At 58.0% G+C, this 52689-nt stretch carries 69 protein-coding genes (2 of these 69 cut by a window edge); 10 read left to right on the forward strand and 59 right to left on the reverse strand.

Features of this window, described 5'->3' with window-relative positions:
* Both ACNFIA_RS18105 and ACNFIA_RS18110 read left to right on the forward strand, forming a co-directional pair.
* Window positions 1–4845, forward strand: the 3' portion of a protein-coding gene (locus ACNFIA_RS18105) for a response regulator (RefSeq protein WP_416787313.1). The gene continues 915 nt to the left of window position 1, outside the view; 4845 of the gene's 5760 nt are visible here — the last part of the coding sequence; its start codon lies beyond the left edge, outside the window; its stop codon occupies window positions 4843–4845.
* Window positions 4842–5771, forward strand: coding sequence for a chemotaxis protein CheB (locus tag ACNFIA_RS18110; protein ID WP_037011136.1), 930 nt, complete (start codon window positions 4842–4844; stop codon window positions 5769–5771). The genes ACNFIA_RS18105 and ACNFIA_RS18110 overlap by 4 nt, the downstream gene beginning before the upstream one ends.
* A 35-nt stretch (window positions 5772–5806) precedes the next feature.
* On the opposite strand, the gene recA is transcribed toward ACNFIA_RS18110, so the two are convergent.
* From recA to ACNFIA_RS18130, 4 genes are all read right to left on the reverse strand, one after another.
* Window positions 5807–6844 carry a recombinase RecA gene (gene recA, locus ACNFIA_RS18115; protein ID WP_416787317.1) on the reverse strand — a complete coding sequence of 346 codons (1038 nt, stop codon included), beginning with the start codon at window positions 6842–6844 and terminating at the stop codon, window positions 5807–5809.
* A gap of 47 nt (window positions 6845–6891) precedes the next feature.
* A complete protein-coding gene (locus ACNFIA_RS18120; protein ID WP_316866186.1) occupies window positions 6892–7188 on the reverse strand; it encodes a hypothetical protein in 297 nt (98 codons plus the stop codon).
* A 64-nt stretch (window positions 7189–7252) separates the two neighbouring features.
* Window positions 7253–8248, reverse strand: coding sequence for a twin-arginine translocation signal domain-containing protein (locus tag ACNFIA_RS18125; RefSeq protein ID WP_316866185.1), 996 nt, complete (start codon window positions 8246–8248; stop codon window positions 7253–7255).
* Window positions 8249–8301: 53 nt separating this feature from the next.
* The gene (locus ACNFIA_RS18130; protein WP_316866184.1) at window positions 8302–8847 is read right to left on the reverse strand and encodes a hypothetical protein; all 546 of its coding nucleotides are present in this window, start codon (window positions 8845–8847) and stop codon (window positions 8302–8304) included.
* Window positions 8848–8966: 119 nt separating this feature from the next.
* Here ACNFIA_RS18130 and ACNFIA_RS18135 point away from each other — a divergent pair, with 119 nt between their 5' ends.
* Window positions 8967–9440 carry a hypothetical protein gene (locus tag ACNFIA_RS18135; RefSeq protein ID WP_316866183.1) on the forward strand — a complete coding sequence of 158 codons (474 nt, stop codon included), beginning with the start codon at window positions 8967–8969 and terminating at the stop codon, window positions 9438–9440.
* On the opposite strand, the gene ACNFIA_RS18140 is transcribed toward ACNFIA_RS18135, so the two are convergent.
* From ACNFIA_RS18140 to ACNFIA_RS18215, 16 genes are all read right to left on the reverse strand, one after another.
* Window positions 9407–9760 carry a hypothetical protein gene (locus ACNFIA_RS18140; RefSeq protein WP_316866182.1) on the reverse strand — a complete coding sequence of 118 codons (354 nt, stop codon included), beginning with the start codon at window positions 9758–9760 and terminating at the stop codon, window positions 9407–9409. The two genes, ACNFIA_RS18135 and ACNFIA_RS18140, sit on opposite strands and share 34 nt — an antisense overlap.
* Window positions 9757–11322, reverse strand: coding sequence for a sigma-70 family RNA polymerase sigma factor (locus tag ACNFIA_RS18145; protein ID WP_416787322.1), 1566 nt, complete (start codon window positions 11320–11322; stop codon window positions 9757–9759). Before ACNFIA_RS18145 ends, ACNFIA_RS18140 begins: the two co-directional genes overlap by 4 nt.
* A gap of 24 nt (window positions 11323–11346) precedes the next feature.
* Window positions 11347–12453 carry a DNA polymerase III subunit beta gene (gene dnaN / locus ACNFIA_RS18150; RefSeq protein ID WP_416787324.1) on the reverse strand — a complete coding sequence of 369 codons (1107 nt, stop codon included), beginning with the start codon at window positions 12451–12453 and terminating at the stop codon, window positions 11347–11349.
* 172 nt (window positions 12454–12625) lie between these two features.
* Window positions 12626–13615, reverse strand: a complete 990-nt coding sequence (locus ACNFIA_RS18155) for a hypothetical protein (RefSeq protein WP_416787327.1) — start codon at window positions 13613–13615, stop codon at window positions 12626–12628.
* A complete protein-coding gene (locus ACNFIA_RS18160) occupies window positions 13612–14364 on the reverse strand; it encodes a hypothetical protein (protein WP_416787330.1) in 753 nt (250 codons plus the stop codon). The genes ACNFIA_RS18155 and ACNFIA_RS18160 overlap by 4 nt, the downstream gene beginning before the upstream one ends.
* Window positions 14354–15763 carry a hypothetical protein gene (locus tag ACNFIA_RS18165; protein ID WP_416787332.1) on the reverse strand — a complete coding sequence of 470 codons (1410 nt, stop codon included), beginning with the start codon at window positions 15761–15763 and terminating at the stop codon, window positions 14354–14356. Before ACNFIA_RS18165 ends, ACNFIA_RS18160 begins: the two co-directional genes overlap by 11 nt.
* 476 nt (window positions 15764–16239) lie before the next feature.
* Window positions 16240–17031 (reverse strand): PRTRC system ThiF family protein, encoded by a 792-nt coding sequence (locus tag ACNFIA_RS18170; RefSeq protein ID WP_416787334.1) that lies wholly within the window; start codon window positions 17029–17031, stop codon window positions 16240–16242.
* 3 nt (window positions 17032–17034) lie between these two features.
* Window positions 17035–17730, reverse strand: a complete 696-nt coding sequence (locus ACNFIA_RS18175) for a PRTRC system protein B (RefSeq protein ID WP_416787336.1) — start codon at window positions 17728–17730, stop codon at window positions 17035–17037.
* Window positions 17720–19120: a hypothetical protein gene (locus tag ACNFIA_RS18180; protein WP_416787338.1), complete on the reverse strand. Its 1401-nt coding sequence runs from the start codon at window positions 19118–19120 to the stop codon at window positions 17720–17722. The genes ACNFIA_RS18175 and ACNFIA_RS18180 overlap by 11 nt, the downstream gene beginning before the upstream one ends.
* A 102-nt stretch (window positions 19121–19222) precedes the next feature.
* Window positions 19223–19435: a PRTRC system protein C gene (locus ACNFIA_RS18185; protein WP_017519830.1), complete on the reverse strand. Its 213-nt coding sequence runs from the start codon at window positions 19433–19435 to the stop codon at window positions 19223–19225.
* A gap of 9 nt (window positions 19436–19444) precedes the next feature.
* Window positions 19445–19951 carry a PRTRC system protein E gene (locus ACNFIA_RS18190; RefSeq protein WP_416787341.1) on the reverse strand — a complete coding sequence of 169 codons (507 nt, stop codon included), beginning with the start codon at window positions 19949–19951 and terminating at the stop codon, window positions 19445–19447.
* A 32-nt stretch (window positions 19952–19983) separates the two neighbouring features.
* Window positions 19984–21822 (reverse strand): PRTRC system ParB family protein, encoded by a 1839-nt coding sequence (locus ACNFIA_RS18195; RefSeq protein ID WP_416787344.1) that lies wholly within the window; start codon window positions 21820–21822, stop codon window positions 19984–19986.
* Between the two features lie 149 nt (window positions 21823–21971).
* Entirely contained in the window at window positions 21972–22739 is a 768-nt protein-coding gene (locus ACNFIA_RS18200; RefSeq protein WP_416787347.1) for a hypothetical protein, read from the reverse strand.
* 24 nt (window positions 22740–22763) lie between these two features.
* Window positions 22764–23228 (reverse strand): hypothetical protein, encoded by a 465-nt coding sequence (locus ACNFIA_RS18205; protein ID WP_416787349.1) that lies wholly within the window; start codon window positions 23226–23228, stop codon window positions 22764–22766.
* Between the two features lie 8 nt (window positions 23229–23236).
* The gene (locus ACNFIA_RS18210) at window positions 23237–23590 is read right to left on the reverse strand and encodes a hypothetical protein (protein ID WP_416787352.1); all 354 of its coding nucleotides are present in this window, start codon (window positions 23588–23590) and stop codon (window positions 23237–23239) included.
* Window positions 23587–24222 carry a hypothetical protein gene (locus ACNFIA_RS18215; RefSeq protein WP_416787355.1) on the reverse strand — a complete coding sequence of 212 codons (636 nt, stop codon included), beginning with the start codon at window positions 24220–24222 and terminating at the stop codon, window positions 23587–23589. The genes ACNFIA_RS18210 and ACNFIA_RS18215 overlap by 4 nt, the downstream gene beginning before the upstream one ends.
* Window positions 24223–24416: 194 nt before the next feature.
* Here ACNFIA_RS18215 and ACNFIA_RS18220 point away from each other — a divergent pair, with 194 nt between their 5' ends.
* Window positions 24417–24695 carry a hypothetical protein gene (locus ACNFIA_RS18220; protein WP_416787358.1) on the forward strand — a complete coding sequence of 93 codons (279 nt, stop codon included), beginning with the start codon at window positions 24417–24419 and terminating at the stop codon, window positions 24693–24695.
* A gap of 322 nt (window positions 24696–25017) precedes the next feature.
* On the opposite strand, the gene ACNFIA_RS18225 is transcribed toward ACNFIA_RS18220, so the two are convergent.
* The 3 genes from ACNFIA_RS18225 to ACNFIA_RS18235 all read right to left on the reverse strand — a co-directional run bounded on the left by ACNFIA_RS18225 (window position 25018) and on the right by ACNFIA_RS18235 (window position 28420).
* Window positions 25018–25413: a hypothetical protein gene (locus ACNFIA_RS18225; protein WP_416787360.1), complete on the reverse strand. Its 396-nt coding sequence runs from the start codon at window positions 25411–25413 to the stop codon at window positions 25018–25020.
* Window positions 25414–26304: 891 nt separating this feature from the next.
* A complete protein-coding gene (locus ACNFIA_RS18230; protein WP_416787363.1) occupies window positions 26305–26988 on the reverse strand; it encodes a hypothetical protein in 684 nt (227 codons plus the stop codon).
* Window positions 26989–27241: 253 nt separating this feature from the next.
* Complete coding sequence (locus ACNFIA_RS18235; protein ID WP_416787365.1) at window positions 27242–28420, reverse strand: replication protein; 1179 nt, start codon at window positions 28418–28420, stop codon at window positions 27242–27244.
* Window positions 28421–28464: 44 nt separating this feature from the next.
* On the opposite strand from ACNFIA_RS18235, the gene ACNFIA_RS18240 reads away from it, so the two are divergent.
* Complete coding sequence (locus ACNFIA_RS18240) at window positions 28465–28821, forward strand: histone-like nucleoid-structuring protein, MvaT/MvaU family (RefSeq protein WP_017519843.1); 357 nt, start codon at window positions 28465–28467, stop codon at window positions 28819–28821.
* Window positions 28822–28868: 47 nt separating this feature from the next.
* Here the strand turns inward: ACNFIA_RS18240 and ACNFIA_RS18245 are convergent, their stop codons facing one another.
* Window positions 28869–29312 (reverse strand): hypothetical protein, encoded by a 444-nt coding sequence (locus ACNFIA_RS18245; protein ID WP_017519844.1) that lies wholly within the window; start codon window positions 29310–29312, stop codon window positions 28869–28871.
* A gap of 158 nt (window positions 29313–29470) precedes the next feature.
* Between ACNFIA_RS18245 and csrA the strand changes: the two genes are divergently transcribed.
* Both csrA and ACNFIA_RS18255 read left to right on the forward strand, forming a co-directional pair.
* Window positions 29471–29647: a carbon storage regulator CsrA gene (gene csrA / locus ACNFIA_RS18250; RefSeq protein ID WP_017519845.1), complete on the forward strand. Its 177-nt coding sequence runs from the start codon at window positions 29471–29473 to the stop codon at window positions 29645–29647.
* A 172-nt stretch (window positions 29648–29819) separates the two neighbouring features.
* Entirely contained in the window at window positions 29820–29969 is a 150-nt protein-coding gene (locus ACNFIA_RS18255) for a hypothetical protein (protein ID WP_370601799.1), read from the forward strand.
* Window positions 29970–29992: 23 nt separating this feature from the next.
* Here ACNFIA_RS18255 and ACNFIA_RS18260 read toward each other — a convergent pair whose 3' ends face one another.
* From ACNFIA_RS18260 to ACNFIA_RS18335, 16 genes are all read right to left on the reverse strand, one after another.
* On the reverse strand, window positions 29993–30496 hold the full coding sequence (locus ACNFIA_RS18260; protein ID WP_128082515.1) for a hypothetical protein: 504 nt from the start codon (window positions 30494–30496) through the stop codon (window positions 29993–29995).
* An 85-nt stretch (window positions 30497–30581) separates the two neighbouring features.
* Window positions 30582–31025 carry a hypothetical protein gene (locus tag ACNFIA_RS18265; RefSeq protein ID WP_017519848.1) on the reverse strand — a complete coding sequence of 148 codons (444 nt, stop codon included), beginning with the start codon at window positions 31023–31025 and terminating at the stop codon, window positions 30582–30584.
* The gene (locus tag ACNFIA_RS18270; RefSeq protein ID WP_416787369.1) at window positions 31022–31693 is read right to left on the reverse strand and encodes a hypothetical protein; all 672 of its coding nucleotides are present in this window, start codon (window positions 31691–31693) and stop codon (window positions 31022–31024) included. Before ACNFIA_RS18270 ends, ACNFIA_RS18265 begins: the two co-directional genes overlap by 4 nt.
* Window positions 31694–31738: 45 nt before the next feature.
* Window positions 31739–31984, reverse strand: a complete 246-nt coding sequence (locus ACNFIA_RS18275; protein WP_017519850.1) for a hypothetical protein — start codon at window positions 31982–31984, stop codon at window positions 31739–31741.
* A gap of 42 nt (window positions 31985–32026) precedes the next feature.
* Complete coding sequence (gene rdgC, locus ACNFIA_RS18280) at window positions 32027–32947, reverse strand: recombination-associated protein RdgC (protein WP_416787373.1); 921 nt, start codon at window positions 32945–32947, stop codon at window positions 32027–32029.
* A 103-nt stretch (window positions 32948–33050) separates the two neighbouring features.
* Window positions 33051–33260 carry a hypothetical protein gene (locus ACNFIA_RS18285; protein WP_017519852.1) on the reverse strand — a complete coding sequence of 70 codons (210 nt, stop codon included), beginning with the start codon at window positions 33258–33260 and terminating at the stop codon, window positions 33051–33053.
* Window positions 33261–33289: 29 nt separating this feature from the next.
* Entirely contained in the window at window positions 33290–33493 is a 204-nt protein-coding gene (locus ACNFIA_RS18290; protein WP_416787376.1) for a hypothetical protein, read from the reverse strand.
* A 55-nt stretch (window positions 33494–33548) separates the two neighbouring features.
* Window positions 33549–33956, reverse strand: coding sequence for a helix-turn-helix domain-containing protein (locus ACNFIA_RS18295; protein ID WP_416787378.1), 408 nt, complete (start codon window positions 33954–33956; stop codon window positions 33549–33551).
* Complete coding sequence (locus ACNFIA_RS18300) at window positions 33953–34411, reverse strand: hypothetical protein (protein ID WP_017519855.1); 459 nt, start codon at window positions 34409–34411, stop codon at window positions 33953–33955. Before ACNFIA_RS18300 ends, ACNFIA_RS18295 begins: the two co-directional genes overlap by 4 nt.
* Window positions 34408–35115 (reverse strand): hypothetical protein, encoded by a 708-nt coding sequence (locus ACNFIA_RS18305; protein WP_017519856.1) that lies wholly within the window; start codon window positions 35113–35115, stop codon window positions 34408–34410. The genes ACNFIA_RS18300 and ACNFIA_RS18305 overlap by 4 nt, the downstream gene beginning before the upstream one ends.
* A gap of 145 nt (window positions 35116–35260) precedes the next feature.
* Complete coding sequence (locus tag ACNFIA_RS18310) at window positions 35261–35662, reverse strand: hypothetical protein (protein WP_024763836.1); 402 nt, start codon at window positions 35660–35662, stop codon at window positions 35261–35263.
* 92 nt (window positions 35663–35754) lie between these two features.
* Complete coding sequence (locus ACNFIA_RS18315) at window positions 35755–36135, reverse strand: WGR domain-containing protein (protein ID WP_081596695.1); 381 nt, start codon at window positions 36133–36135, stop codon at window positions 35755–35757.
* Between the two features lie 137 nt (window positions 36136–36272).
* Window positions 36273–36515 (reverse strand): hypothetical protein, encoded by a 243-nt coding sequence (locus ACNFIA_RS18320; RefSeq protein ID WP_017519858.1) that lies wholly within the window; start codon window positions 36513–36515, stop codon window positions 36273–36275.
* 144 nt (window positions 36516–36659) lie between these two features.
* Entirely contained in the window at window positions 36660–37115 is a 456-nt protein-coding gene (locus ACNFIA_RS18325; RefSeq protein WP_416787381.1) for a hypothetical protein, read from the reverse strand.
* A 71-nt stretch (window positions 37116–37186) separates the two neighbouring features.
* Window positions 37187–37579 (reverse strand): response regulator, encoded by a 393-nt coding sequence (locus ACNFIA_RS18330; RefSeq protein WP_017519860.1) that lies wholly within the window; start codon window positions 37577–37579, stop codon window positions 37187–37189.
* Window positions 37580–37885: 306 nt separating this feature from the next.
* Window positions 37886–38206, reverse strand: coding sequence for a hypothetical protein (locus ACNFIA_RS18335; protein ID WP_416787384.1), 321 nt, complete (start codon window positions 38204–38206; stop codon window positions 37886–37888).
* A gap of 105 nt (window positions 38207–38311) precedes the next feature.
* Here ACNFIA_RS18335 and ACNFIA_RS18340 point away from each other — a divergent pair, with 105 nt between their 5' ends.
* The gene (locus ACNFIA_RS18340; RefSeq protein ID WP_416787386.1) at window positions 38312–38692 is read left to right on the forward strand and encodes a hypothetical protein; all 381 of its coding nucleotides are present in this window, start codon (window positions 38312–38314) and stop codon (window positions 38690–38692) included.
* Between the two features lie 39 nt (window positions 38693–38731).
* Here ACNFIA_RS18340 and ACNFIA_RS18345 read toward each other — a convergent pair whose 3' ends face one another.
* The 15 genes from ACNFIA_RS18345 to ACNFIA_RS18415 all read right to left on the reverse strand — a co-directional run bounded on the left by ACNFIA_RS18345 (window position 38732) and on the right by ACNFIA_RS18415 (window position 48897).
* On the reverse strand, window positions 38732–39853 hold the full coding sequence (locus tag ACNFIA_RS18345) for a tetratricopeptide repeat protein (RefSeq protein ID WP_416787389.1): 1122 nt from the start codon (window positions 39851–39853) through the stop codon (window positions 38732–38734).
* A 97-nt stretch (window positions 39854–39950) separates the two neighbouring features.
* Entirely contained in the window at window positions 39951–40478 is a 528-nt protein-coding gene (locus ACNFIA_RS18350; protein WP_416787392.1) for a DUF262 domain-containing protein, read from the reverse strand.
* Between the two features lie 108 nt (window positions 40479–40586).
* A complete protein-coding gene (locus tag ACNFIA_RS18355; protein ID WP_416787394.1) occupies window positions 40587–40823 on the reverse strand; it encodes a YheU family protein in 237 nt (78 codons plus the stop codon).
* A gap of 9 nt (window positions 40824–40832) precedes the next feature.
* Window positions 40833–41036, reverse strand: a complete 204-nt coding sequence (locus tag ACNFIA_RS18360; protein ID WP_416787395.1) for a hypothetical protein — start codon at window positions 41034–41036, stop codon at window positions 40833–40835.
* Between the two features lie 77 nt (window positions 41037–41113).
* On the reverse strand, window positions 41114–42178 hold the full coding sequence (locus tag ACNFIA_RS18365; RefSeq protein ID WP_416787398.1) for a hypothetical protein: 1065 nt from the start codon (window positions 42176–42178) through the stop codon (window positions 41114–41116).
* Complete coding sequence (locus ACNFIA_RS18370; protein ID WP_017519888.1) at window positions 42178–42510, reverse strand: hypothetical protein; 333 nt, start codon at window positions 42508–42510, stop codon at window positions 42178–42180. Before ACNFIA_RS18370 ends, ACNFIA_RS18365 begins: the two co-directional genes overlap by 1 nt.
* Before the next feature lie 81 nt (window positions 42511–42591).
* Window positions 42592–43230: a hypothetical protein gene (locus ACNFIA_RS18375; protein WP_416787401.1), complete on the reverse strand. Its 639-nt coding sequence runs from the start codon at window positions 43228–43230 to the stop codon at window positions 42592–42594.
* A gap of 352 nt (window positions 43231–43582) precedes the next feature.
* Complete coding sequence (locus ACNFIA_RS18380) at window positions 43583–43900, reverse strand: helix-turn-helix domain-containing protein (RefSeq protein ID WP_017519890.1); 318 nt, start codon at window positions 43898–43900, stop codon at window positions 43583–43585.
* Between the two features lie 211 nt (window positions 43901–44111).
* On the reverse strand, window positions 44112–44330 hold the full coding sequence (locus ACNFIA_RS18385; RefSeq protein WP_235154336.1) for a hypothetical protein: 219 nt from the start codon (window positions 44328–44330) through the stop codon (window positions 44112–44114).
* Between the two features lie 85 nt (window positions 44331–44415).
* The gene (locus ACNFIA_RS18390; protein WP_416787404.1) at window positions 44416–45330 is read right to left on the reverse strand and encodes a hypothetical protein; all 915 of its coding nucleotides are present in this window, start codon (window positions 45328–45330) and stop codon (window positions 44416–44418) included.
* Window positions 45318–46379 carry a type IV toxin-antitoxin system AbiEi family antitoxin gene (locus ACNFIA_RS18395; RefSeq protein ID WP_416787407.1) on the reverse strand — a complete coding sequence of 354 codons (1062 nt, stop codon included), beginning with the start codon at window positions 46377–46379 and terminating at the stop codon, window positions 45318–45320. The genes ACNFIA_RS18390 and ACNFIA_RS18395 overlap by 13 nt, the downstream gene beginning before the upstream one ends.
* Before the next feature lie 256 nt (window positions 46380–46635).
* A complete protein-coding gene (locus ACNFIA_RS18400) occupies window positions 46636–47064 on the reverse strand; it encodes a hypothetical protein (RefSeq protein WP_416787409.1) in 429 nt (142 codons plus the stop codon).
* A 40-nt stretch (window positions 47065–47104) separates the two neighbouring features.
* Window positions 47105–47578, reverse strand: a complete 474-nt coding sequence (locus tag ACNFIA_RS18405; protein ID WP_416787411.1) for a hypothetical protein — start codon at window positions 47576–47578, stop codon at window positions 47105–47107.
* Between the two features lie 80 nt (window positions 47579–47658).
* Window positions 47659–48000, reverse strand: a complete 342-nt coding sequence (locus ACNFIA_RS18410; protein ID WP_416787413.1) for a hypothetical protein — start codon at window positions 47998–48000, stop codon at window positions 47659–47661.
* A gap of 456 nt (window positions 48001–48456) precedes the next feature.
* Complete coding sequence (locus tag ACNFIA_RS18415; protein ID WP_416787416.1) at window positions 48457–48897, reverse strand: hypothetical protein; 441 nt, start codon at window positions 48895–48897, stop codon at window positions 48457–48459.
* Window positions 48898–48948: 51 nt separating this feature from the next.
* Between ACNFIA_RS18415 and ACNFIA_RS18420 the strand changes: the two genes are divergently transcribed.
* Window positions 48949–49335: a hypothetical protein gene (locus ACNFIA_RS18420; protein ID WP_416787418.1), complete on the forward strand. Its 387-nt coding sequence runs from the start codon at window positions 48949–48951 to the stop codon at window positions 49333–49335.
* Window positions 49336–49446: 111 nt separating this feature from the next.
* On the opposite strand, the gene ACNFIA_RS18425 is transcribed toward ACNFIA_RS18420, so the two are convergent.
* The 3 genes from ACNFIA_RS18425 to ACNFIA_RS18435 form a co-directional block, all read right to left on the reverse strand.
* Window positions 49447–49971 carry a hypothetical protein gene (locus ACNFIA_RS18425; protein WP_416787421.1) on the reverse strand — a complete coding sequence of 175 codons (525 nt, stop codon included), beginning with the start codon at window positions 49969–49971 and terminating at the stop codon, window positions 49447–49449.
* A 480-nt stretch (window positions 49972–50451) separates the two neighbouring features.
* Complete coding sequence (locus ACNFIA_RS18430; RefSeq protein ID WP_416787423.1) at window positions 50452–50889, reverse strand: hypothetical protein; 438 nt, start codon at window positions 50887–50889, stop codon at window positions 50452–50454.
* Window positions 50890–50960: 71 nt separating this feature from the next.
* On the reverse strand, window positions 50961–51521 hold the full coding sequence (locus tag ACNFIA_RS18435) for a hypothetical protein (protein WP_416787425.1): 561 nt from the start codon (window positions 51519–51521) through the stop codon (window positions 50961–50963).
* 148 nt (window positions 51522–51669) lie between these two features.
* Here ACNFIA_RS18435 and ACNFIA_RS18440 point away from each other — a divergent pair, with 148 nt between their 5' ends.
* Complete coding sequence (locus tag ACNFIA_RS18440) at window positions 51670–52386, forward strand: YcbK family protein (protein WP_416787427.1); 717 nt, start codon at window positions 51670–51672, stop codon at window positions 52384–52386.
* A gap of 43 nt (window positions 52387–52429) precedes the next feature.
* On the opposite strand, the gene ACNFIA_RS18445 is transcribed toward ACNFIA_RS18440, so the two are convergent.
* A protein-coding gene (locus tag ACNFIA_RS18445) for an OmpA family protein (protein WP_416787430.1) crosses the window boundary here: on the reverse strand, window positions 52430–52689 show its end. 400 nt of this gene lie beyond the right edge of the window; 260 of the gene's 660 nt are visible here — the last part of the coding sequence; the start codon falls outside the window, past its right edge; the stop codon is at window positions 52430–52432.

Consider the following 52689-nt stretch of genomic DNA (forward strand, 5'->3'; position numbering starts at 1 on the left):
GTGATGCGCGTATTCAACATCGGAAAGTCGGTCGACTCCGATGCGCTTGCGAAGCTGCAAAGTCGGCTCGAAGCCGCCGAGGCCACAACCATCGCTGATGTGGTGACAGAGCTAAAGCCCTTGCTTGATACCGCAATGGTTTCGTTGGGGCGGGCACTCTCGGCCAAGTCGGATGACGCCTTCAAGATTCAGTTGGAGGCGTACAGCGGTGCCATGCGCTCTACTGCCAACGTGTTCTATATGGTCGGCGAGGACGAGCTGGCAGGAGTTGCGAACAAGGCAGTATCGGTTACGGCAGGTGCCGCGACTGTTGCTTCTATCAGCTCAGCAATGGTCGAGGATCTGAAGTCCTACATTCTGTTCTTGGATGAGCGTATCAACCTCATCAACGAGAATGACGCCACCAAGGCATTGAACATCGAAGGCGTCAGCGCAGACGTCTTGGATACCCTCGTTGCTGAGTCCCTGGTTGAGGTGGTCAAAACCCGTCGCTCGGTGTCGCTCCATGTTGAAAGCGGCATGGGACAGGATGAACTCAAGGACGGGTTGGAGTCGCTGGTGAATACTGCCGCGGCTCTCAAGTTCTCGGGCGCAGAACATGTAGGTGGGCTGCTTACTGCAGTGTGCTCCGGCTTGGTCGGTCTGTTGGAAGATGGTGAACTGACCTACAGCCCGGAGCTGGATTTACTCGCAAAGGCCTTGGTGGCGATCGAGCTTTATCTGGAAGCCATCCATGCGAAGTTGGAACCTGATCCCGACTACCTGAGGAAAGCCGGCGATGCACTCCGCGAAAGGGGGATCGATTTCACCGAGGTAGTTGCTGTGACCTCCAACGAGTTGCTTCTGAAATTCGAAGCGGCTCAGGGTGTACCGGCCGAGGAGGAAGACCCATTCCTTACTGAGCTGTTCGAACTGCGTAAAGTTTTCGAGGACAGCTACACCAGCCTTGATCTTCGTAGTCGGCAACGAATGGACGAGCTGTACCAGTCTGCCGATCGCCTGGCTATGGCTGCGCGTATGCACGGTCACGAATCGTTTGGACGCATCGCAACCGCCGTCGCTGCCTACACGAAGGACGTGACCAACCGCTCGGTGAAGGAGGAGTTCGATTACACCCCGGAGCATTCGCTCCTGCGTTCAGGGGTGGAGATGTGCATCCGTTGCATGGATGAATACTCCCTCCGGAACAAGGTATCCCTCTTTGTCAAGGATACGGCTGATGCGCTCTTGGCGAAGGTCGATCCTGAAATGATGCGGAGCACGAGTTCTCTGGACGAGCAGGGCAGTGAGATGGCCGCTGCCGAGGCACCGGCAGAGTCCAAGCCCGGGTCGGAAGTTCATCCTGAGCCCGCCCCAGACCTCATGACATCTGAGCCTGATGCAGTGATTCTCGCCCATGAAGACCAGCTGCGTGAGATGCCCGAAGGTGTAGACCCTGTTCTGATTGACCTCTTCAAGCAAGAGTTCAGGGAGCAGCAGTCTGCGATGCTCGGTTACCTGCAAAGTGGACGGAAGGACATCAACGAGGCGTTCTGTCGAATAGCCCACTCACTGAACGGGATATCGGCTAGCGCTGAGTGCCGGCCGCTGGTGAGTTTTTTCGCCGCCCTGGAATCGAAGTTGTACCAATTCCGTAGCCAGGAAGTAAACCTACTCGACAGCGATGTCACTGCTCTGAGCGACGCCCTTATCGAGGTTGATCAGTTCCAGCAGGCCTTCCCCTGGAAAACAGAAACTCCGGCGCTTCATGCCTGGCTTTCGGTTGTGGACGGATTGGGCAGCGAGACCATTGAGGCGGAGTTTGTTGACCTGCTGGCCGAGCCTATTCCCGTACACGAATCTGTAGCTGCAAGTGCCCCATCTGAAGCACCAGTTGTACCTGCCGAGGAGGCGACACCGGTTTCGCATGCTAAACCGGGCCCGGTTTCGCAACCGTCAACTCCACGAAACATGACCGCGCTGAACGCAACTCTGGCCACGATTGAATACAGCATGGAGATGGCTGAGTTCTACACGGAGGAGGCTGAAGAGGTTCTACCGCAGTTGCAGGCGAACGTTGAACGGTGGATGGGCCAAATGGACGACCCAGAGTTGGTCTCCACCATTAAGCGGCAGATGCACACCCTGAAGGGCGCCGCTGGCATGGCCGAAGCAGCCTCGATCAGGTCCATCACCCACAACATGGAGAGCCTGTTCGAAAGTCTCGCGCTCAACATCATCCCTGCGTCTGCAGACTGCTCCAAGCTCGTTGAGTACGTGCTGGTTGCCCTTGATCAGATGACGAGCAGTATGCGTCGGTCTGTTGGCTATGAAGTTCCGACCGCATTGATTCGTTGCGTTGAAGCAGCGGTACAGCAGAACCGAGTCGACCTGAGCTTGCTCAATGAGGATGGCCTGGACGGCGAGGCAGAAGCAGGTCCTATCGGGAACATGCCAGATGGATCGGTACATACCTCCCCTGAAGCTTCGTTCCACCCGCACACAGCTGGTGAGGTTTCCTCCGATTTTCCGAGCGAAGAACAGTCGCTGGAGGCTGCGTCGACAACAGTGCGGGCCGATGGAGATGGTGGTGGACAGCATAAAAAGACTCGCCGCAGGTCACGCGGGAAGGGCGGCGAGAAGCGCCATGCAGCGCGCATCGCGGCACAACAGGTGGCGGACAGTGGCGAGGCTCAGATCGATGGTGGTGAACTCAGGCCTGAGCCCAACACCATCGCTCCCATGCTCGATGATCCTGAACCGGCGATCGCCGAGGAAGTTGTGATTGAAGTCGAGGCGCCGTTGTTCGTGCAGGCGCGGTCCGCCGAGGTTGACTGCGACCAGGACGAGGATCAAGTCGAAGTCCCGCAAGAGCCTCTACAAAACAGCCTGCGGGAATCCGTAGTGGGAATCACCATGGAGTCGGAACCGCTCAAGCCAGTTAAGAGCTCCGTCATCCGCGAGATCATTTTCAAGGCCTACGACTCGATCCACGGCGCTGACGACAAGCGTCGGAATAGAGCATCGGAAAAAATCAAAGTGGACCAGCGCTTGCTAGACACCGCGGTTGAGCAATCGAATGAACTGACGGCGGCTCGATACCGCCAACAGTCGTTGCACTCCGACATGATGATGCTTACCCGTGTCATCCGGGAGAAGCTCGAGGCCCAGCAACTCAACCATACGAAGTTCACTAGTGCTCTTCGGGTCTATATCAACCAACCCGTGCCGGCGGAGATGGCTCATCAGACTGCTACGGAATTCAACCTTGAGCGGTTCAATGACTTGTCTGCGTTGAATGTGACGATGGGGGCGCAGCTCGCCCAAACCATCCAAGACGTTGAGGAGATGTTCGCCCAGGGCAAGCAGATCAAGGACTCGTATCGACAGCAGGGGGCGCTGATTAAGGGCCTTCAGCGCGACCTTCTCGACAGCCGCCTGGTCCCTTTCCAGAACCTACGCCCCGCACTTACCTCCCTAATAGAACGCGAGTCGAGCAAGCTCGGGAAAAAGGTACGGACCGAGTTCAGCGGTGTGGAAGTAATCGTCGACAAGGTGATGCTCGACGCTATCCGTGATCCCCTCGTCCACCTGCTCAACAACGCACTGGATCACGGCATTGAGACTGAAGAGCAACGTGTTGCCCAGGGTAAGCCTGGCCAGGGTCGCCTTGAGATCAATGTGTTCCGCCGCGCTAAGAACATCGTCATCAACGTCAAAGACGACGGGAAAGGAATCGACACCTCGGTCATCAAGGCCAAGGCAATCGAAAAGGGCATCATCAGCAAAGACGACAAGCTGACCGAGTCAGACATTCTCCGTCTGATCACGCACAACGGTTTCTCTACAGCAGCCAAGGTTTCCCAGCTGTCGGGGCGCGGCGTTGGTATGGATATCGTTGCCACCACTGTCGAGGGATTGGGCGGTCGACTCATCATCGAAAGCACCCTGGGTCAGGGCACAACATTCACCCTGGAGATGCCTTTCACCATCGGCTCGAACCGGGCAATCCTTTGCAGAACTGGTGCCCAGTGGTTCGCAATCCCCAGTTACTCGATGTCCCAGATCATCAACTGCAAGCGACATGACCTGGAGCAGCAGCGCGCCCAGAAGGGCCAGGCGCTGATTGAGCATGAAGGCAAGGTATTCGAGGTGGTGCATCTGGCGGACCTCCTCGCTATGCCAGAGATGCGCGCGAGCCACGAAACTGAGCAGGACGTGCTCGTGATCCTTTGCCAGCAAGGGGAGACGCGTATCGCGGTAGAGGTCGACGGAACCGACTCTATGCCTGAGATCCACATCAGGAAGTTGGACGGCATCCTCGCCAAGGTCCGAGGCATCATCGGTGAGACTGAAATGCACGATGGCTCCCCGGTGTTTGTCATCGACGTGGCGGAGATGGTGCGACTCAACCTCAAACGGACCGATACAGGTTACAAGCTGCGCCAGAATCGCGTGAAGACAGTCAAACGCGATCTCAAGCCGGTCTGCCTCGTGGTCGACGATGCAACGAGCTATCGGAAGCTCCTCACCAAGCATTTCGAGGGACGGGGATACACCGTAGTCACTGCGCGCGATGGCCAAGATGCGCTCGACATGCTGCCGCTGGAGCGCCTGCCGGAGATTGTGATGGTGGACATGGAGATGCCTCGCATGAACGGCCTGGAGCTCACCAAGGCGCTTCGGTCTCGTTCTGAGTTCAAAGAGGTGCCGATCATCATGCTCACTACCCGAACCAACCTTGAGGAGGAAGCCTTGCGCGCCGGCGTGAATGTCTATCTGAACAAGCCATGTGACAGCGTTGCTCTGGACGATGCCGTCAATGAAGTCCGCCCGGATCACGCCCAGCGAGGAGCAGTAGCATGAGGGTCGGGCTCGTAAGCACGAGTAACGTTCAGGTAGCGCTCATCAAAGAAGTGCTCAGTCCCATCGTTGGAGAAATCACGGTCTACGATCTGAGCCATGCCGAGAGTGGAGACTTGGCTGCAACTTCAGTCCATGCGCTGATCGTGGATTTCAGCGACTCCGGCATCCTTGCGTCTGAGGATGTGCTGGAAATGGTGAGTCGCGAGGAGCCGGTGTGCGTGCTCAATGAACGTGAGCTGTACACCATGAGCCCGCCAGAGCGTCAGGCTTGGTGCAATAAGCTCGTGGAGGAGTTGAAGAAGAGCCTCCCGGACCTTGCAGATGATCTGGAGGCCAACAAGGCCGAGATCGACTCTCGTAGCGCGAATGATACGTGGGTGATCGGTTGCAGCTCGGGTGGTCCTAAGGCCATCCGCGACTTCCTCTCGGATCTCCCGGCTTTGCCGGTGAGCATCTTCCTAGTCCAACATCTGACCGAATCTGCGTTCAACACCTACGTTCACCGGGTAAGCGAATGCACTACTAGTTGGGAGGTTGTGCCAGCCGAAAATGGTGCCAAGGTATGTGCCGGTACGATCTTCGTGGTACCTCGTGACCAGACGGTTGAGATTAGGGGAGGTACGATCCAGTTGAGGCCGGTGAAGCCGAATACCTACAGTCCCTCAATCAACACCGTCGTCCGCTCTGTCTACAGCTCAATCCCCGGCAAGCTGGGGGTTATCATCCTCACTGGCATGGGGGATGACGGCGCATCGGCAATCCGGGACTTGAAAGGGAAGGTCAAAGTGGTGATGGCGCAGGACGCAGAGTCCAGCCAGGCACGGTCAATGCCCGATGCTGCCCGGGAGACTGGAGGGGTTTCGTTCTCCGGCAAACCATCTGATCTGGCGCGGCAGATGAGCGGCATGTACGGCATCAGCGTGTAAAGCGAAAGGCCGCCCGAGGGCGGCCTTTTCTTGGGTCAGGCGACGTCCTGGTCCCCCTCCGGCTCATCCTGCCCCTGTGGCACGACAGTCTGGATCTTCTGATCGAGGATCTTGGCTTCGATTTCTTCACAGATCGCCGGGTTGTCCATCAGGTACTGACAGGCATTTGCCTTACCTTGGCCGATCTTGTTGCCTTGGTAGCTGTACCAGGCACCAGCCTTCTCGATCACCGCCGCGGCCACGCCGAGGTCCACAATTTCACCGTGTTTGTGGATTCCTTTGCCGTAGAGGATCTGGAACTCAGCCTGACGGAACGGCGGGGAGACCTTGTTCTTCACCACTTTCACCCGCGTTTCGCTACCAATCACATCGTCACCTTCCTTCACCGCGCCGGTACGGCGGATGTCCAGGCGGACAGAGGAGTAGAACTTCAACGCGTTTCCGCCGGTGGTGGTTTCAGGGCTTCCGAACATCACACCGATCTTCATCCGGATCTGGTTGATGAAGATGACCAGGCAGTTGGCGTTCTTAATGTTGCCGGTGATTTTGCGCAACGCTTGGCTCATGAGGCGCGCCTGCAAGCCGACGTGTTGGTCGCCCATGTCACCTTCGATTTCGGCCTTCGGTACAAGCGCGGCCACGGAGTCGACGATGATCACATCCACGGCATTGGAGCGAACCAGCATGTCGGTGATTTCCAGAGCCTGTTCTCCGGTATCCGGCTGCGAGACCAGCAGGTCGTCGACTTTCACGCCCAGCTTGCCGGCGTAGTCCGGGTCCAGCGCGTGCTCGGCGTCGACGAAGGCGCAGGTTGCGCCAGCCTTTTGGGCCTGGGCGATGACCGACAGGGTCAGGGTGGTCTTGCCCGAGGATTCCGGTCCATAGATCTCGACGATACGCCCCCGTGGCAGGCCGCCGATGCCCAGCGCAATGTCCAGGCCCATGGAGCCGGTGGAGATTGCCGGGATGGATTGACGCTCCTGATCACCCATACGCATGACGGCGCCTTTGCCGAACTGGCGTTCGATCTGACTCAGTGCTGCTTGAAGTGCTTTTCCGCGGTTGTCGTTCATGGTTTCAACTCCGTACGTTGATAGACGCGATGTGCGTGAGTCCACTTTCACTTGCGCTGGGGCGTGACAGAACCAAGCACTTCTCGAACTGCCTTGGCTTGGTCTCCGAGGCATTTGTCGAATGACTGGTCCAGCAGTTGGGAAGCGCCAGGATTAGCTCGGCTGATGAGGTCGCGCAGGAAGTCTTCCTGCAGGTCCCGATCCGAGGGGAACGCTTTCTGATCGAAGTCGGCGCGAATGATGGTGGCGACCCCGAGTTTCGTGGTCACTTGGATGGTTTGCGGGTCAAGTCGAGTTGCGAATTGACGAAGGAGCGGAGAAGTTGTGATCTGGAAACTGTCCATAGAATGGCCCTCGGTGAACACAGGGCCAAGCTAAGGGTGGATGAGGTGTGACAGAACCAGTGGATTACACGCTGCAGATTTGGGGGGTACACCAACCCATGATGTCCTCGTAGTCCTTGCAGCAAACAACAGGCGTCCACCATACGAATGCATACATCTCCTCCAGGGACACTGGATAGAGCCGCATCGCGGTATCGAGGAGTGTACTTCCAGCCTTGAAACCGACAGTGGGCCAGGGCTTCGTTTGCTGCAGTTTTCCAACCGACAGAGCTGCGCTGAACGGGAATGTACCGATCGTGAAGCCGCTCAGGTGGATCGCGCGATAAGCCGCGATCCCGGCAGCGATCGAGGCATTATCGTTGTGAGATGCCATCTGGCGTGGATAGAGGCCACCCCACTGGCCGATGCAGACCTCCATACCTGGTACTGAGAACGACCCAGTCAGAGGGTTACAGACGACGCCGGCGATCGACTCCGCTGCCACTATGTCACGACAACCGGTGTTCCAGGTGGGATCGAATTCCGTGCTGTAGAGCAGCTTAGGGAAACAGTTCGGGAGAGCACCATTGAAGGCGCTGACCGCTTTCGACACGACTGGGTTTGCGGCTGCACCGCACATGTCGAACTTGGACGAGAGCGAGATATTGTGCCTTCGGGCCGCTTTCACACCGCAAAGCTTGCACGACTGCCCGCCCATCGCGACATCGATTGCCCAGTCTGGCAATTGCCAAATCCTTACGGCCATTGTCGTATAGGAGTTTCGGTCGGTACCCACGCTGAAGGGACCGCCGACAGGCTGGCCAATCACGCTATCGCCCCCGCCTTTTATGACCTCAACCAAAGCCACTGGTTGGTAGTGCGAGACGATGAGATGGTCCGGGCAGAAATGGCAGCAAGGGCCGAAGATCTTGTACTCCAGCGTCACCGGGTCGACGATGATGAGCGAAGCGATACTGGCGCTCATGGCCGCGGCTTCGGCTGATCTCACTCCAAAGCCCAGGGCAGCTGCAGCACTCGCTGTTGCTGACATCTTCACGAAGCGCCTACGAGAGACTTCCAATTCAATCCACCTGAAGAGTGAGGGTTTGCCCTAATAGTCGAGAGCGAGTGCCCTCAGTTGACGCTCCAGCACATGTCAGGGAACGGAACGCTCACCATCGGCAACTGCCCCTCTGCTTGAAACTGATCATCTCCGGACGGGGACATGACGTTTACTGTGGCTTCGCCTTCCTGGACGTTGACCATCACCATCACGTGCTCGCTGTCGTTCCCGGGCTTCCGTCCGGTGATGTAGACACCTTCACGCGACACATAGGCTGTCAGCCTGGCTCGTAGGCGGTCCGCGCCAAATTGGCCGGCGGCGGGAGCTACGGCCACCATTGCCCCCGAAACCTGAAGGGCCAGGTCATGGCGTACTTCAAAGGTGAGTTCGCCGACCCTGGCCTGGCCTTTTGTACTCCAAGCTTCCCCGGTGAACTCATAGGAGCAGTACCCGGATTCCCCGAAGTGAGTGGTTTGGCTCAGCCGAGATTTGAATTGCTCGAGCGCCAGCTTTTCTGCGTCTTCGGGATGGGTGCTTCGTGGGACTCGCACCCTCATCATCCCATTGAGGTTCACCGGGACTTCGATCGTCTGAAAGGCATCATCGTGGTCAAGCATTGGAATTGCTCCTGTGTCAGATGATGCGATTGTCAGCTTTCGCAATGGTGCCACCAGCACAACCACGAAATAGGGCACAGCCGCGCGACTATTTGGGTAAGGAACTCGAGGAACGGATTTTGGAAACGCAGATCATCAGCATCATCGGCTCTGTCCTTCTGCTTGGTGCGATCGCAGCTCTTTGGATTGGCAGGCTCAACAGCGCCGCGGGAAAGACATCTGGCTCGGATGATGGGCATGGTGCGCAGGCTGGAGCGGAGGAGGGGTTACATCCTGAGCCGGTAAGGACAATGAAAATCGAGATGATCCCCCATTCTCCTCCAGCCGAAACTTCGCGCCAGCCGGCGAAGACCGAGGAGGTACTCGTTGAGCCGGAGCCGGAAGTCAGGGCGGTCGTTGAGGTGACTCAGGTCCTGCCTCAGGAAGACTGCGCTGATGCGGCCCTCAACCTGCAGCTGGCTGATCAGTTGAAGGTCGTTGGCGATTTCGAGGGCGTGGCGGAGTACGCCAAACTCGTTCTCGAGATGAAGACTTCGTCTGCTCGTCAACGGGCCCGTGCTCAAAGCCTGTTGAGACGCGAGATGGCCCGCTGAAATTTATGAACAGCTGCTGCCGTACGTGCATGTTGAGACGTTGGGTAAGCGACGTACCCTTGTTCGTCCGTCACATCAAATCCAGGTGTGTTGCGCCACAGACAGTGCTGCTTCGAAACCTGCACGAGCCGGTCAGTGATCTCCAAGGTTGAATGTCCGCCGGCCGCAGCCTTTTCCCTTATCAGCCGAGCATTTTGGGGAGTGCTCTTGAGTGTGAGGAAAACTTCCCCGGTATCCATCACATCAGCACCAATGAACGTGCCAAGTACCCCGAAGGCCTCGATCTCGGCCCCGTAAATCGGAAGGGTCATGTGGGTCATGCCAGCAACTCCAGCAGAGTGCCCGCAAATCGGCTGTCCTTCAGCTTCTTCAGCGCTTCATTCTCGATCTGACGAACTCGCTCCTTGGAAACGCCCATCTTTTCAGAGAGGGTAGCCAGGGTCTGGGGTTCTCCTCCGCCAATACCGAAGCGCGCGATAACCACCTGCAGCTCACGCTCAGTGAGCACCTCTCCCAGGACATCTGACACGTAGGCTGCGGTGTTCTCTTCAATGACTTCGTCAGCGAAGCAGTTGTTCTGGTCGGCCAGGTGCTCGTGCATCCCTTCGGCTTCTGAACTCCCGCTTTCCTGGAAGGTTGAGTCCAGCGAAACCGGCTTACCGGAGCCAACGAAGAACAGCAGATTCTCGACGTCGTCCAGGGACAGACCGGTCATTTTGCTGAGGTGCGGTTTCGAGGCGTTCGGATGCTCCTTCAGGGCCGCGTTCAGTTTGCTCAACGCCCCATGCGATCCTTCCGGCAGACGGATCAGCTCCTGCTGAGTGAGGTCGCGCAGGATGGTTTGGCGTATCCAGGTCATGCCCAGGGTAGAGAATTTGAAGCCCTTCTCTGGGGCATAGCGATAGATGCTCCGGACCAGTCCCAGTTGGGCAGCCGAGCGGACCTGCTCCAGATCATTTGCAAACCGATACCCGGAAACGACCTGATCCACCAAGCGGATGTTGGCACTCGCGAAGAATCCAACTGAATCGTGGACTACACGTTCGGCTGCGTTGAACTCTTCGAGGGCGGCCAGGAGATCTTCGGCCGGAATGTCAGCTGTCGAAGCTGCCGAGTAGATCAAGCGCTGCTGGTCGACAATGGCCTGGCGCAGTCGGCGGAGTTCTTTCTGAGGATAGAGGCGGAGCTCGTAACCACCCGAAAGCATCAGCGAGGGCATGAGCTTTGGCGAGGTCCACTTGCCGTTGATGATCCGACCCACCGAGCGGCGAGGGATTCGCACCTCATCGGAGATGTACTTGACCAGGTCTTTGCACAGACCGGAGATGTCTTTGCACTTCGCCCGGAACTCGCCGGCCGCACGATTGAGCACCAGGTCGTAGGGGAGGATCTCAAGCACCTTCTTCTGCAGGTCCGCACGCACGGCCGCCACGAACAGGTTGTCCTCGAAGCCTGGCTCTGCGAAGGCTTTCAGCTCGGAGATCAGGGTCTGGATGGTGTTGAGCTTCTTGCGGAGTAGGGAGGCGAAGTCTGCATCAGGAATAGCGCCGGCGCGGACCCATGCGCCGTCCTGAAAGATCATCGCGGCGGCCTTGTCCACACTCTCGTTCTCACCAATCGCGTTCCAAATTTCGGAGACCAACCCTTGCAGGATGCTCGTGTCATTCGAGATCGCCTTAAGGACCCCGAATTGGCCGAGGATGATGCGATACCCCAACGCCTGCTCCTGGGGCAGGGACAAGAGCGATTTGGCGCCCTCCAGTACCGGCATAGCCGGTAAGGTGGAGGGGAGCAGGAAGCCCTTGCTGGGCTCCTGCAGGTCGTTCGACAGAGAGGTGTCGGTTGCAACCTCGGGTGCTGCGGTACGCTCGATGGTCATCATGTCTGGCCCCTTCAAGAGTCCGCCTTAAAGGCGGACTGGCATGAGAATGAATTTCTGATGGGGACAGTCTTTGGCCATCACGAGTGTGCCACTACCGGACCCCGTATAAAAAAATTGGAGTTCGTTCGTTTCGACCGCCCGGAATGTCTCCTGGGCGTATTTGCTGTTCAGACCCACCTCAAACGGATCACTGGAGAAGTCGCAGGGGAGCAGGTCCTCGGCCTCCTCGACCTCCGAGACACCGTTGGAGACGGACAGAACCTCAACCGACTGCTGACCAAATTTCAGCTTCACGGCTTGGGACTTCCCATCCGAAAGCAGGCTGACGCGAGCCACGGCGCTGGTAATTGCATCCCGGCTCATTTTGATGGGCGTTCCTTGCTCTGCTCGGGTGATCAGGTCGGCGTAGTTGGGGAACTTCCCGTCGATGAGGCGAGATGTGAGGACTCCGTGCGGCCCGATGAAAGCTACGAGATTGCCCGAGTGCTGAATCTCGATTTCCCCCTCGGAGGCGAATGTGGCCACGTCTTCGAGGCACGCAACCGGGAGAGTGAACTTGAGGGTGTTTTCGGTAGGGACCTGAATCTCGGCTGTTCCCATCCGATGCCCATCGGTCCCGACCAGAGTCAGCTTCCCTTCGCCGACATCGAACAGCATCCCATTGAGGTAGGTCCGCACGTCACGTCGGGCGACACAGAAGGCAATGCGCCGGATACCGTCCCGTAACGCCTGAGCGTCGATGGTCAGCGCCCGTTGGGTCTGATCCTCCGGTAGGAGTGCTTGTGGAAAGTTGGAAGCCGGGAGGGTAGCGATGCTGAAACGAGAACGACCGCAGGTGACTGTTGCCTTGTCCTCACCTACGGTCACGGTCACATCCCGGTCAGGAGGAAGGGAGCAGACGATCTGCTCGAACTTTTTGGCAGAGATACAGATGTCCCCTGCAGCGAGCACATTGACCTCAAGGTAGTGGAGAGTCATGTGCTGTTGCCCATTATGGGCGGTTACATCGAGCTGGCCTGCCTGTGCCGAGAGAAGCAGATTACCGGCGATGTCGCTGGCCTTATCAGATGCGATACGACCACTCTGCTTGAGGATATTGGCGAGACTTTCAACGCGGGCAGTGAACTTCATGGGCGGCTCCAGGCTTGTGAATATGCCTCTATTGGAGCCTCTTCTCAGTGGTGCCAGAAGCCGTGGAATGCTCGACCTCTGCTCACTTTTTGTTCAGGTGGTGTGCGTTGCGCTGGGACCATGCGTTGGCACACTTATCCTCTGAGTTACACACAGATTCGGTTGATAACCCTCACTTCGCGTATCGCAGGAAATCCGCAAAGCTGCTGGCCACTTCAGTCCTGTTTCCCTTGAAGCTCGCCTTCTGGGAGAAGCGCGAAGCCTCAACGAGCATCGACGTGACCATGCTCTTGTTCCCGATATTGCGGTAGTGCCTGGCGAGCACCAGGTAGGCATTCAACCGCGCTTTGTCGGTGCTGAACTGATAGAAGTCGTCAGGTGTTGGGTAGTACCCCTCGATGACTTGGCCCACCAGATTGAACAGCTTCAAGTTGTCCGCCGAAGTGACGCCCGGTATCTCGCTACCAGCTTTTGCAAGGAAGTCCTTTGCATCCAGCTTCAATCCATTCGAGAGGTAGGAGATCACCATCTCGCTTGCCGGCTCAGTCCCGGTCGAGGGGTCTTTGGCGAAGTAGTCCAATAGGTGATTCTGGAGTGCGGTCGAACGCTCCAGGTCACCTTGGTTGAGCAGCACCTGAAGTCGGATCAGCAGGGCGTCCATGTATGCACGCTCATTGTCCTTGCTCAAGGCGTCCAAGGTCTGGGCCAATGCACGGTCGTTCTTTGCCTCGGACGAAACCTGAACAAGCTGGGATAACGAGAAATCCCGCGCATCTCGGTCTTCGATCTGGCTGATTGAGGCGAGGGCCAGGTCAAATCGGCCCGCCTTGGCCTCTTGGACAGCCTCAGAGGCCTGTTCCCAATAAAACCCTTGGGCTGTACAGGCGAAACGCTCCGCGTCGTTCTGGAGGGCTCTGAGAGCCTCTGGCTCATTTGTCCCGGCAATACGAACTACGGCAGTGGTCTTCCAAACAGCTTCATCGCGGGTTGGACCACCAGGTGTCTTGGTGAGGTGGGCTGAGATGAGATCAGCGAGGCAAGCATCGTCTGCTGTTTGGTAGCAGTAGGCATGGGGCCTATCCGTTACCCAGGTCGGCTGTTCAACCGCGCATCCGCCAAGTACAGCGAAGGCAATGGCGAGGCCGACTGGTTTACCGTTCACGCGGAAAGCTCTACCTGGTGTGCGATGAGTCCGGTTTCGCATGCTAAATCGTATGTCGCCTGAGCAAGGGTTGAAGGCTTCCCCTGAGTTACCAGCGAGAAGACATGGGTCGCTACCCCGCACGCCTTCTTGGCGAACTCGGCAGCATTCGAGGCAAGAGGGATGATCCGCAAAGGGATGTATCTATGAGCTGCGTAGAGTGCCGCCTGCGAAGCTAGGCCCGGTTCGGCCGACACAATAATCTCGTCGGGGAGTCTCACGTCGAATATGTGGTCCAGAACGTCTTCCAGCTCAGCAGTGCTGCACGCATCTGAACTACTTGCACCGACCAGTAGAACTTTCCGCAGCGGGTCATCTGACTGGAGGCGGCGAGCGATGTCCTTGATGGCCATCTCCACAAGTCCAACTGGACTTGAGCAACCTGGGTGGAGGATCAGGGGCACCAGTGCATCCTTGTTCTGGACCAGTTGCATCCAGAGTCCGGCCCGGACCATCGAAACCTTGATGTCCTCCCAATCTGAACGACGAACTCCTTGGGTGACTCCGGCCGTTTCAAGCAGGAAATCGTCGCGGTCATCAATGCTCAGGATGTAGCGCCGGTAACCCTCGTCAATTCCCCTGAATTTCTCCGCCTCGATGAAGTGCATCAGCGACAGGTAGGTCTCTACGTGCTCGCCGGCTTCGTTCAGGTATCCGTTGAACGACCTGAACTCATACGGATCGAGGCTCGGTGGAGTGTCAGGTGTCATTGATCATGCCCTTCAAGCGGAGAAGACGATCCCGAAGCCCGATGACTCCAGGGGCTGTCGGGTACTGCAGTTCCATATCCTCCGCGTGTTTAAGGAGCGGTTCCAGCCGAAACGGGGGGCTGGAATCCCCGGAGACCCGTTGCACCAAGTGTTGTTGCCAAAGGCCTTTCTCCCCCGCAGTGAGGGCATCAACCTGGTAGCGCCCAAGCATTCTCCCGCCTAGGTCGCGTAAGCGGCGGTCGGTGCCCTTGATCAGCAAGGATGGCCACGCGCTGAAGTCAGCCGCGTGGAGTTGACGCATCAGATCCAGGTCTTCAATTGGAAACTCGCCGGCCCATTGCCGGAAGTCTGCATCGACGGGTTGCGGTGGTAGTTGCAGGACAGGCTCCTCCCTCAACCTTCCTACGAGGTGGTTGGAGTTGGAGAGCAGCTTGATGTTCTGCTTCACGACCGAGATGTCGATCCCGAGGCGTTTCGCGTCAACTGGTCGAATGGCGCTGATCGGCGCGACAAATGGGATTCGATTCAGGCTGACGTGAAACAGCGGGGCTGACCGATCCCCTTTATTGTTCCTCACCAGGTGCTGCAGGTTGACCGTTGACTCCGAACATAGCTCGGAAAGATCACACTCCAGGTCCACCATGCAAATCAGGTCCGGGTAGCTCACATCCGCCGCCACGGGCACAGCGAGGATTGCTCCACGTTTATCCGGTAGCGACGGATGCACCATAACCACCGGCTTCACACTCTTGAGGTCCCAGACCTCTCCCGCATCCATCCCCATCACTGACTTGATCTGCGCTGGAGAGCTGACCGTCAAGGCGTGGTTTGCGAGTTTCGGGCTTGTCTCTAAGATCGACCCTAGCAGCTCCTTGACACGGAAAGCCCTGTTCTCTGGCCCAAGGCCGGCTTCCCACATCAGGAAATTGTACAGGCCATTAATGCCGCCTTTCAGGCCGGCAGTTGGCCAGGGCAACTCGTCCGGACGGATTAGCTGGATTGCCCGCAACAGAACATCCAGGTCGAGGAAATGGGAGTTGGCCGGCAGACCCAGGCACGGATGGGGCAGCAGGTTCCGGTAGAAGGTCGAGCGGATGTATGGGTCATGCCGGGTTGATGAACCAAACCCTACATGCAGGGTGGAAGGGCGGCTGAATATCTGAAAAGCGCTCCTGGCCCATTCCAGTTCGCTACAGCCTTCATCAAGCGGCAACAGCGCCAGCTCTGAGTCCAGCAGAGAGACGGGATCGAGAAAGAGATCATCTCGCAGCCGAATGTTCGTGGTGGAACAGAGGGCCTCACCGTCCAGAGGGAGGAGCGCTGAGTCAAAGCGCAGGACCTGTCCTTCGGACGGGGAGCGGCCGGCAGTGAGAGTGTCGTAGAAATGGATGGCTGGCATTGATTCTTCACCTGGTTCATCCCAATAGTGGGGACCAAGTGCCCCTCCAGCCAGTGGAGAGGTTTACTTCATGTTTTGGGGGATTCCTGGGATGCACGATGGCTGGAACGACGGTGGCGGCTCGATATACTGCGTTTCACGTAGCTCTTCGAGGTAGAAGCCGTTGGACGGGACCGGCTCCATTGCATTGGTGTGCCTGCAAGGCCGGGTTCATCTCGTCCAGGTGCAGAGCGGCGAAGGCCGAGGTTGCAGTTCAACCTCGATCTGCGGCGCTGAACTGTCGGGCTTTCCTCCTTTCGCCCAAGTCGCACCGGAGGATGTACCTCACCTCCATACTTTCACCATCTGCTCGGCCTGCGCGTCGGCGTACTTGAAAGCCGGGCATCGGGAACGGCTTCTGTCCACGTTACCGGCGCAGCCACCTGAGCTTGGTACTCAGGTGGCAGTTGAAAGCCGCGCGTTGGATAGGAACCAACTCACACTGTTTTGAGAGTTCCACGTTTCGGGGTCGGTTGCGGGAACGGATAAGTCATCTGCTCACCGGAAGCGAGGTTCAGGACAAGCCAGTGCTTCTCGGTCTGTCCATAGCGGAGCAGTTCCCACACGATCCCCATCCCAGCCGTGGTAACTGAACGGTTGACCAAACAGTCCTGCGTACGGATAGCGTCTGCTGCTGAACAGGACTTGGTGTAATCGTCCTCCAGAGTGGGGATTTCCGGGTAAGCGTCCAGTACGTTGGGGTAGGTTTTGCGCATGGCTGCGCTGATACCGCCGAAGACAACCTGCCCATGCCGGTGGGCGTTACCAAGATCAAGCCACATACAGTTGTGCTTCACGCTCTGGCACGCACCAATGGCCACACGAGCGGAAGGCAGGTCCACAGCGGAAATGATCAGGTCCGCTTTGCTGATGGCGTGAGCGGTCTGAGGGGAGGGGAACCGGAACGGAAGCCCTTCCCATCCCATGCCAAGCATCAGGTTGTAGCGGTTGGCGAGGCACACAGCTTTGAACTGATCGAGGTCGCAAGGCCAGAAACGCTGGCGAACGAGGTTTGCCTCACGCACCACGGAGTCATCAATGATGGTGACGTGCAGTCCGTGCTGATGGCCGAGGGAAACCATTGCGTGATGGAACTGCGCAAGGCAATCCACAACCTCGCTGCCGTTGCCACCGGCACCGATGACAACTATACGCGGAGCTGAACTGCGCCAAGCCTCGGGGGTCTTGAAGTTGATCGGCTGTACAGCAACCTTCTCAGCAGCAGCCATGATTTAAGCCTCCCCGCCGATGGCAGCTTTCAGGGTCAAATGGTCGTGGTTGGCCAGTGCCGCCTTGAGTCGCTGATCGGGGAACTTCCTCGCGTTCTTCGAGGCGAGGGTGCGGTAGAACTGGACCAGTTCGCTGAAGTCTTTGATCTTGGTCAGCGGGATCACGCCACCGGCGTGGGTGTTGGTGCTTTCCAGCACAAAGCGCTGCCATACCGGGATGTTCTCGATGAGAATCTCCCGAGGAAGTTTGACGTTACCGGAGCAGAAGCTGCCGTTGGCGTAGGTGTTCCCGAAAGGCGCGTAGAAAAGCTCCGTTTCAGCCGTCGGCCGTGCTTTACCCTTGTACGAGAAGCAGCGGAACGATCCGTTTCCGGCGATGTACACAAGGCCCGGAATGGGGGCTTTGATCAACTCGTTGTTGAACGGGACTTCGATTACCTGGGGAGCGGTGTACCAGACAAGACGGTTACGCCCCTTCACCAGTAGATTCGGCGGGATGAACTCGCAGTTGGGTTCTTCCTCGCGCAGCAGGTCAATCAGTACCTCTTTGTCGAGGCTGGAGAACGCGCGGCCAGCACCGAGGGTGAAGTTCTTTCCGCCATCCAGAGGGATCACGGCGTGGGAAGTAATATCGAGGCGCTTGGTTTCCTTGTGATGGTGGATGAGCATCGCACGGCATTCGACTTTTTCACTGAGCATGTTCAAGGTCCTCAAGAGACTTGGTGATTCGCTGGAGCAGCGCAAAGCACTGCTGCGTTTTCACCAGTATCGGTCGCGTCTGCCGTGACAGAAGCTCCTGATCGAGCGGGAACGAAATGTAGATGTCACACAGACCTTGGACGCGCTCGTCGAAACTGTTGAGAGCTTGAGACTCAAGGCTTTGGTACTCGTCTTTGACGAAGACCACCAGTGTTTCAAACAGGCCGCATCCTTCCTCGGCGGAACCAGTCAGCTCATGTTCGCTGGTGGCGCGGTCCTTGTTGTCAGCGTGATGGAGACAAACTTCGAATGCGTCCTTGATGACGGACAGGACGGAACTGAACTTGCTACCAGCGGAGATTGAATCCCCAATTTGGGCAATCAGTTCTCTCATTTCCTCGCTCGGGTTGGCTCCTTGATCGTGGTTCAGGGTGAAGTGAGTGTCTTGGGTTAGCTGATCCATCTCTTTGAGCAGATACGCAGCTTCCGCCACGATTTCTTCGTCGCGGTCATCGTCATCTTCAAATCCCAAAGCCCAGGTCTCAAAGGGCAACTGAGCGACGGGAGTCTCCATCAGATAGCTCGTCAGTTCGTCAGGCGTGGAGTTCCGGACGCGATCTTTCAATTCACCGTAAGCGTCGGCGTAACCATTAAGGTCATAGCTGTGGACACCCATGAAAGTTGACGGGGTGTGGAAGTGAATGAGGAAGGAAGACATCGCGTCCAGCGCTTTGAACAGGAAGACTCGGACCTCCTGAAAATCCAAGCAATCTGTCGGGGGAAGGGGCAACTCAAAACGATGCAGCATCTTCGCACTGACGTTGAAGCTTTCCCCATAGACCTCCATAGCCAGCCATTTCTGCATCTCAGGGCAGTCAGCGCTGGTCACATCGATGAGGGTTTGCTCGACCTTTTGAATGAGGTGGTAGGCGCAGTCCGGCCCCATCTTCACTAAGTCGGCAACAGCATCAGCCGTGAACAGCCCTGCTTCAATGCAGGCCATTGCTTTCTGCGCAGCGGGTTGAAGCTCGTAAGCAGGGGTGCCCAGCAGTTTCGACCGGCGCTTTACGCCACGGATCAAGCCAGTCTTCGAGAAGGACAGCCGAGACTCAACGGCTTCGACGACCTCTTGCGTAACCAGGTGCAGCCCATAGTCGTTGGGGTACGCGGTCAGCCAATCGAGTGCGTCGTCACCGATGATGCCGCCCTCGTACGCATCGAGGCAGAAAGCGGCGTGGTTCTTGCGATCAACCAGATGACCGTACTCGCCAAAGGCGAGGCCATGTGCCTCCCGCACGGCCATAGAGACCTGCGGGAGAGCAAGGGGGGTCATCGCGGAACGGGGAAATTGATAGTTCCGGGGGAGGTAGGAGAGTTCAGGAGCGCCCATAGCCGCCTCAGCTGATCGTTGTTCAGGTCGTGATCGGGGTTTGTCGGCGCGGAGCGGGCGGTTTTGTCACCGTCCGCCCATGCCTTGAGGGTGGCGAGGGCGTCAGCCCTTGGCTCCGAAGCTGGCTTCACGGAACTCGTAGACATGGCGGTCGCCCTCGATAATGGGTTCAACGATCTTCGCGCCCATCAGACGCGGGTATTGGCGAGCGAAGTGTTTGAGCACTTCGGTTGGTTCCATGCTGGGATCAGGATCGTCCAGATCGAGGCCGGCATAGCGGAAAACACGGTCGAGGGTCAGGATGGCGATGGTCATGGGCTGTCCTCAGAATTTGCCAGCGAGAGAGGCGAATGCACCGTTATCAGCGGGCGCTACGGGTGCCGACTCGGCTGCGGGGGCAGAGTCCGCACCTTCGTTCAGTTCGTCGTCTTCCACGTCATCATCATCACCTTGCGATGCAGCGCTCGCGGGGGGCTGCACAGGCTTCGCTGCGGACTTGCTAGGCTTGGCAGCCTCCACGGCGGCAGCACTCAACTTGCGGATTTCATCCAGCGCGCTCAGGCCGGTATTGACCACTTCGGCATGGGCCGACACGCGGGCATATAGGGCCGTTTCCACTTCCTCGGGAGTACCCGACAGGACCATCGGTTTGGCGATGGCAGCGCGCAGCTTCTTCTCTGCGGGGGAGGCACTTTCGGGCGTGACGCCAATGTTTGCACTGAGGGTGACTTTGATCCGGCCTCCTTCGAGGCCAGCGATGTCGATGTTCAGGTGCTTGCTGCTGTCGGTCAGGGCTTGGCTGACTGCGGTAAAGAAGGTGGCGGTAGTCATTGGGTTTCTCCTTGTTTGCGATGGGGAAAGTTTCAGCCTTTGGTGCGCGTGCCAGAACCGTCCTGTGCAGAAATTTCAAACGCTTCGGGGAGATACCCGGCCCAAGAAAAATCCTTGAATGCCAGTACCGCTTTGATGAGGTCGTCAGTCTTCTCCGCAGCCAGCTTGGTGAAGGCTTTGTCACCCTTGACCTCGTTGTAGTGGGCCTCGAAGCCAGAGCGCTTGCAGTCTTCGATGATCCCGGCCTTCACCAGCGATTTCAGATAGCTCTCGTTCATCTGGAAGTGTTCAACGGGCTTCATGCCTTCGTGTTTGATGTAGGCGATGGATTGGCTACCCGAGAGGGAACGCTCGAAGGCGTCTGCGTTGTCGTTGCGGAACGGGGTGACGGAAGCGAGGTTGGTCAGCAACTCCAGTAGTTCGGATTCGTCCTGATCTGCGAGCTTCACCTCGACCTTGCAGCGGTCGCTATCGGAGACGAAATCACCGATGCCGAGACGTTTCTTGATGCGGGTCGTCAGTTCGCTGGGCAGGGAGCTGCGCATCTCCAGGTACATGCTGACAATGGCGATGGACAAGGCCAGTTTGCGATTGCCTTGAACTGCCTTGCAGGCCATTTGGCCGTAGAGGTTGAATGCCTCACGGCGGATCGATTTTTTCAATGCCTGCGGTTGAGAAGGTTTGGTGGCGCCTTTGCCCGAAGCCGGTTTCTGAGCGGGAGACGGCGGGGTGCGTCCAGACTCAGGATTGGTCCCGGTTTCTCCAGCCTTGTGGACGGTTGGCTCAGTCGCTGCCTGCTGTCCGGTCGCCTCAGCCAGTGCGGCTTGATAGGCGGTCTGCATCTGCTTGTTGCAGTTGCGGTCGAAGCAATACCCACCAGCTACTGCACCTTCCTGTCCTACGCTGGTGCTTACGACAGCACCGTACTTCTCGCAGGAGAGGCATGCGCCGAGTTGATTCTCACCGACACCGCTCGGGCCCTTTGCCTCCAGACGAACGTAACCGTCCTTGGGCAGAGTCAGATCGGTGTGGACGACGCCATAATCTGCCTTCGCCTCGATGATCTTCACTTGAATCAGGTCGCTGGTCTTCTGATTCCAGCATGTTGCGTTCTGGCACTTGGCCCCGCTTACTGCGGTTTCGAACAGGTCGATGTAGGCCGCAGAGTTGTGCGGGCAGGCTGCGCAGTCCTTGGTATCGAAGCGAGCGGTCGAGATGTCGCGGGAGATGGCGAACAAGCGATCTTGAGTTTCTTTCACCGTCAGATTCTGTTCGATGATCCGCGCCAAGATCGGAGCCTGATCGCTGTCTTCCAGACGGCAGAGAAGCTCGGCGTGGCCGATCTTGATCTGACCCTGCAACAGTGCTTCTTCAACCTCCGCACAAGCGCGGGAGAGCAGGATGCGACCATCGAGACGGGTCCGCGACCATCCGAGTAGCTTCATCACCTCGGCGTGGTCATTGCCGCAGTCAGCCAGCACCACCATCGCGTGTTTACCTTCCTCGATGGGGGTCAGGTCGGCACGCTGCATGTTTTCGATGGCGGCGATAATTCGCGCCTCGGCATCGGTCAGGTTGCGGATGATCGCCGGGATGGTTGGGATTTCCAGGTCTACGGTGCATTGCCAGCGGGTGTTGCCCGCAACAACCTCGAAGTCGAAGTCGGGGTCGTCAATCGGGCGAACGATGATCGGCTGCTGTACGCCGTGCTGACGGATGCTTTCTTTGATCTGGAGGTACAGAGAAGTGTGGCGGCCCTTGCGGGGGTCAACACTCGGATTGCGGCGGACGCGGGCAACTACAACGTGCTGCATGGCCGCTTGTTCGGTGGCGGCGTCTTGGGTGGGCAGTTGCTGGATCACGGCGTTCATGTTGGATGCCTCTGTGTGTTTGCGATGGACAAACTTTCAGGGGCATCGAGGTGTGCCAGAACCGGCAGATAAAGAATTTTTCTGACCCGCCTAGCTGCTGAGGTGGGGGCGTTTCAAAACCGATGCTGCGGGGCGAATGGAGGCCCGGGTTAAGGCTTGCGGCGCATGAAATCAGGAAGGACCACCCGAGCAAACACGTCTTCATCCAGGTGCGGGAAGTCGTCGTTCTTTTTGCGAATATGCTCCCCCCATTTATTGATTGCTCTTACCTGGCCTGAACTGAGGGACCAGTAACGGCGCAGGGTGGACAGCATGCTCTCCAGAAACTCTCGACGGTCAACGCTTGTGTGCTGAACCGCCTCTTTGAGCCAGTGCTCGAATCCAATGCAGAGCTTCACGTTTGCCGGACTGAGTACCGTCTTGTCGGCTGTCGCATTTCGCATAGCGCCAGCAACCATTTTCTCCACGTCCTCGCTTATCGCTCCGGTGGCTTTGTACTCATCATGAGCCTGTTTAAGAGTCTTCGAGACTGCAAACTTGAAATCGGTCATGACCTCACAACGGAAGCGAACGTACTGCACAACAGCATCAAGAGGAGGGAGGGGAGGGCGTGAGGTTGCGGTTGGCGTTTTGGATTCAGCCGCGTAATTCGGGTCTGATTTCTGAGAGGGAGTAGAGACAGGATCAGCTGCGGCTGCCGGCTCATCGGCAACTACGAGCAGGGCGAGACTGGTGACATCAAGCAAGCGATCCTCTGGCTGACCGAGGTGCTTCTTTGCACAGCTTGGCCCGGTGAAGGCCTCTGTACCGTCACCATCGGCAATGACGATGCCTTGCTCGCTGTGCAACGGCCTGTGGCAGAAGACACAGGTCGCATCAGAAGGGAGGAAATCACGTCGCAGGTAGCTCCAGGTCATTTCACTCCCTCCTTCCCATGTGGGTTACGGCTGCAACTTGATCAAAACTGTCCACTTGCCGTCAATGACCATTGGCTTGGTCTTGTTGGGGGCCAGTCGAAGCATCTCGGACAGCGATCTGTTGGCCAGATTCACGTCCTGGTTGGTACCGCATTTCAGAGCTGCACCATTCTTGATGGAGGTCAGGGTAGTGACCATCCCCACAACCTCCAGAGGCTGTTCGTTTCCTTCATTCGGGAGCGAACGCAATTTGAGGACCAGGCCAGTCTTGTATTCGCCATCGCGGCAGATCTCGCGCTTGGTGGCCGGGTCAACGAATGCAGCGTTGTAGCGGTGAGCGTCGCGAAGATCCATCTCATGGATCTCCCCGTCCAGTGGAACAAGAAACGACTCTGGCTCGTTCGTGCCGACAATGACAGAGACTTGGGCCTGGCTCGCTGCGGCCGCGCCGGAGAATGCGAGCAGCAGGGGAAGAAGACACTTGATCACTTGGAGCCTCACAGGGTCTGCGAAAAGGTAAGGGTGATGAGTCGCCAGGCTGCTTGTTCCATGAAGGATTCATGGTCGAGTTGCTGCTTAGGGGTTGGCTGCAGGTCCTCGGTGGCCAAGATCAGTTGCTCGACTTGATCCCAGCTAGAGGTGGGCTCTAGGCCATAGCCATCCTTGAGGATGCGGTAGAGAAACTCCTCTTTCCCCTCTTGATAGACCACCGCCATGAACGGGGGATGCAGGCTCTCGTAGTAGCCCAGGATGTACTCCATAAGCTCCTTGGCAGTCAGCGTGCTGAAGGGGCAAGCAAGGCCACGGTCGCCACTGAAAATCAGGGCCGATTGCGTCGCCGGAGTGGTCATAGAGCCTCCGCGGAAACGGTCACGCGGATCGGTTCGATGGAGCCAAAGTCATACTCGATGGTTTCACCACTCACGCCGGCAAACCGTACGTTGAGCCGATCCAGGCGGATCAGTGGGTTGGTGCTGCTGTTGAGGTCGACCTGAGGTACGTACATCCGATCAACGCCCAGGCAGAAGCTGATGGTGTTCTCTTTGATCTGAGGGCTTGCTGCTCGGATGAAGAAACCCTCGGGGTAATGGAAGATCTCGCCTGTCTTCACCAGTCCATTGGTTTCAGCCCCCAACAACCAGGTGCGTTCTTTCTGGAAGTCCTTCATCACGACCTCATGGCCGTTGTTGGAGGGCAGAACCACGTCCAGAACCTGGCCATGGCTGGAATCGGAGCCACTGTGGAGATTTACCTTCAGCCGGAAGCCGGTCATCTGCTTGATGCCGGTCGGGTTGTAAGGTTCGCCATCCCGCCAGAAGTTGGGGCATTCCACGGACGGGCCGTCCGTACGTTCAACGACCTGGACTGTGCCCGAGTGGACCTTGGATTCGTAGCTGTAGGAGGTCTCCTGCAGCTCCTTGTTCGCGCAGCCGGAGACGGCTACAGCGAGGGCCGCAACAGGGATGAGCATGATGATTCGCATTGGGGGTCCTTTACGGGTGCCAGGTTCCTGGAAGGTCTGGGGCACGGTTGGTGTTGACCAGTAGTCTGCCCAATTCTAACGACGCCCCTTCGGTATTCACGCCAAAGTGAGGGGCTGAAATTCCGCCCCGAGTGTTGGCTTGAACCAGCTGCCAACGCTGGCAGAGTCATGCCTTTCAGGTTGGAGCGATCGGTATGACTGTGATGCGAGAGATGGCCTGGCTGACGACGATGTCCGTGCCGGCGTTGAGCGGGGAGGAGAAGTTCGTCCGGCTCACAGGTTTGCCTGAGAGCCGGAGAAAGGAGGCCTGGAAAGCGATCACCGCTGAAAGACCTGCGCTTGCCAAGCTGCTTCGCTCTCCCGATCTGCAAGCGATGGTCGCCTTCTTTGACGCTGAGATTTTCGTCGACTCTGACGTTGTACCGAGCCTGCCTTCGGAGCCATTGAAAGGCCGTGCACGTGCAGAGGCTTAGAAGGGCCGTTCTAGCTCCTCTCTGAGGGTTTCAAAGCGCTGGCGTCGCTCCTCAATCGAGATGGGGGCCAGGGCCTCATCACTGACAGGGAATAACGACCCATAGTCCAGTTGGGCCGCTGTTGGGGGCTCCGGAAGAGCTACCTCCGGGGTATCGCCGAACTGGCTCATCAGCAGCTGGATCGCCGCTTGAAGCTCAGCTTGTCCCTTCTTTGATCGGCACCCGACCAACTGATGGCAAAGGTTGTCGATCGACTGTCTGATCTCGTCAGGGCCTGGTTTCTCGTCTGTGAGCCACTGCCGAGCCTGCTCTAGAGCATTCATCACGCAGAAGCCTGCTTTGGCCGGCCCAGGATCGCCCGGATCTCCTGGAGCGCCTTGGCCTTTTGCTCCTTGGTGAGAGGTGGGCCTGGCGGAACGTCAGGGCTGAGCGGTGAAAGATCGATCTTGGGCGAAGAGCAATGGCTCTCCTGGTGGGCCTGTGTAGGCGGTACCAGAGGCGCCTGTTCCTGATAGAGATCGAACATGTCGCCGCCGGCGTCGACATAGCCCTGAATGAGCTCACCAAGGGCAGCTTTCCCGTCTTCAGGGTCTACTGAGGAATCCCTATCTATTTTTCCCAGCAGCTTACTGTGGGCGTCCTGGATCTCGGCGAGGCCTCTGGGCGTTTCGAGCCAGGCCTTGGCCCGGGAAGCGAGGGATGCTTGGGTGGCGGTCATGGATTCAACTCCTCCTGATTTGGTGGGTGAATTCCCGCACGCTCCAAGTTGTGCCACTACCCTCTGCACAAAGGAAAATAATAGGAAAAAGGAAAAGAAAAGGAGGCTGGTATAAAGTCTATATATATCAATAGGATATGTTCATAATCGTGGAGCAAACCCAACTAGATTCGTGGGCCAAACCTGACTGTGCGCGGGAAAGGTCCATCAGATCGTGGAGTAATCCTCCACTGTATGGATTGAAACCGTGAAGCAAACCTGACTACTGCCCTTCACAACGTGGAGCATTCCTCAGTATCCCGATGCACAAGTCCTGACTGCTCCTGATCAGAGAACGCACAGAAAACCCTCCGGTGGAGCAAACCTGACTACAACCGTGAGCCATACCTCACTACTGGATATCGCTGTGAGTGGGTCATGGGTGGGCCCGGAGAAATGCTCCAGAGTCAGATTTGTGAACGGAAATTCGGGGGAGTACAGGCGAGGGAATGAGATGTGCGGAGAGGCCTATCAGGAAGATCGTTCCTGGATCAACCTGAGGATCGCCACCCAACAATCGTGAGGCAAACCTGAGTAGGAATGGTTTGGCTCAGTCTGGGCTGCGGGAGGATTTCAGTGGTCCCTTGCGGGAAATGATGGGGTATTCCTCAGTAACAGCTGAGCAGTTCTTGCACTTGGGAACTGAAGCCGCTGAACGACTTTGGCTTTAACGTGGAGCAAACCCTACTACCTAGAAGCAGGCTGCAGGTGTCGATTTGGGCGTGATGTTCAGCAGCGTAGAGCCTCCACTGGTGGGACGGACTTTATTCTCATAGCGGGCCTGCCAAGATGATCACGCGCAACGTGGAGCATTCCTCACTACGTTTTCGAGCGAAATACCAGGCGGCCGAGTCAGACTGCAGCGGCCAAAGGGGTCGATCCGTTGGACCAGTCGGTAACGTGATTCAATCCTGACCTTAGGGCACCAGGTGCAAGGATTACTGGCCGAATGGAGCCTCGGCCAATATCTACGGCCGGCAGTTTGGCGAGCATTCGACGGAGAATCTTGCGGACGCCTGGCGTGCCAAGTCTCCGGCGGGACTCCCGCCAATTCACCTCGGATATTGTCCGGTCCTCGCACATGGACATGACGGCGCTGCGGGCATGTTCGAGCACCTTTTTAGCTTCCGGTACCTCGAGCGCCAGCTCGAAGACTGCAACACGGCAGGCCGTATCCAAACAGAGCCAGCCGGCCTCGTTGATCAGTTTCTCATTGCTGCAGGTAGGATGCGTTGGGCTCATCTCACGATGATCCCACCGGTCGTACATGTAGTTGTGATGCGGAGCCGCGTAGAGGGCTGAGGGGAAGTCGCTGTCGACTCTGCCGAACACGTAACCTGGGCCTGTGTAGGCCACTACCTGGTAGTAGTCGAGAACCCTCTCGATTACGAAGCTGATAGCCCTTCTGATGCTGGCCGCGGTGACCTCATCGACCATCCCCAGTTGAGCCCTGAGCTTCACCCGATTGATTGGGCGAAGAGTGCCTTCCTGTTGGGCACCGGCGATGGTTTTGGCTGCGGACGGTTGATTGGACATGCTTGCGGGCTCCTGGCTGACATCAGGAATGATCCAAGACCTGAGTTGGTGCCAGAACCCTGTCCGGGAAGTTTGAGCATCGTGTGCCATTCCTCACTACCAGAAATCGGGCGCAAGGTGGCAGAGCGGTGAGAAGAGGGCAGGCTGAGTGCTGGGGTGACGGCAGAGGGGAGGGAATGGTGGGACGATCCTCTGTAGACCCAGTGGGGCCTACTGGGTGGTACCGGCGGGTCTCCCCGCCGGCGGGGGATATTCAGCGAGCGCGTTGAGCGAGTCTCTGGACCTCACGACGTGCCTCCGCCTGGTGTCCCTTGACGATCGTGGTAACGAACTCGTTCGTTGGCCAGAGGCGGTATTTGTAGTCCGCGGCGCCTTTACCCTTCGGCAAGCGAACCTTGGTGTGCTCATAGCGCTGGATAGCCTTCTCTTTCACCAACTGCTCGAGAGCAATGTTCATAGCACGAAAGTCTTCAGGCATACGCTTTGAAAGGCCTCGCGCCGTCCCAGAGAGAAACTCTACCAGGGAGAACGAGAACGGGTGATTTGGTGAGGCATTTCGCCATTTGAACGAAAGCATTCTGAATAGGGCCCGGGCCAAGCCGTTAGTTAAACTCATCGACGTGGCGTATTGGTAGAGCCGGAAATCACCTTTAGCGATGCTTTGGGAGATCAACGGATGCAGTACCGCCTTGCAAAGAACTGCGCTTTCCGGGTCTTCACCAGGACCTGGCTCTTTGTATGCGGCGCTTCTTTTGTTTCTGCTTCGAACCGCTAGGAAAGGGAGGTAATTGGAGGATATGTCGATTTCCTCCCCATCGCTGGTGCGGGTTTGAATCAGAATCCACGAAGCGCTTAGTATAGCCAGCGCCTCCCGAAGTTCAGCGTATGTGTAGGTGTGCTTTTGGCTCTGGAGTTCTTTCTGTAGCTCGTAGAGCGTGAATTGCACAGAACACTCATCTTCATTGAACTTGGGACTTCCTTGAGTTGAGAATTTGCGGAGGGCCTCCTCCACAAATTCCTCCCTCGCTCCGGGGAAAACCCCGACGTGCTCAGGCTCTTGGGAAAGCTTGCCCTTGACCTTGAGGCGTTTCGACATTGCTACGGCATGGATTTCAACCCTGAACGGCTCTCCATTGATGGTGCCTTCTTTGACCATCTTCATTTCCTTAATGGAGTGGACAGTTTTTCCAGACCAGGCAAATCGAGGCAACGCGTCGTAGATATTGACCAAATTTCCTAGGTCGCTGTCATCAAGGGTGATCTGATATGCAGAGAACAAAGGAAGGGAGGATGGGACCAGAGAAACTGGTTCTTTACGACCTGATCCCCTGTTTCGGATTTTATTTATCCTGGCAGTTACACCGGTCTCTGTTCGTGACAGCGATTGCGAATTACAATCCAAACCAGTGAGCAAGTCGTTGTGCGAATCCATTACGTCCATTTCGGCATGCCATTAACAACAACTGGAAGGGGAAGATGATGGTTTCGAAGGTCCAGCAAGTCGCAGACATCGACGCACAAATCGCCGAGCTGCAAAAACAACGTGAAGAGATCATCAGCAGCCCGGGCTACCAGGCCGAAGCGGAATTCAGCGGCAAGCTTCGCGAGCTGATGGGTTCTTACGATAAAAGCCTTCGCGACGTGATTAAGCTGCTCGATCCCGAAGCGCGCGCTGAAAAGCCGGTGCGTACGCATAAGCGTGTGCGTACCCTGAAACGCTACAAGAACCCGCACACTGGCGAGGTTGTTGAAACGAAGGGCGGCAACCACCGCACCCTCAAGGCCTGGAAAGACCAATACGGGGCAGAAGCCGTAAACAGCTGGATCGAGTAACTCAGCTGATCTGGAAGGGGCCTTGATGGCCCCTTTTTCATGCCTGATCACTTTGCAGCCCGATCAATCAATGCCAGAACGCGGTAGCTGCAGTCCGACACCCCATCCGGGGAAGACAGCGCGCGATCGACTACTGCCTTGAACTCACTGGCAAAGGGACGGGGCTTATCGAGCATGCGAGAGATCTCGATGTACTGCTCGGCGGTGATCTCTACTTTCTCAGCACAGATGTGGTATTCGCCCTCGATGGTGACCCCGGCCAGTTCCTTCGCAGATGCATCCAGGTCAAACTGGCCTGGGGCGCTGAGGTACCGTTTCTGAATGCGTGCTTTGGTGATCTCATCGCTCGACACGCTGGCATCACTGCTGCCTTTAGGGCTGACCTGTGGAGTGGATTGGCCATGGAAGGTGACTGCTGCAGCGCCAGCTCCGAGGGTCGCGACGAAGCCGACAAAGAGTGTCAGTCGTTTGAGAGAGAGAACCTGCTTCACATACTGATCCGGCCATTGGTGATGGCCCGAGATTAACCAGCGTGGAGGTGTTTCCAAGCCAAAGTGGGGGGCTGAAATCCCGACGGGCGACTTGGATGGAATGGAGGGAAGCGCCTCGATATGGTGATTGAAGGATCAACCACCCAAGGAAGCGCAAGATGCTCATTCTGACCCGCACCGCCGGCGAGTCCATCAACATTGGAGACGACATCATTGTCACGGTTGTCGCGAACAAACAGGGTCACATCCGGATCGGTATCGACGCCCCAAAGGATGTGCCCGTACACCGCGAAGAGATCTACCGACGGATTCAGGCCAAAAATGTTGCCTCGTAACCTTTTCCGGCCAGCTCTCCTGGGTGGCATATTCCTGGTTGGCGGGTGCTCCTCAGCCTGGATTGCGAACCCGAGCCCGACCACCCGTAACCTCGTTGATGATCTGAAGCTCGAGGGCTATGTCTGCAAGGCGCTCCGGACGTCGATCGAGTGTCGGCAGGAGAAGCCCTACATGAAGAAAGCCCCGAAGGTGTGCACTTCGAGCACCGGTTGTGTTGAGCAGCCCGGCGAGATGGTCACCAACGTGTATTCCATCGAGCAGGACGCCTATGGAATCCCGGGGGTCATTCAATGGGTCGAGACGAAGCCCATAGAAAAATGATGAAGCCCAACAAAAAGCCCGACCTAGAGTCGGGCTTTTTCTATCGTGCAGGCTGCGAGTTCAGCAATTCGTGTGTCAGCTGAGACCTCCTCTTCATGCCAGTCCCCGCTTTCCGTGCCGACGGCCTTCAAGATCGCCAGTGTGAGCGGAGTGCCTGTCGACCTCATGCTTATGGCGATCGCCTTGGGACCCTGCTCCTCGCTGCTATTTGACCGGTTGAACACCATGCGGAGGGAGTCGGCTACGTCCCCCTGCACAATGGCGCCGATGTAGCTCCGGCCCAACTCCTTGGAGAGGATGTTGAACGCGGGGATGGCCACCGCGGACCTCCAGTCAGCAGCACCACGATGCTCACGATGAAGGTTCTGCCTGCGATGCTTGGCCAGGCTGAGCCGGGACTCAATTCGCCCGCCTGATGCCTTGGACGCGGACTCAAGACGGCTGATTTGCGAATCGAGCTGAAGTTCGTGGGATGTCCGGCGTTCAACACTTTCGTTGAAGCGGCTGATCAAGAGTGTGAAATTCACCTTCCCCTCTCTGCCGCGCGGATAGGAAGCGCGGCAACTGCTGTGCGGGCCCGTCAGATGATCAAGCACGCATCGTTTGTTGGTGTTACTTGGCGGTGTGATCCGTGGACTTGATGAACGCGATCAGGCCCGGGAGGTCCTCACCCATGGCATAGACGTCTCGCTTCAGGCCGGCCATCTGGAAACGCCCGTAGACCTTCTCGCCGGCGGGCATTTTCAAGGGGTTGGTGAGGGTAGCCATGGCGGTGACGTTCACTTTCTGAGGTTCCTTCTCCAGGACACACTCCCCGGCCTGCTCAAGAGCGGTCGCAGCGGCCTGGAAATACGATTGGAAAGCCTGTTTCCCGCCACCCTTCATAGCCACTGCACTGGCCTCGTAGAGCAGGTACAGAGATTCCGGCGACTTGCAGAGTACGGCTTCTACTCGAAGGTTGGAGGTGACCGGGGTCTTGAACTCGATGACCTCAGCCGCACTGGCCAGGAGCGGGGTCAGGGTGAGGAATGCGGTAGCAACCGCGCGGGAGATCATAGGAAGTCAAATCCGCTGGTAGATAGGAAGGCGACGTAGCAGCCACTGTGGCAGCGATAGATCGTGGGTGAGTACCCGAGATCCCTTGCCTGCTCTGCTGCTTTGAAAGGGCTATCAGTGGGCTCCAGCTCGATGAGTTCGGCTTTCCCCTCGGCCTGATGCCAGAGCTTGAAATAGACCTTGCCAGGCTTGTCAGCCGCGGTGTTGCTGGACATCAGCATGACCAGGGCTGCGCGCGGAAACCGCTCGATCGGTCCCGACATCGCGTATTCGGCAGAGAAGTTCTGGATAGATTCGACTTGTTGGTAGGTCAGATCGCCGAAGGCATACTCGACCAGTTCATTGATCGTGGTTGTCGGCGGCAGGTACACGAAGGTGACCTCACACTCTGCGGCGGGAGTTGCTGATGGCTTGCAAGCCATGAACTTCGCGCCCACCTGCAGGGGGAAGACCGCCATCCCGGGCTGAGTGCGTTCCAGTGGCCGGAGCCATAGCGAAGTGGAAACGCCCTCTCGTTCGAGCGTCAGGACTACCTCTGAGGCTTCGCGCTCCTCCACTTCGGTAACCACCACGCCGGCGTAATTCAGCAGGACCTGAATCCCTTGAACCACCTGCAGGTAGCCGGGCAAATCGCCATGACTGCGCTCGCGTCGGAGGGCATCAAGCATTGGCAGAGACCCAAGGCTAGGTACAAAGGCCTGTGTCATCGTGAATCAGTCCTCATCATTGGTCAGGGCCCTGCGGGCTGTTAGCGTGATTACCGGGTCCTTCGACGTGGCTTCGATGTCAGCCAGGGCTTTCCGGAGACTACTGATCCTGGATTCGTCAACGTCGCTTCGGGCGTCTATAGCAGCAACGTGGCTCGCGCTGAGGAGCTCAAGGACCTTACCGATTGGAAGTGTGTCGGGAAGCTCGTCGGTACCGAGTTGGGTCAGGGTGAATTGCTTTGCGTTGAACATGGGGAGTCCTCTAGAAGTGCCCGCCGAAGCGGGCAGTCTAGATCAGATGCCTTCCGGCACTTGGAGCCCGCCCAGGGCCGCGAACAGCGCCGGCAGGAAGTCAGCGAAGGTCAACATCATCAGGGTGAAGGTGGCGTCCAGCTGGGCCATTGCATCGTCGCCACCATCCTTCAGAGCCTGTTCCTGGAGCAGGTCCTCGAAACGGATTCGGCTGATGGCGAGCTTCTCATCGAGCACGAAGCTCAGCTTGTCCGACCACGCCAGGGCGAGCTGGGTTACAAGCTTGCCGGCAGTCAGGTGCAGCTGGATCTCTTCGCTCGTCAGGTCCTGATCTTTGCACTTCACCGAGCCACCCTCTTCATGGGTGTCGCGGAGCGTACAGTCGGCCAAGACTTGGAAGTCGCCTGGGGCTTCCTGGGCTTTCACCCACTCGGTGAGGGTCGCGCTCGGTGCAACCATGACGGTGACCGGGCGAACCGGGAGGGAGCCGATCGCCTCACGCAAGGTCGAGAGCAGGTCCTCTGCTTTTTTGGCAGAGGAGGTGGCGACCAGGATCAGGCCCAGGCTCGGCGCGATGGCGGCATGGGTGGTGGAGCGGCGAATGAAGGCACGTGGCAGCAGGGTCTGAACAATTTCGTCTTTGAGCTGATCGCGCTCTTTCTTGTAGACCTTCCGTTGCTGCTGCGTGGAGATCTCCTCGATCTTGTCCTTCAGGGCGTCGCGGACAACGCTGCCCGGAAGAATGCGTTCTTCCTTGAGGGTGGAGATCAGGAAGAAGCCTTGGCTTGCGTGCACCAACGGCGCGTCGGGGCCCTTGCCCAGGGGGGCTGTGAAACCGTAGGTAGTCAGTTCTTGGCTGGCACAGGGGCGGGCCGGTTTGCTCTTCAGGGCTTCTTCGAGGGACTCAGCGTTGAGCTGCAGATCCTGGGTGATGTTGTACGTGAGGAGTTGCTTGAACCACATGTGGCTGCCTCGTAATCAGGGGAGGCAGCCAGAGTAACGGCGCATGCGGCGGGTTCAACTCGATGCAGGGGGCTGGAATTCATTGCGAGAGAGGGGGGCTCAGTCAGAGCTTCAACGCGTCCAGCTTGGCCTCTGCGAGTGTCGGATGACGATCGATCCGGCCTGTATGGAGCTTCAGCACCCAATGGGGGTGAGATACACCACCGCCCTGGGTTGCAAGACTCGTTTGGTCGACGAAATGGATGGTAGCGACGCTGGGACCGTCTTTGGTGACCTGGTAGCTAGGCTTCCCGTTGATGTCCCAATCCTTCATAAACGTGATTCGAGCCATTTAGATGCCTATCAGTGAACGGTGATAGGAGTGGACATCGATTCGTCATCGATCTGAATGGCCTCAAAGCGCATGCCGAATTTGGCCTGAGGATCTTCGACGGCCTGCACGAGGCGGCCAGACATGTGGGATTTCGCGAAATCCATCATGGCTGCGCTGATGTCGCTGTGTTGGTACTGCTTGGACGGGCCGTTCGGGACGCTGAGGATGATCATGTCGTTGTTTCCTGGTTGATTCGATTGCCGCCGGCGGAGTGCCTTCGGGATGACGTCATTTTGCTCGGACGCGTGCGTGCCAGAAGGGGGCCTGCAGCTGAAGGGCCAGACCGATCATTGCGACCGGTAGCCAGGCGGGTGGTCGCTTTGCCTCCCAGGTCCTAACAGTCCTCACGTGAACGCCGAGATGATTGGCCAGGTCGGCTTGCTCTATGCCCAGCTGCGCCCGGGCAGCTACCAAGTCAGTTGCTGAAATCGCGGGGACAGGTTGCTTAAGCACCAGTGTCGTAGGGATGCCGAGGCACACCAGTGGTAGCCAACTTGGCTGTTTTCCCTTCTCCCAGTCGATCACCGTGGAGCGGTGGACCCCCAGGAGGTCGCCGACGTCCTCCTGCCTCAAGTGGAACACTTCCCTGAGTTCAGCCAGGTCGATGGTTTTCGCTACTCCGGACGGGGCTTTCATGCTGCAGCTCCCAGCACCTGGATCGCCGTCGCGCGCAAGTACATCAGCAGATCTGGAGATCGAGCCCAGTCTCTGACTGGCAAGAACCAGTCCCGACTGATTCGAATGGCCGGCTCGAAGAGGCCATTGGCTTCAGGGACCATCACCGGTGTTGACGAGTTGGCACGGAGCAGGACTTTCAATGGACAAGAGGTGCCGTCCAGGAAAAGGCCTAGTGATATCCCAACATCGGGCATGAAAGCTCCGGAGCGAGGCTCATGGTAGGTCTGGACAACCACCTGGCCATCCAGGAACGCGGAGTGCATGCAGAACCCGCTGTCCAGGAACTGGTCTTGAATGACCTCGCCGGCGACCTCGACCAGGTTCGAGGTAACACGACCATAGTGGAGATCCGGATGGTTGCTCGACATCAGGTGCTGGATCACCTGGTGATTGAGCGACTGGTCAATGTTCATTTGGTGGCCTCGCCCAGAACCGAACAAACGCCCCGGAGCACCGCCTTGCCGATAAGGTTCGGTGTGCCGCCGGCGATGCGCCCTTCGCGTTGAAGGCGCTTCACTTTTCGAGCAATGAACGCGATCTGGGCGGCCTCATCAGCATCCGGCAGACCGGGGGTACGCGGGAGATCCATCAGCTTGAAAGACCAGTTCGAATCCAGCTTTCTGCCTTCGTAAACGCTTACCTGGAAGGTCGAGCCCTCCAGGCTGATTTGGACCTTGAACTCGTCGTCTGCAGTCAGTCGCCCAGAAGACAGCTGAACCTTCAACTTCTCCAGCCGGGCGGCCAGTTGGCCGGCCAGGACATCCTTGACGTACTCCGGCGCTCTCTCTGGGAGACGGGAGATCGGGGCATAGCGGAAGCCCGGCCGGCGGAGACCTTGGCGGCCGTCCTCACTCTCATAGAGCTCGGTGTGCCCAGTCCTGATCGCGAAGTCGACCAGGTTGCGCCAGGTCGTGATGCCCTGCGAGAGGACTCGATCGTCGACCACCATGTCCGAGAGCTCGGCAGCAGCGCTGCGCTTCGGGGCGCCCGGCAGCTGATCCTCGTCGTTATCGGTGACCTTGGACGCGGTGCTGTTCACCGAGACCCGGCCTGGCTGCTGGAAGCTGAAATCCAGGGCCATTTGCGGGGCCTGGAAGGTAGAACGTTGAGTTTTCATGCTTACGCACTCCTCTGAAGATGACTCCATTGGAAATGCGCTTTACGCGTGCCAGAACCGGCCCACGAAAAAATCAGGTTGTCGTGGGTGTGAGGAGAGGGAGGAGGGCCGACGAGCGCCTTGCGATCGCCGGCAGGAGATCAGGTCAGTTGCAGGAAGGGACCGGCACGGTGCTGAGGAATTCAAGCTTCTTCAGCGCGAGCACCGCTTCGTCAGAGGTAGCAGGGTTCGCATACGCGGCGATGAAGCTCTTGATGACCGCTATCAGGAGCAATCCTGTTCCCTCGCAGCGCAGGGTCGACATAAGGCAGAACTGTTCAAGGGGAACCGATCCAAGACGATCGAGGAGATCTTCGCCGACGGCGCCGGCCAGATCCTCGATCAGGATGCGAAGGATGTGGTCTGGACCCGCTTCGCTGTGGTCGGAGGCTTGCTCGGGCAGGTCTGAGAAAGATAGGAAGCGGCCTGAGCCGTGGCCGTGGGGGAGGTTGCGGAGCGCATTGAGGTGGGTGTCGATGCGCTCATCGAGGGTCGAGCCTCTGGTCATGTGGGATCTCTGCATTCGCGATCTTTAAAGGCTATCAGTCGGAATGAAGGGGTTGTAGCGAAAGCGGGGGGCGCCGCTGAGGTGCGGAGCCGCTACAGCAGGAGACTCATCGGATTCAGTGTGATGACAGGCGCGGGAATGGCGGACAGTAGGGCGTGGCGTTGGCGTTTGGCTTCGAGTGCAGCGAGGGAGTTGGCAGGGTTAGGAGCTATGGGGGATGCAGGAACCGGAGACGAAGATCCAGCAAGGTAGTAGCCGCGCTTGAGCCTCTTATTGCATGCCTTTTCAAATACGGTATGGGCCTCTGTGTAGGAGGTTGCAGGCTGAACCACCGCGCGTTTGCCTGACGTACCAGAGCGACCGTAGTGAGAGAGGACTTCCCAAGTGTTGCCAGTGGCGACCAGGCTGAGGGTGTAGAACTTGTCGGAGTTTCCAGACTGGTACAGGTAGTTGCGGGTGATGCTGCTGGACATGGCATTTCCTCTGTTCGGAGTACACAGGATCAGCCAGGTAGTGGAGTGACAGAAGCGGTGGAAGTGCTGTTTCGTGAGGCCCCGGCTGCTATGCCGCCAGATCGGATCTGGTGCATGCAGCCGGTGTGCGGAAGGGCTTAGGCGGCTTGGGTTACCGCCGAGCCGGCCAGGGTTTTGCGATGAGCCTGGCTCAGGCGAGTAGCCCAAGTGACCAGCATCACCAGGAGGAAGAACGCCAGCCACAGGCTACCGATGCAGAACCACTCGATGGGGGAGAGCGGGCCACCTTTACCGAACATCAGGGTGGTGGTCAGAGCGCAGGCCACAACGAGCAGGGTCATGGCGATGTAGGCGGTACGGAGAAACGCTTCAGAGATCATGTTGGTAGCTCCTTCGCTATCCTGGTGGGACCGATCTGTGTCGTAGCCCGGCAAAGTGCACCGGCTATGTTGGCTGTATAACCGCCAGTTTCGGGCTTTCAAGGACCGAGAAATGAAAAACCCCGCCGAAGCGGGGCTTGTTGATCAGCTGCAGAGACGATCGACGTCGAAGAGCGGGTTCACTCGGGAGAGCAGCGTGTCCATCTGTCCTTCGGTGTACCCGGCCTTCAGGTTGCTGATCGTGGCCGTAAGGGTCTGGTGTAGGAGGATGTAGGCGAACATCAATTCATTGTAGCTGGGGCATTTGGTTGCAGGCTTTTCGATGGCGACATCCCACTTGGGGACGTCGTGGACGCTCCAGAGAACCTCATCGATAAGACAGGTGGCACCTGCTTCGGTGATCAGGACCTGTCGCCCGTTCATCTTGGCAACCTCTTGGCCATTCCAGTCGACGATGGACTCGGTGCCTTCTTCGATCGTGGTCACGCCGTCAGTTCTGGAGATCTCACAAGGAACAATCGCAGTGAGCGTGTCCAGTGTTCCGATGAGGGGGTCGCCAGAAACTGGATGGTAGGCGTAGAGGCGAGGGGTCTTAGACATTTGGTGGCTCCGTCTTTGCTGGAAAGTGGAGCCATTTTTCGGTCAGTTCGAGCGTGCCACCACCGTGTAGCTCACAGCGCCGGCGTGAAGTTCGGACAGTGTTTCCTTACCGCTCCAACCAGGTCCTCCTGATTGAACGGCTTGGTGATGTAGTCGGTCGCACCGTTCTTCTTTCCCAGGGCGATATCGAACAGACCGTCCTTGGAAGACAACATCACGATTGGAACCGCCTTAAAGGCGTCCCGGCTACGGATCAGTTGAGAGGTCTGGTAGCCGTTGAGTCGCGGCATGAGAACGTCGATGAAGAACAGATCAGGCTTGAAGTCCAAGGCCCGGGCCAGACACTCGAAGCCATCCACCGCGCAGAGCACTTCGCAGCCGGCCTTCTGGAGCATGACCTCACCGGTTTTGCGGATAGTCCGGGAATCGTCAACTAGCATGACGCGCAGGGGGGAGTTGCTCATACGGTTCCTCTGAAATCGTGCCTTCGATGGCAAGACCGGCGAATAGTCGCCGGTCTGATACCTGGATTCCAGCGTAGTTGGCTTGCTACTTTCCCAGCTGGCGGCCAGGGAGGGTAGCCTGAGCAATACGCATTGCTTCGCTCATCGAAGGCAGGCCGGAATACCTGGTTCCGTCCGCACAGCAGGTCTCCCAGTGCAGCGGCGCCTGGCCTGCACGGCTCGGTGCGGCACTGCTCCAGATCCGAGCTCCCGACTCATGTTGATAGATGCCCGGACGAGTCCGCTTCCATCCCTGAATGGCCTTGCTCACGAGTTCACCTCCGACTGCAGCGGGAGGCCAGTAGCCTGGTGCATGATCACTTTGCGTTTCGTACCAGCCTCCAGGCGATAGATCTCAACCTGCCCAGCGGCGATGGCGTCCCGTAGTTCCTGCTCTTCCCGCGGAGTGACTTCAGCCGTCAGGTGGGCCGCGACCACTTTGTGCAGTTTTCCATCTGCCATCAGGGTGAAGGTCGGACCTGGGCAGATCTTTGCGAAGGTTGCCGAGTGGCTTTGTGCCTGGTGCTTCCAGCCGAAGAGCACACCGTCCACGGTGTCAGAGAGCTTCGGGCGCTGAGTCTTGGTCATTGGATTGCCTCGTTGTTGAAGATTCGAGGCGTATTGGAATTCTCATCCTCGCGTGCCAGAAGCAGGGAAATGAGCCCCCCTTTTTGAGTTGTATCAGGCGTTTAGATGGCGACAATCGGAGCCTGTCCATTACAAAGCTCCCTCGATATGACGCCACTCACCCAGATCAAGATCGCCCGCGGCTTGTTCAAGGCCCCTCGCCAACTCACTGAGATTGATCGAGCTGCACTGGCAGCAATCAGCCGGTTGGGAGGTGTTGTATCGGATGCAAGGGCACTTGGGGAGCTGGTGGGGTCAAGCGAAGCGAACCCCAATAATCAGCGAATGCAGGGTGGCAGGATGATCAAGCGGCTCGAAGAGATGGGGTTCTTGGAGCGCCAGACTCAGACCGGTGACGCTGAACACTACGCACTGACCGAGTCAGGAAAGTCGGTTGCCTGGTCATCCGCGAGCTTCGGTCCGGAGCATCAGGCACTCCTTGCGTGAACCCATGCCCGCCGGCCTGGCGGGCGTTGACCATCCCCATCAGCCTTGGTCGACAACCTCTCCCATCTCCTGGATGCATTGATCCAGCTTCCCGGGATTCTTCCGATCAGACAACGTTCTCACACCTGCCAAGGCAGTGACCTCCGTTTGGGCCTTTGAATGCCCGTGATTGGCAGCAACCGAGAACCAGCAGTACGCCTCGAACTGAGGGTCGATGGCGGGGGCTTTTCCCAGTGAGTAGCTGAGCCCGAGTTTGTACATGGCCTCAACATCCCCCGACATCGCACGTTGCTTGAGAGTCTCTGCTCGGGACTCGGTGGAATCTGCCACCTGGTGCACCGGAGAGGCGACTTTGTCGACTACAGGGGATTTCGAGGAAGCCGCTACCGCAGCACTCGATTTGGTAAGGGCCAGATTCAGTGCTTTCACTGATTCAGCATCACCGGTGGCGGCCGCCTCTTTCAGCAACACCAGCCCGCGGCTGGGGTCGTTCAGGCCTGGCTGATAGGTGTTGTTGAGTAGTAAGGCAAACTCCCGCTTTGCGCGGACACTCGATGTGGATGCCTTCTCCATCAATCCAGTGCCATAGGGGATGTCCTTGCTGACCCCCTTGCCCAGAAGGTAGTCCCAGGCAAGAACACGGGTGGACTCTGCATGTCCTAGGCCGGAAGCCGTGGTGAGATATGCGACTGCAATCTCGGGATTCGCCGGCACCCCCTCACCGTTCTGGTAGACCTTGGCCAGTTTGTAGAGGGCATCCATGTTCCCGCGGAATGCGCTTTGCTCCAGGAGCTCGATCATGCTCCCTGTATCGCCGGTGGAGCCCACCCTTTCTGCTTCGGCCAATGCCTCTCGCCCAGCGTCGGGCGTAGGCGTGTCTGCAACCCGAATCTCAGGCCCGGTGGCAATAGGGGTTGGTTTCGCGCCGGCGGGGAAAACCTGAACCTCTGGCTCCTGCGGCTGAGCTTGCTCCTCGCTCGGCGCGGGGATTCGCTCAAGGCCGGCCACCTTTTGCGTCGTCCGTTGCTGCTGCGGGTACGCCTGAAGCGGTTCACGCGCGAGGGGCTCGTCGAAGGGGTTGCCCGGTCGATGAGCGTCAGTGCTGCAACCAGCTGCGAGCAGAGACAGTAGGAAGGTAGCGGGGATACGGAAGCGCTTCATTGAGAGGGGTCCTGGCCGAATCCGCGAAAGGATTGCAGATTCGCCAGGTGGACCCAACCGAAAGCCGGGCCCGGGTTTCCGATGTAGGAGGGCACATTCAGGCGTTGAGCAATGCCAGGTCTTCTTGGGTGTGCGGGGTACCGCCGTAGTTCAGGCGGCGGTACAGCTCTTTCAGGACGGTCTCATCCTCCTGATAGTTCAGCTCGATGCAGGGGAAGATGATGTTGTCGAATCGACGGCGTTTATCTGCAGGGCTCAAGTCGCGATAGAAGATCCCGCCGAAGATGCAGATTTCGCCAGAGATGAAGCGAGCAATTGCTGTGATTCGCTGCTGCCCATCGATCAGCCATCCGGACATACGGGTGTCGTTGCCGTCATTGTCAAAATCCCGTCCATTGACGACGTAGTAGCCCGTTCCAAGGCCAAGAAAGATGCCTTCGACGTACTTGATCTGTTGGTCAAGGGTCCAACAGAGCTCGCGTTGCCAGGGCGGCAGAACCAGATTCAGGAGTTCACGTTCTTTCTCAACTGTCGCTCGGGCAGGGGTGCCCTCCCACAAGGCGCTGATCGAGTAGGAGCGCTGCACCCCCTCAAGAATCGGTACGGGAAGTACAGGATGGTTCATAGAGCCCTCCAGGCTGGACTGAATTCTTGAAGCGTGTTGCTGCTTTGATGAGCTCATGTTCCAGCTTGGGCCGGCGTGCCACCAGCACGCCTGGCCTATTTCCCTGCCCTAAGTCCAGGCGCTGAGTACCTCTTGGGGCACTTCCGCTCGCAAGGTCAAAATGCATTGTTGTTCAGCTATGTCGTAGAACACCACTGCTTCGCCCTTGATAAGGGCCTGGCGTACGCGTTCGACCTTCACCTCTTCCGGAGTCTCGTCACCCCCATCGGTGCCGTCCCGGCTGACGAAATCCCGCATCAAGTTGTCCAGCGTCTCGGGCTGCAGCTGGTCGTAGGGAATCAGCATTCGAAGCCCTCAGCCGATCTGGCGCGCGCCATCGGTGCGAAGCAGCAGGCCGCGACTGCACGGGTAGGTGAAGTGGCCGTCGGGCCAGCGCACTGAGACGCGCTCCCCTCGGCAGCCTTCCATTCGGCAGCGGTGGACCGCGCCGGTGGCCATGCCTGCTTCGGCTCCAGACTGGTCGTAAACGAGATGCTGGGTACACTTGGGGTTGCTCATAGGATCACCTCTGATGACCTTGGTGGCCGATGAGGTGATTGTGGCCGCCCCTGGCTAGTGCCAGAAGCGGCGGCGGATCAGTTCCGGGTGACGCAGTGATTGATGAAACTGCGGATCATGTCGCGTTCGGGGCGGGCGTCGATCAAGAATCCGTAGAAGGACTCAGCGCGCTGCGGATGGAACCCGAAGCCTATCTGCTCTGCAGCCTGAAGGTCCCACAGCATCGTGGAGTCGGGGACGAAGCTCGCCATCAGGAAATCGCCGCTGATCTTCGGTGCTGACTGGAGCTTAGGAATCGTGTGGAACTGACTGTTGAGCCTCAGCGTGAAGCTACGCGCGGTGTTCAGGATGTTCTGGTTGTTCTCCCCGGCATCATAGAGAGCTGTGACCTTGATGCCGCTCGGGCCCGAACAGCTGAAGAGGAGTTTGCCAGTCCCGTTCCAGGTCTCCTGCTCACCTTTGAGGTAGACCGCCCCCTGCTTACCTTCGATGACCCAGTTGGGGGGAAGAAGGCCATTGTTAACCAGGGCCAGGCTGGTTGCTTCCGACACCGACAGCAGTTGCATCTTTCCGCCACCCACCTGTGCCATCTTCTCGAACAGCAGCGGACTCACACCCACACGAATCAAGTAACTCGTGATTGCAGCGCTAACGACCTGGCCGACATCGAGATCGGAAGAGGATGCGGTCTTCCTGAAGAACCGGTGCACTCCGATTTGTGCTTTTTGATCCGCAAATCGGAAGTGGCCACCGCCAAACGAAAGCACACAGGCGCTGTAGCAGACACCTGGGAGCGGCTTGCCGTACTCCCCGCTGTATTTCCCGATCGATGTGTTGACCCCACGTCGCCTGAGGGTGTCGCCCAACTCCATGGCGGCCACAAGATCGCCGCCGGCAGAGTCAAAGGCGAGCATGGGGACCTTCGGTCCGGCGCGGTCCAGGGCCTGGGTTACCTCTTTGGTAGTGCTGGTGGTGATCTCCCCGGAAAGGTAGATCTCCGCCGGCGCGGCAGTACCGTCGGGATAGGTGCTTTGCAGAACCTGAATTTTGGCCTGGGACGCTAGGGTTATCCCGGCCAGGGCCAGTCCAAGCGCCAGCGAGATTGCATTCCTGAGCCGGGAACGATCTGCACTCGACAGCATTACAGGTCGAACCGCTTAAACACGATCTTGCCCGTAGGGGTCTCTTGTACGAGATCGCCGTTCTTCTGGACAAGGAAGCGGATGATCCGCTTTCCGTCTTTGTCGATCGCGGTAACCGAGTCGTTTTCATTGCTCCAGCTGGCGACTGCCACGTCCTGGCCGTCGGCGCTGATGTTCTTTTCCTGAATGACCGCGATGCCGACAGTTCTACCCTTACCGTCTTGGGTCTCCATAGTTGCCTTGTAGGCGCCGACAATAGAGTTATCGCAGCCGGCAAGCAGAGCGAGAAGGATGGCGAGGGCGGATCGCTTCGAAACGGTGGAGGTGAGCATCGACTCTTCCAGAGTGAAGGGGAATCACTCAGAAGCTACCGAGTTGCTGGATCTATGCCAGCCAAAGCGAGGCCCGGAAATTCAGGCCTTTGGCTTGCGGCGGGACTTGGTAGTCTCAGGCTGTGGGATGTCCTGCAGTCCAGCCTTCACCATTCGACGGTACTGGTCGCGCTTCGGCGGGGGAGCCAAGGGCATGATATCCGGAGCTGCGATACCCTCACGCTGGGCCAGCCGGGACACGGTCTCGGCGTACGCCTCCTGGTAGTTACGGGTCCCGATACTCACCCTGATCTTGGCGTTGCCATCAGAGGTTTGGTTTGTGGCCCAGTGAGCACGATAGGGGGGCGTCTGAGAGACAATCAGAGAGATGCAGGCAACCGGCTTATTGATCCCAGCGGCACTGTGGTTACCTGGAACGATGCCAAGCATCTTCTCGATGTTGTCCCGCCATTCCATCGCCGCCTGCAGAGCTTGCTCCAAGGTCATCTCGGAGGTCGGTTTGAAGGTCTGGTAGTAGTCCCGACGACTCTCCTTGGCTCCTTGCTGAATCATGGGCCGGTAACCAACGATCTCTTTCTGCTGGTTCCGGAGAACTACGATGCGGCGCATGCGGAAGCGGGAGTCATCGATCCAACGACGTTGCCTGGTCAATTTGGGGCTTGCCAGGTCCAACGAATTGGCGGTCTCGGGGGAAGACGGACGGGGGGCAGAGAGGGGCACGGACAATGTTCCTTATCTATGGCCCTCAAATCAGCGCTGGGCCTTCCGAAGCCCGGCTATGTTCGCAAACATTCAGCCCGAATCAACTCCAATTGTCGGGCCGTAATTTCAGTCATATCCCCTGATGATCTGGAAAGGGTAGGGTGCGGCTGGCCCTCGCCGGCGAGCGGCCATACGCATGGAAGCGTCTACTCCGCCACTTTGAGCCAAACGGGTCCATGCCTGTTGGCTCAACAGGCGTGAGAAGGCTCAGGAATATCCATTGCGGCAATACGACCATCGCCTTACAAGCTGGCGGAGGTATGCGCCTGATGAAGGCGATCAAGGAAGCCGGCTCACCTAGCACGGTTGCTTAGGAACTGCTGGATTTTCCCCTGATGCGCTGGCGCTGAGCGCCTTGGTCATAGCGGACGAAGTCGTCCAGACTCTCCATTCGCGGTGCAAACAACTGCTCCAAGTCGTTGAGACGCCCCAAAACCATTGCCACGCGGACCACGCTGTCGAATGCCACGCTGCGCCCAGCTTCAAGGTTGGACAAGGTGCCGACACCAATGCCGGCGCGGGCGGCCACCTCGGACTGCTTCATCTGCTGAGACAGTCGCTCTTGGCGTAGGCGAGTGCAGATCCGCTTGACGACTTCATCCGGCTTGGCAAGGTTTAAATTCAGCATTTCGAGGCTTAAACCATAATATCTGACTTAAGAATCGGAATTATAGAGTTATCGCGGCGCCTGGGAAGCCTCGCGCCCTCTGGATTCCGAATTTGCCGCGAGCATTTCCGAGAAATAAAGCCTGTCACAGATGCTCGTAATCGTACTCATCGACGCATAACAGTAGGTCACCAGGCGGGCCAGCCAACGTGTATCAGGGGCGGTTAACACTTTATCCTTCAAACAAACGATCAAACCCTGCAGGGGCCTCCCCGAACGCTTCGCGTAACAAGTGGCGAGTCTCCTCCAGTGCATCAAGCAGTTCATATCCCGCTTCCTTGTGAACGCCACCGCTAAGGGTGGCGCCTCCAATCAAGCCCATTGCGAACGCGAACTGCAGATCAGCCGCTGGCTTGTCGCGACGGTGAACTGCAGCTTTGATGTCGTCCAAGGTGCTCAGAAGGACCCTGGAGAAGGCCACTGCATTAGCTTTGCTAGTCATCGCGAATCAGAGTCCCTGCCAGGTCTCGTAAGGATCAGGCGTTGCCCGACCAGTAGCCGGTCTTTACTTCGATCAGATCGAGCAGCCTCTCAATCAAACCGGCAGCGTACAGCTGGTCGTTCATCATTTCGTCTTCATCGCCGGTGCTATGGAATCGGGCGTAGGCAACGGGGCCAACCTTGAGGTGGCCCTCGGCATGCTGATCATTGCAGAAGCGTAGGCGCAGGGCCGATAGGCCCTCGCTCATTGCTTCTTTATGTAGCCCCGACCTGATCCGCTCTGCAAACATCTCGGCAACCTGGTCCAGGGTGCCCGCGTACCTGACAACGTGAATGAGGTCCGCGGCGTCCTTCGGCTCCTGTCTTTGATCCATGGCCAGAGCTTTCAGGATGACGAAGGCGGGGACGTCGGCAAAACGGATGCGCTCAGTTGAAATCCCTTGGCCATCCAATAGTTCACAGGTGACCTCCCTCTCCTTGAACCAGTCCGCTGTGATTCCCGCGTACCTGATGGGCATGGCAGAGACGTCTTCACCATTGATGTTGACCGCGCGCCTTGGAGCGGCATCACCCGCATCACGAAGTAGTTCAACTACTACTACGGTGTGATCATCCACTCTACGTTTCCACCGCCAAGAGGTAGGGTTCCCCTTGTCGTTGATCACCCTTTCGAATCCCCGTTGTTTCAGTTGTTTAGCAAGGGATGCGTACTCATCACCGTTGGCCAGGAGCTCGAGGTTGATCACTACATCCACATCGGATGTTCCTGCGTGAGCAGGCACCTCCGGCGGAGCCTCTGGCGTGAGGTACCGCGGGACCAGGCCTCCAATGAGGCGTAACGTGTCTTTCAGGGTCCCAAAGGCGGAAACCATGGTCAGCATTGTTCGCTCACATGCGTTGGTGACATCCGGGCTGTAGCCGCCAGCTGTCTTAGGTTTCATATCGCCCATGTAGACTCCATTTTCTCCCGGATGTACTGGGCCAGCTCCTTGTTCCGTCCCCGCCCATCAAGCAGGTCGAGGTAAAGGACAAAGGGGCTTGCCAAACTGCATTGGTCGTTGAAGGTTTGAGTGAACAAGAACGCCGAATGGTCGCGCTCTACAATCTGCACGTTGGCCCCCTTGGTGGTGGGCTTTAGCTTCAGGGTTTCTATTAGTGCTTTGGTCATCCCAGGGTGCACGACCAAGTCGACCATATCAGCCTCGGTGAGCAGGGGAGCGTAGGCATTAGCCGCAGCTGCCCCGGATAGGATGCACTCTCCCGAGATATCCTTCTCATGGATCAGCTCGGAAACCTCCCTCAGAAGATTTTTCCGGTTTTCAACAAACAAGTAGCCCCTCGTCTTGACCTCTGCTCGCAAGCGCCAATCTTCAGCCCAGGCATCGAGCAGCTTGCCAGGCTCAACCAGTCGCCGGCGCAGGGTGCGACCGCCACCCATCGAATCGCACCACTCTCTTCGCTCGAGTTCCTTCAGGACGACCGAACAGGTGTACGGTGATGTGTGCGCCATCTCCGCGAGTTCAGCGCCAGTCAGCCATTGGTGAGCGTGCATGAGCAGTGCATGCACTACGCCTTCGCGCGCATCAGTGAAGAGCGAAATGGTCTCTGGCCTTGAAGGACCCTTTGAGGGGTGAGCGATGTTGATGAGCCAGCCTTTCGAGCGAAGGTAGAGACTGCCGCTCTTCTCGAAGTAGGCGATCCCCCGTTCTTTGAGCGATTGCTTGGCGCCTGGGCTCAGGGTTTCAGCTGCGACAAGCCTGATATGGTCCTGGTCGTGAGTGGTTTTGGTTGCTTCATCTAGCACCCAGACAGCACGCTGAATGTCACGGGGATACGCGTTGCGCACCACCTCTACAGCTACCTGGACTGATCCCTCCATACTTTTTAAAGTGAGCAGGGCGTCAGGGGCTCCTTTGGACGGCGAGAGGCCATTCACCGGTTCAACCTCGGCGACACCCTCCAGCGCATCGTTTAGGGCGGCGGTGAGCAGCTCGATCATCTCGGCTTCGAACTGGACCGCGCTAAGCGTGGCAGATCCTGGATGCATGGTTCTTTATCTTCCAGAGGTAGGGTAGCTGGCCAGCAAAACATGCTGAATGCGCTTTAGTTTAGCTGATTTAGCTAGTTTAGCTGGCCAGCTAATGAGGCTAGTACAGCTTTATCTTAGGTCAAAACGCTAGTTTAGCTGGCCAGCTAATCTAGCCATATTGCCTAAACTAAATCAAAAAGCGGGTATTCGCAGGCTTGGCGAACGGTCAGAGATGAGCGCTCACCCCGCACAGATAGGCCTCTAGCTCGATACATTGGGACTGAATAGTTCCCACCAACTGGTGCAATTGATTGGCGAGGTCCCGGCGACGATCGGGTGAAACGTTCTGCCCATCACCATATAGCCCTTTGACGATGGTCTTGAGGGTGTCCAGCTGCTCGTCCTCAACCACGTAGGCAGTCGTACTCTCGAGTCGCGGGGAGAAGAGTTCGCGCCAGTGGGTGATGTGGCCGGTCACATCCCACGCAGACGCACAGGTAGTTTTCCAGCCCCCCTCGCAGTCCTCCGATGGGGGATACCACCGCACCACTGCCTGAGTGCCATCCTTGTATAGCCCTTGTACGGGTTCGGACCGCAGGGTGAAATCATCGTGGTTGGTCGCCACCGGTGGGTGGCTGATGCTCGTCCAGGCCATCGTGTATTCCTCGTTGTAACCCCGGCGCGCCCGGGAAAAGTTATGCGCGGCAACGGGTACCAGAAGCCAATTTCTCAAGCGCCTGGAGCAGTTGCTCGGCATCGTCCGCGCGGATCTGTACGACATCGGCCCCGCCGGCGAGACCCTGGCGGAGTTGGCGTCGGACCTCGGACTTCAGGAGCTTCGTCACAACAGCTTTAGTCCCGATCGCCTGGCCCCCCGCCCGGACCTTCTTCGGCCGGGCCTGGCCTGCGGCGTCCTCAAGGACAGCGAGTACGTCTCTTCCAGACTCCTCTGCGATACGCAGTGCCCGGAGAGAGGCTTCGAGCGAAGCCTTTCGGTTTGCTACCAGGTCTACAAGCTGTTGCGGAGCCTTCGCGAACTCCAGCAGCGAGCGAACATGGCGTATCGGCCTCCCGACAATCGCAGCGATCTCGATATCCATGCAGCCGGCTTGATGGAGGCCCTCGTACACCGTGGCGGCCAGGTAGGGGCGCATGCCAGCCAAGGCCATGCGGAACTCCGCCTGGACGGGGGCGGGGACAATCGCGCCAGCGCACACGGCGTCACGCACTGCTTGATATGGCAGTCCCTTCACAGTTCAACCTCCAAGGGGAGGATTTGGACTTCGTGGGCTTCGAAGTGAACGAGGTAGGTGTAGTCCTCGTCGGTATCCGAGCTGGCGTCGAAGGTGGCCAAGAAATCGGCTTCCGCGTACCGCCGATGTTGCGGGACGAGAATCGGATAGTGGCCCGTGCCAGTGCTGGTATCGCGGACACCAACGACCAGGTGCTGGTCGAGCCTGGAGAGCTTCTCACCTTCTTGCAGCATGCGGCCAATCACTTCCCTGATTTCGGCCGGTAGCCCGGACAAGTCGAGTTTGCTGAGTTCTTCGAGGTGATCGAGAAGGGGCTGAGTCTGGGTTGGGTGAAACATGGCTTCGCTCCTCATGAATGATGGAGCTGATGATCAGGGGTACCGGGGCGTGCCAGAACCACCACTGGAAAATGTGTTCAAGTGGGCGAGGGGGCTAGATGTGGTGTGTGCTGTTGATTCCAGGTGCTGACTTGGTCAGCGCCTGGAAGGAGGGAGGGGCAACTCTCAATCGATGGTAGAGGGTTGCTTGCGCTGGGAGCGTGGGCGGATCGGATTTCCAACCGGCTCAGGAGCCGGGTCAGCTGTCGTAGGCTCCTGCGCTGAAATGCTGTCCTGGGCAGCAATCCGGACCATCAGGTGATCGGTGATGAGGCCGAAATAGCTGGCGTGTAACTCCAAGGGGTGAACTACTCGATTCAAGACCTACTCCGTGTCTCTGATCTCCAGTGGGGACGACGATACAGCATTTGGGGTATCGGTCCACTTGGAATTGGGGAAGTGTTAATCGCTCAAAGGTCAACTTGCCGACTGAGGGCTGGCAACCTTTCCGAGTTTTTCCATGAAGTCCTCGACCGCCATGTCCTGCAGCTTGGAGATGCGATCGCGAAGGATCGACCAGCGCTCTTCCTCTTCCATGGCCATGTACTCGGCGCGGTAGCGACAACCGTCCAGGATCAGCTCCGTCGCCTGCGTCTGATTGACGACAAACACCACCTTGCCGTCGAGTTTGAGGTTCTCGCGAGCAAAGACCTCAGAGATGGAGTCACTGGGGTCGAGAGATGCATAGAAGCGACCGCGGAGGAAGTCCCCCTGGAAGATTTGCTGGCCCAGGAGGGGGCGCGCAGCATTCATCAGGATCTGGCCCGGGACCAGCTCCGGAATTTCCTTGAGGCCCGTGCAAACTGCAACGGGAGCTTTGGCCAGGTAGGTCAGGAGCTGGGATTCTTGATACTGCATAACGCGACACCTCATCTGTGTTGGTTGCAGCTATGGTCTCGGATGGAGTGAGTGACAGAAGCCTGGAGTGGAATTTCCGCCCACCGACTTGGCGTGCATACCGCCGGGGCTTCTGTAACGTTGACTGCCTCACTGCTGAAGCCAGATACCTGGCAAAGAGAGGCCCTCTTGATCCGTCGACTCGCCGTCATGGCTACCCTGTCCGCTGCCGCAACGCTGACTGCTGCCTGCAGCTCCGTTATCGAACAAGAATCCAAACTGAATGGCCTTGCAACCGCACAGCCGGCTGCGCTCTCTGCCAGCCAATCTCGAGCTCTAGCCTTCGACGACTGCAACTACATCGTTGACCATCTCAAGGCCCCGGCGAACGCCGGAACGAAGTCCCGGGCGATGTCTTACTGCCTCGGCGTTGATATCGCAAAGTACGGGATGAACTGAAACCCAGCATCGGCCGCAAAAGAAAAACCCCGCGTCCTGAGAAGGATCGCGGGGTTTTTTGTTGGCTCCATCTCCTGAAACCAGCTGACCTGGAAAGGCCGGCTGGGATGTTCAAGCAGCCGAAGCGTACTTGGCATCCACTTGTTGGAACTGGTCCAGCATCTCGCTGTAACTGATCTCGCCGCGGTTGTGCCGCGTGATGAGTTCCAGGCGATCGCACCCTTTCCTCCACTCGACCGTTGAAGCTACTTGGTCGAGAGTCTCTGGTGGTGCAATTGTCCGAAACCCTGAGTCGAAAGCGTCAGAGACAGCTTCGTCCAGGGTCTGGAACGTGAAGTGGGAAACCCAGCCGTTGGCCATAAAGACCTGGTAGCGGAATTTCCCGGGTGAGGAAGCGTCTGGCAGGAAGATCGCCCACTGGTTCCCGGACCAGTGCTTGACCGTCAACCCTACTCCTACCCGGTCCAGCTCTGTGAATACAGCGGTCAGCGCTTCATGGCGAGATAGGCTTTCCCGGACCATTTCTCGAACATTGGCGCTTAGACCTGACTGATCTGCATCTAGCGGTTGCCCGTCGCCCAGCAGCAGGCGTACGGACTCGGCTTGTTCCCTCATGCGAAGACGATTGGTACTCATGGGTGCTCTCCTGAGAGGCACTCATGCCCAGGGCAGGAAGTGCCCCGGGTTGGGATAGAAATGCGCCGGCGGGTGCCAGGGCGCTCGAACCACTCAATGTGGTGTGCAGCACCTGGCTTGCCAGGTTTTCTCCGTCCCTCAGAGACGTGACCGGCCGGAAAAGGGCACAGCATCAACCGGGCGGCCCAAAAAGTCGCCCGGAAGGTCTTCCACTAGAGGGAATGAGCGCCCCGGTTGGATGACCGGTTCACTCTGGGGTGCATGTGACGCCGAAAGGCGCGCATGCGGAGGATGGAGCCAGCGGTGTCTCCCCGGCTACCAGTAGAAGTTCTACCGGCGACCGAGGCCAGGAGAACAGTCCAGAGGTCTGGAACCGTACGCCTGGTGCTCAAAGTCCAAGGACTCAAGCAGGTAACGCGGATCTTGTATCACTGGCAGATGGCTGGAGCAACCCAAAAGGCCAAGATGAAAACTGACAGATCAAACCCGAGTAACGGTGATGAACTCGCCGTGTTGGTCACGTTGGGCGCGGCTAAAAAGCCAGCCGTCTTCGAGGCTGGCCAGGTCATCCCAATCGAGCGGGGTCAAAACGGCATTCCAGCCTGCCGCCAGATCGGTTGTGTAGTGGAGCGATCCGTTCGCGTCCTGCCGGATCACCAATTTCGGGACACCTTCTGGCAAGGAAAACCGGCGCGAGACGAGACTACAGGTCGAACACTTACCCTGGTTGGTGCAGCGACCGAACTGACCGCTCCACGCAGCCAACAGGGTGTTTTGAGATTCGCGCAAAGTGGGGAAGCTACGCGGGCGAAGTGCACAGCGAGGGGCTGGGTCGATACCGTCCACGCGCAGCCGATTGCGGCCCTGGCCGTCCGGGCCACGGGGATCAAAGGGTGGTGCCTCGAGGTAAATCGGCATATTGAGCTCCAGCTGAGGAAGAGATTATGGGGGCGATGAGGAGGCCCACGTGAGGGGCCAAGCGCCGGGTGTTACGTGCCGATCGGTGCTTCCTGGGGGCAGCGGTCCAAGTGCATCGCCAACTGCATGGAGGCGAGTTCGACGATCTTGGCCGGGGGCAAAGGTTCTGCAGCGATCGCCATTGCAGGACGGAGCACTCGGAAACCGTTCTTCGCTTCCCACTCAATCGCGATGAAGTGAATGCCAGGAACCTCATTCAGGGGTGGGGCGATCTGCCAGGTCTTGGTTGTTCTCGCGTACCCTGCCAGGTAGCCGAGCAGGTTTCCCCGAGCCTCCAAGGTCTGCTGATCAGGGGAGGAATCGAAGGAGGAAACAGCGCCCAGGTACTGGTCAGCTGGGTGAACACCAGGGTGTTTGCCATTGGCCTCGGCAATGATGCCTTTGCCGGTCAGAGCTGAGCGGTAGAGCTCTTGTGAGGCTGCACCGATCAGACGGACGCCAGACACCAGATTCATCGAGTAGAACCAGCACCGCACCGTGTCGATGTGGGGCTGGTCCTCCGTGACTTGCCAACCAGACTTTTCCAACCCTGCCTCAATGCGCTTGCGCATTGCTTCTCTGATTTTGTCCATGATTCCTGTGCCTGTGGTGTTGAATCGGACCTCCATCATCAGCGGATCAAGGCGTGACACCAGCCAGGGGAAAAAGCCAGGCCCACTTTGAGTTGTACCCAGCTTTTGGGTCGCTATCTTGGGCTCAGCATTAGGAGCTCACGTAACGATGGCACTCCCGCCGACAATCATCAGCCGCCGCACCTTCCTTGCAGGCCTACTTGCCGCCCCCGCGGTGCTTGCTGCCGGCCAGGCGTGGGGAAACGCCAATGCCGGCAGGCGCTACGACTGGCGTGTCGTTGCGCTGAACCGCGATCGATGGCTCGACCTCGAACGCCCGGACAGCAAAGAGAAGTCAACCTTTTGCTATTTCCGGCAAGGGCAAGGGTGGGATGTGCGTGGGTACCAGCAGGCTTGCGGCCTCCTGCGGGATGTGAGGTACAAGTCCACGGTCCGGATGAGCCCGAAGCTGCTCGACCTCCTATTCCTCATCCAGGTTTGGCTGCGGGTGAACAAGCTGCCTTACAAGATACTGGTGAACAGCGGCTACAGGACGCCACAGCACAACTCCTCTTTGGAGGGAGCAGCAAAGCAATCCCTTCACATTCAGGCGATGGCCGCCGATATTCGGATTCCTGGGCTCAGTGTCGACAACCTCGGCAGGCTGGCGCAGGCGATTGGCGTAGGAGGAGTCGGCTTCTACCCCGGTAAGGGCTTCATCCACGTCGACGTCGGCAAGGTCAGAACCTGGCGCGTTGCCCAGATGGATGAGCGAGAGCTTCACCCGTGGGCAGTTGAGCAACTGGACTCTTCCACAGACGCATTGTGGCTGGCCCAGTTGGCCCCTGAATGGCCAGATCTCATCGAAACTGGAATGCTGGCCTGAAACGGGCGCCTGGCTGGCTGTTGATGAGTTGCTGACTGTCCGCCTAGAGACTGATCCGGATTTCCACACGGCGGTTCGCCTGACGGCCAGATTCCGAGGTGTTTTCAGCAATGGGCTGGGAATCGGCAACGCCGCGGACTTCGATTCGGTCCTTAGAAATCCCATTAGCAGAGAGGTACTGCGCCACACTCTCGGCGCGGCCGTAACTCAGTCGCATGTTGCTCGGGTGAGCACCTACGTTGTCAGTGTGGCCGGTGATAACAGCGCGTTGCTCCGGATGTTCGCGCAGTGCGCCAGCAAGGC

The organism is Pseudomonas sp. NY15437 (assembly GCF_048068435.1).
Lineage (GTDB): Bacteria > Pseudomonadota > Gammaproteobacteria > Pseudomonadales > Pseudomonadaceae > Pseudomonas > Pseudomonas nitroreducens_B.

Bases quoted from the DNA above. Each gene is read 5' to 3' on its own strand.
- ACNFIA_RS18110 (WP_037011136.1), top strand. From the start codon at position 4,842: ATGAGGGTCGGGCTCGTAAGCACGAGTAACGTTCAGGTAGCGCTCATC.
- ACNFIA_RS18365 (WP_416787398.1), bottom strand. From the start codon at position 42,178: ATGCTGTCGAGTGCAGATCGTTCCCGGCTCAGGAATGCAATCTCGCTG.
- ACNFIA_RS18130 (WP_316866184.1), bottom strand. From the start codon at position 8,847: ATGCTTGACCACGATGATGCCTTTCAGACGATCGAAGTCCCGGTGAAC.
- ACNFIA_RS18395 (WP_416787407.1), bottom strand. From the start codon at position 46,379: ATGATCGAGCTGCTCACCGCCGCCCTAAACGATGCGCTGGAGGGTGTC.
- ACNFIA_RS18285 (WP_017519852.1), bottom strand. From the start codon at position 33,260: ATGAAGGATTGGGACATCAACGGGAAGCCTAGCTACCAGGTCACCAAA.
- ACNFIA_RS18120 (WP_316866186.1), bottom strand. From the start codon at position 7,188: ATGGACAGTTTCCAGATCACAACTTCTCCGCTCCTTCGTCAATTCGCA.
- ACNFIA_RS18315 (WP_081596695.1), bottom strand. From the start codon at position 36,135: ATGTCCAGCAGCATCACCCGCAACTACCTGTACCAGTCTGGAAACTCC.
- ACNFIA_RS18140 (WP_316866182.1), bottom strand. From the start codon at position 9,760: ATGACCCACATGACCCTTCCGATTTACGGGGCCGAGATCGAGGCCTTC.
- ACNFIA_RS18255 (WP_370601799.1), top strand. From the start codon at position 29,820: ATGAAGAAAGCCCCGAAGGTGTGCACTTCGAGCACCGGTTGTGTTGAG.
- ACNFIA_RS18240 (WP_017519843.1), top strand. From the start codon at position 28,465: ATGATGGTTTCGAAGGTCCAGCAAGTCGCAGACATCGACGCACAAATC.
- ACNFIA_RS18370 (WP_017519888.1), bottom strand. From the start codon at position 42,510: ATGCTCACCTCCACCGTTTCGAAGCGATCCGCCCTCGCCATCCTTCTC.
- ACNFIA_RS18425 (WP_416787421.1), bottom strand. From the start codon at position 49,971: ATGAGTACCAATCGTCTTCGCATGAGGGAACAAGCCGAGTCCGTACGC.
- ACNFIA_RS18160 (WP_416787330.1), bottom strand. From the start codon at position 14,364: ATGACACCTGACACTCCACCGAGCCTCGATCCGTATGAGTTCAGGTCG.
- ACNFIA_RS18325 (WP_416787381.1), bottom strand. From the start codon at position 37,115: ATGTCTAAGACCCCTCGCCTCTACGCCTACCATCCAGTTTCTGGCGAC.
- ACNFIA_RS18390 (WP_416787404.1), bottom strand. From the start codon at position 45,330: ATGGGCGATATGAAACCTAAGACAGCTGGCGGCTACAGCCCGGATGTC.
- ACNFIA_RS18265 (WP_017519848.1), bottom strand. From the start codon at position 31,025: ATGATCTCCCGCGCGGTTGCTACCGCATTCCTCACCCTGACCCCGCTC.
- ACNFIA_RS18335 (WP_416787384.1), bottom strand. From the start codon at position 38,206: ATGACCAAGACTCAGCGCCCGAAGCTCTCTGACACCGTGGACGGTGTG.
- ACNFIA_RS18410 (WP_416787413.1), bottom strand. From the start codon at position 48,000: ATGTTTCACCCAACCCAGACTCAGCCCCTTCTCGATCACCTCGAAGAA.
- ACNFIA_RS18210 (WP_416787352.1), bottom strand. From the start codon at position 23,590: ATGACCACTCCGGCGACGCAATCGGCCCTGATTTTCAGTGGCGACCGT.
- ACNFIA_RS18145 (WP_416787322.1), bottom strand. From the start codon at position 11,322: ATGATGACCATCGAGCGTACCGCAGCACCCGAGGTTGCAACCGACACC.
- ACNFIA_RS18290 (WP_416787376.1), bottom strand. From the start codon at position 33,493: ATGATCATCCTCAGCGTCCCGAACGGCCCGTCCAAGCAGTACCAACAC.
- ACNFIA_RS18400 (WP_416787409.1), bottom strand. From the start codon at position 47,064: ATGGCCTGGACGAGCATCAGCCACCCACCGGTGGCGACCAACCACGAT.
- ACNFIA_RS18435 (WP_416787425.1), bottom strand. From the start codon at position 51,521: ATGGACAAAATCAGAGAAGCAATGCGCAAGCGCATTGAGGCAGGGTTG.
- ACNFIA_RS18235 (WP_416787365.1), bottom strand. From the start codon at position 28,420: ATGGATTCGCACAACGACTTGCTCACTGGTTTGGATTGTAATTCGCAA.
- dnaN (WP_416787324.1), bottom strand. From the start codon at position 12,453: ATGAAGTTCACTGCCCGCGTTGAAAGTCTCGCCAATATCCTCAAGCAG.
- csrA (WP_017519845.1), top strand. From the start codon at position 29,471: ATGCTCATTCTGACCCGCACCGCCGGCGAGTCCATCAACATTGGAGAC.
- ACNFIA_RS18295 (WP_416787378.1), bottom strand. From the start codon at position 33,956: ATGAAAGCCCCGTCCGGAGTAGCGAAAACCATCGACCTGGCTGAACTC.
- ACNFIA_RS18215 (WP_416787355.1), bottom strand. From the start codon at position 24,222: ATGCGAATCATCATGCTCATCCCTGTTGCGGCCCTCGCTGTAGCCGTC.
- ACNFIA_RS18380 (WP_017519890.1), bottom strand. From the start codon at position 43,900: ATGCTGAATTTAAACCTTGCCAAGCCGGATGAAGTCGTCAAGCGGATC.
- ACNFIA_RS18360 (WP_416787395.1), bottom strand. From the start codon at position 41,036: ATGAGCAACCCCAAGTGTACCCAGCATCTCGTTTACGACCAGTCTGGA.
- recA (WP_416787317.1), bottom strand. From the start codon at position 6,844: ATGAACGACAACCGCGGAAAAGCACTTCAAGCAGCACTGAGTCAGATC.
- ACNFIA_RS18300 (WP_017519855.1), bottom strand. From the start codon at position 34,411: ATGAACATTGACCAGTCGCTCAATCACCAGGTGATCCAGCACCTGATG.
- ACNFIA_RS18355 (WP_416787394.1), bottom strand. From the start codon at position 40,823: ATGCTGATTCCCTACGACCAGCTGCAGCCCGAGACGCTGGACAACTTG.
- rdgC (WP_416787373.1), bottom strand. From the start codon at position 32,947: ATGTGGTTCAAGCAACTCCTCACGTACAACATCACCCAGGATCTGCAG.
- ACNFIA_RS18330 (WP_017519860.1), bottom strand. From the start codon at position 37,579: ATGAGCAACTCCCCCCTGCGCGTCATGCTAGTTGACGATTCCCGGACT.
- ACNFIA_RS18195 (WP_416787344.1), bottom strand. From the start codon at position 21,822: ATGAACGCCGTGATCCAGCAACTGCCCACCCAAGACGCCGCCACCGAA.
- ACNFIA_RS18405 (WP_416787411.1), bottom strand. From the start codon at position 47,578: ATGGCCTTGGCTGGCATGCGCCCCTACCTGGCCGCCACGGTGTACGAG.
- ACNFIA_RS18305 (WP_017519856.1), bottom strand. From the start codon at position 35,115: ATGAAAACTCAACGTTCTACCTTCCAGGCCCCGCAAATGGCCCTGGAT.
- ACNFIA_RS18185 (WP_017519830.1), bottom strand. From the start codon at position 19,435: ATGACCATCGCCATCCTGACCCTCGACCGTGTTTTCCGCTATGCCGGC.
- ACNFIA_RS18345 (WP_416787389.1), bottom strand. From the start codon at position 39,853: ATGAAGCGCTTCCGTATCCCCGCTACCTTCCTACTGTCTCTGCTCGCA.
- ACNFIA_RS18220 (WP_416787358.1), top strand. From the start codon at position 24,417: ATGACTGTGATGCGAGAGATGGCCTGGCTGACGACGATGTCCGTGCCG.
- ACNFIA_RS18190 (WP_416787341.1), bottom strand. From the start codon at position 19,951: ATGACTACCGCCACCTTCTTTACCGCAGTCAGCCAAGCCCTGACCGAC.
- ACNFIA_RS18320 (WP_017519858.1), bottom strand. From the start codon at position 36,515: ATGATCTCTGAAGCGTTTCTCCGTACCGCCTACATCGCCATGACCCTG.
- ACNFIA_RS18340 (WP_416787386.1), top strand. From the start codon at position 38,312: ATGGCGACAATCGGAGCCTGTCCATTACAAAGCTCCCTCGATATGACG.
- ACNFIA_RS18415 (WP_416787416.1), bottom strand. From the start codon at position 48,897: ATGCAGTATCAAGAATCCCAGCTCCTGACCTACCTGGCCAAAGCTCCC.
- ACNFIA_RS18440 (WP_416787427.1), top strand. From the start codon at position 51,670: ATGGCACTCCCGCCGACAATCATCAGCCGCCGCACCTTCCTTGCAGGC.
- ACNFIA_RS18165 (WP_416787332.1), bottom strand. From the start codon at position 15,763: ATGCCAGCCATCCATTTCTACGACACTCTCACTGCCGGCCGCTCCCCG.
- ACNFIA_RS18170 (WP_416787334.1), bottom strand. From the start codon at position 17,031: ATGGCTGCTGCTGAGAAGGTTGCTGTACAGCCGATCAACTTCAAGACC.
- ACNFIA_RS18180 (WP_416787338.1), bottom strand. From the start codon at position 19,120: ATGGGCGCTCCTGAACTCTCCTACCTCCCCCGGAACTATCAATTTCCC.
- ACNFIA_RS18275 (WP_017519850.1), bottom strand. From the start codon at position 31,984: ATGTTCAACGCAAAGCAATTCACCCTGACCCAACTCGGTACCGACGAG.
- ACNFIA_RS18175 (WP_416787336.1), bottom strand. From the start codon at position 17,730: ATGCTCAGTGAAAAAGTCGAATGCCGTGCGATGCTCATCCACCATCAC.
- ACNFIA_RS18350 (WP_416787392.1), bottom strand. From the start codon at position 40,478: ATGAACCATCCTGTACTTCCCGTACCGATTCTTGAGGGGGTGCAGCGC.
- ACNFIA_RS18430 (WP_416787423.1), bottom strand. From the start codon at position 50,889: ATGCCGATTTACCTCGAGGCACCACCCTTTGATCCCCGTGGCCCGGAC.
- ACNFIA_RS18225 (WP_416787360.1), bottom strand. From the start codon at position 25,413: ATGACCGCCACCCAAGCATCCCTCGCTTCCCGGGCCAAGGCCTGGCTC.
- ACNFIA_RS18310 (WP_024763836.1), bottom strand. From the start codon at position 35,662: ATGACCAGAGGCTCGACCCTCGATGAGCGCATCGACACCCACCTCAAT.
- ACNFIA_RS18230 (WP_416787363.1), bottom strand. From the start codon at position 26,988: ATGTCCAATCAACCGTCCGCAGCCAAAACCATCGCCGGTGCCCAACAG.
- ACNFIA_RS18200 (WP_416787347.1), bottom strand. From the start codon at position 22,739: ATGACCTGGAGCTACCTGCGACGTGATTTCCTCCCTTCTGATGCGACC.
- ACNFIA_RS18270 (WP_416787369.1), bottom strand. From the start codon at position 31,693: ATGCTTGATGCCCTCCGACGCGAGCGCAGTCATGGCGATTTGCCCGGC.